The 57,671-nt window shown below is 46.2% G+C and carries 52 protein-coding genes and 2 pseudogenes (1 of these 54 running past the window's edge); 27 read left to right on the top strand and 27 right to left on the bottom strand.

The annotated features are described in order from the left end of the window. Positions 1-77: 77 nt before the first annotated feature. The 6 genes and pseudogenes from V2H45_RS05065 to V2H45_RS05090 all read left to right on the top strand — a co-directional run. Positions 78-716, top strand: a pseudogene (locus tag V2H45_RS05065) (dual OB domain-containing protein); the annotation flags it as partial. A gap of 45 nt (positions 717-761) precedes the next feature. Then, positions 762-977, top strand: coding sequence for a ribbon-helix-helix domain-containing protein (locus V2H45_RS05070; protein ID WP_330482537.1), 216 nt, complete (start codon positions 762-764; stop codon positions 975-977). After that, on the top strand, positions 977-1,126 hold the full coding sequence (locus V2H45_RS05075; protein ID WP_330482538.1) for a hypothetical protein: 150 nt from the start codon (positions 977-979) through the stop codon (positions 1,124-1,126). The genes V2H45_RS05070 and V2H45_RS05075 overlap by 1 nt, the downstream gene beginning before the upstream one ends. Beyond that, complete coding sequence (locus V2H45_RS05080; RefSeq protein ID WP_330482539.1) at positions 1,123-1,590, top strand: hypothetical protein; 468 nt, start codon at positions 1,123-1,125, stop codon at positions 1,588-1,590. Before V2H45_RS05075 ends, V2H45_RS05080 begins: the two co-directional genes overlap by 4 nt. After that, a complete protein-coding gene (locus V2H45_RS05085) occupies positions 1,587-2,255 on the top strand; it encodes a hypothetical protein (protein ID WP_330482540.1) in 669 nt (222 codons plus the stop codon). Before V2H45_RS05080 ends, V2H45_RS05085 begins: the two co-directional genes overlap by 4 nt. After that, the gene (locus V2H45_RS05090) at positions 2,221-2,358 is read left to right on the top strand and encodes a hypothetical protein (protein WP_330482541.1); all 138 of its coding nucleotides are present in this window, start codon (positions 2,221-2,223) and stop codon (positions 2,356-2,358) included. The genes V2H45_RS05085 and V2H45_RS05090 overlap by 35 nt, the downstream gene beginning before the upstream one ends. 190 nt (positions 2,359-2,548) lie before the next feature. Here V2H45_RS05090 and V2H45_RS05095 read toward each other — a convergent pair whose 3' ends face one another. Beyond that, entirely contained in the window at positions 2,549-2,776 is a 228-nt protein-coding gene (locus V2H45_RS05095) for a chlorophyll a/b-binding protein (RefSeq protein WP_330482542.1), read from the bottom strand. 63 nt (positions 2,777-2,839) lie between these two features. Here V2H45_RS05095 and V2H45_RS05100 point away from each other — a divergent pair, with 63 nt between their 5' ends. Further along, positions 2,840-3,388 carry an SLOG cluster 4 domain-containing protein gene (locus tag V2H45_RS05100; protein WP_330482543.1) on the top strand — a complete coding sequence of 183 codons (549 nt, stop codon included), beginning with the start codon at positions 2,840-2,842 and terminating at the stop codon, positions 3,386-3,388. Positions 3,389-3,410: 22 nt separating this feature from the next. On the opposite strand, the gene V2H45_RS25535 is transcribed toward V2H45_RS05100, so the two are convergent. Then, positions 3,411-4,181 (bottom strand): carbon dioxide-concentrating mechanism protein CcmK, encoded by a 771-nt coding sequence (locus V2H45_RS25535; RefSeq protein ID WP_408648732.1) that lies wholly within the window; start codon positions 4,179-4,181, stop codon positions 3,411-3,413. A 360-nt stretch (positions 4,182-4,541) separates the two neighbouring features. Here V2H45_RS25535 and V2H45_RS05115 point away from each other — a divergent pair, with 360 nt between their 5' ends. Continuing rightward, positions 4,542-5,585: a PleD family two-component system response regulator gene (locus V2H45_RS05115; protein ID WP_330482544.1), complete on the top strand. Its 1,044-nt coding sequence runs from the start codon at positions 4,542-4,544 to the stop codon at positions 5,583-5,585. Positions 5,586-5,621: 36 nt separating this feature from the next. On the opposite strand, the gene V2H45_RS05120 is transcribed toward V2H45_RS05115, so the two are convergent. Beyond that, positions 5,622-6,446 carry a C39 family peptidase gene (locus V2H45_RS05120; RefSeq protein WP_330482545.1) on the bottom strand — a complete coding sequence of 275 codons (825 nt, stop codon included), beginning with the start codon at positions 6,444-6,446 and terminating at the stop codon, positions 5,622-5,624. 47 nt (positions 6,447-6,493) lie between these two features. On the opposite strand from V2H45_RS05120, the gene V2H45_RS05125 reads away from it, so the two are divergent. The 3 genes from V2H45_RS05125 (at position 6,494) to V2H45_RS05135 (ending at position 10,060) form a co-directional block, all read left to right on the top strand. Continuing rightward, a complete protein-coding gene (locus tag V2H45_RS05125; RefSeq protein WP_330482546.1) occupies positions 6,494-7,450 on the top strand; it encodes a branched-chain amino acid ABC transporter permease in 957 nt (318 codons plus the stop codon). A 70-nt stretch (positions 7,451-7,520) separates the two neighbouring features. Beyond that, positions 7,521-9,440 carry a tetratricopeptide repeat protein gene (locus V2H45_RS05130; RefSeq protein WP_330482547.1) on the top strand — a complete coding sequence of 640 codons (1,920 nt, stop codon included), beginning with the start codon at positions 7,521-7,523 and terminating at the stop codon, positions 9,438-9,440. Between the two features lie 8 nt (positions 9,441-9,448). Then, the gene (locus V2H45_RS05135; protein WP_330482548.1) at positions 9,449-10,060 is read left to right on the top strand and encodes a hypothetical protein; all 612 of its coding nucleotides are present in this window, start codon (positions 9,449-9,451) and stop codon (positions 10,058-10,060) included. Here the strand turns inward: V2H45_RS05135 and sfsA are convergent. The 3 genes and pseudogenes from sfsA to V2H45_RS05150 form a co-directional block, all read right to left on the bottom strand. Next, a complete protein-coding gene (gene sfsA / locus V2H45_RS05140) occupies positions 10,027-10,776 on the bottom strand; it encodes a DNA/RNA nuclease SfsA (RefSeq protein ID WP_330482549.1) in 750 nt (249 codons plus the stop codon). The two genes, V2H45_RS05135 and sfsA, sit on opposite strands and share 34 nt — an antisense overlap. Before the next feature lie 168 nt (positions 10,777-10,944). After that, a pseudogene (locus tag V2H45_RS05145) lies at positions 10,945-11,111 on the bottom strand (Photosystem Q(B) protein 1); the annotation flags it as partial. Between the two features lie 167 nt (positions 11,112-11,278). Beyond that, complete coding sequence (locus V2H45_RS05150; protein WP_330482550.1) at positions 11,279-11,638, bottom strand: winged helix-turn-helix transcriptional regulator; 360 nt, start codon at positions 11,636-11,638, stop codon at positions 11,279-11,281. Positions 11,639-11,969: 331 nt separating this feature from the next. On the opposite strand from V2H45_RS05150, the gene acsF reads away from it, so the two are divergent. The 7 genes from acsF (at position 11,970) to V2H45_RS05185 (ending at position 19,695) form a co-directional block, all read left to right on the top strand. Then, a complete protein-coding gene (acsF, locus tag V2H45_RS05155) occupies positions 11,970-13,046 on the top strand; it encodes a magnesium-protoporphyrin IX monomethyl ester (oxidative) cyclase (protein ID WP_330482551.1) in 1,077 nt (358 codons plus the stop codon). Positions 13,047-13,057: 11 nt separating this feature from the next. After that, the gene (locus V2H45_RS05160) at positions 13,058-13,801 is read left to right on the top strand and encodes a biliverdin-producing heme oxygenase (RefSeq protein WP_330482552.1); all 744 of its coding nucleotides are present in this window, start codon (positions 13,058-13,060) and stop codon (positions 13,799-13,801) included. A 139-nt stretch (positions 13,802-13,940) separates the two neighbouring features. Further along, complete coding sequence (gene hemN, locus V2H45_RS05165) at positions 13,941-15,338, top strand: oxygen-independent coproporphyrinogen III oxidase (protein ID WP_330482553.1); 1,398 nt, start codon at positions 13,941-13,943, stop codon at positions 15,336-15,338. Between the two features lie 147 nt (positions 15,339-15,485). Continuing rightward, a complete protein-coding gene (gene bchE, locus V2H45_RS05170; RefSeq protein ID WP_330482554.1) occupies positions 15,486-17,216 on the top strand; it encodes a magnesium-protoporphyrin IX monomethyl ester anaerobic oxidative cyclase in 1,731 nt (576 codons plus the stop codon). A gap of 6 nt (positions 17,217-17,222) precedes the next feature. Next, entirely contained in the window at positions 17,223-17,654 is a 432-nt protein-coding gene (locus tag V2H45_RS05175) for a response regulator (RefSeq protein WP_330482555.1), read from the top strand. A 344-nt stretch (positions 17,655-17,998) separates the two neighbouring features. Continuing rightward, positions 17,999-18,613 carry a 4Fe-4S single cluster domain-containing protein gene (locus tag V2H45_RS05180; RefSeq protein WP_330482556.1) on the top strand — a complete coding sequence of 205 codons (615 nt, stop codon included), beginning with the start codon at positions 17,999-18,001 and terminating at the stop codon, positions 18,611-18,613. A 74-nt stretch (positions 18,614-18,687) separates the two neighbouring features. Further along, positions 18,688-19,695, top strand: coding sequence for a 2OG-Fe(II) oxygenase (locus V2H45_RS05185; protein ID WP_330482557.1), 1,008 nt, complete (start codon positions 18,688-18,690; stop codon positions 19,693-19,695). A 269-nt stretch (positions 19,696-19,964) separates the two neighbouring features. Here the strand turns inward: V2H45_RS05185 and V2H45_RS05190 are convergent, their stop codons facing one another. The 3 genes from V2H45_RS05190 to lysS are packed head-to-tail and all read right to left on the bottom strand — an operon-like array spanning position 19,965 to position 23,100. Beyond that, the gene (locus tag V2H45_RS05190) at positions 19,965-20,816 is read right to left on the bottom strand and encodes a YwiC-like family protein (RefSeq protein WP_330482558.1); all 852 of its coding nucleotides are present in this window, start codon (positions 20,814-20,816) and stop codon (positions 19,965-19,967) included. Positions 20,817-20,818: 2 nt separating this feature from the next. Next, on the bottom strand, positions 20,819-21,457 hold the full coding sequence (locus tag V2H45_RS05195) for a class I SAM-dependent methyltransferase (protein WP_330482559.1): 639 nt from the start codon (positions 21,455-21,457) through the stop codon (positions 20,819-20,821). Positions 21,458-21,462: 5 nt separating this feature from the next. After that, positions 21,463-23,100, bottom strand: coding sequence for a lysine--tRNA ligase (gene lysS, locus V2H45_RS05200; protein WP_330482560.1), 1,638 nt, complete (start codon positions 23,098-23,100; stop codon positions 21,463-21,465). A 241-nt stretch (positions 23,101-23,341) separates the two neighbouring features. Between lysS and dxs the strand changes: the two genes are divergently transcribed. After that, on the top strand, positions 23,342-25,264 hold the full coding sequence (gene dxs, locus V2H45_RS05205; RefSeq protein WP_330482561.1) for a 1-deoxy-D-xylulose-5-phosphate synthase: 1,923 nt from the start codon (positions 23,342-23,344) through the stop codon (positions 25,262-25,264). Between the two features lie 51 nt (positions 25,265-25,315). On the opposite strand, the gene V2H45_RS05210 is transcribed toward dxs, so the two are convergent. From V2H45_RS05210 to V2H45_RS05230, 5 genes are all read right to left on the bottom strand, one after another. Continuing rightward, positions 25,316-26,053: a hypothetical protein gene (locus V2H45_RS05210; protein ID WP_330482562.1), complete on the bottom strand. Its 738-nt coding sequence runs from the start codon at positions 26,051-26,053 to the stop codon at positions 25,316-25,318. An 83-nt stretch (positions 26,054-26,136) separates the two neighbouring features. Further along, positions 26,137-27,129, bottom strand: a complete 993-nt coding sequence (locus tag V2H45_RS05215) for a pentapeptide repeat-containing protein (RefSeq protein WP_330482563.1) — start codon at positions 27,127-27,129, stop codon at positions 26,137-26,139. Positions 27,130-27,200: 71 nt separating this feature from the next. Then, entirely contained in the window at positions 27,201-28,655 is a 1,455-nt protein-coding gene (locus V2H45_RS05220; protein WP_330482564.1) for a sensor histidine kinase, read from the bottom strand. Between the two features lie 150 nt (positions 28,656-28,805). Further along, a complete protein-coding gene (locus V2H45_RS05225) occupies positions 28,806-29,531 on the bottom strand; it encodes a response regulator transcription factor (protein WP_330482565.1) in 726 nt (241 codons plus the stop codon). A gap of 176 nt (positions 29,532-29,707) precedes the next feature. Continuing rightward, positions 29,708-30,235: a hypothetical protein gene (locus tag V2H45_RS05230; protein WP_330482566.1), complete on the bottom strand. Its 528-nt coding sequence runs from the start codon at positions 30,233-30,235 to the stop codon at positions 29,708-29,710. A 196-nt stretch (positions 30,236-30,431) separates the two neighbouring features. Here V2H45_RS05230 and V2H45_RS05235 point away from each other — a divergent pair, with 196 nt between their 5' ends. Beyond that, positions 30,432-31,499: a CobW family GTP-binding protein gene (locus V2H45_RS05235; protein ID WP_330482567.1), complete on the top strand. Its 1,068-nt coding sequence runs from the start codon at positions 30,432-30,434 to the stop codon at positions 31,497-31,499. Between the two features lie 72 nt (positions 31,500-31,571). Here V2H45_RS05235 and V2H45_RS05240 read toward each other — a convergent pair whose 3' ends face one another. After that, a complete protein-coding gene (locus tag V2H45_RS05240; RefSeq protein ID WP_330482568.1) occupies positions 31,572-32,021 on the bottom strand; it encodes an NAD(P)H-quinone oxidoreductase subunit N in 450 nt (149 codons plus the stop codon). Positions 32,022-32,624: 603 nt separating this feature from the next. On the opposite strand from V2H45_RS05240, the gene rpoB reads away from it, so the two are divergent. The 5 genes from rpoB (at position 32,625) to def (ending at position 45,057) form a co-directional block, all read left to right on the top strand. Continuing rightward, on the top strand, positions 32,625-35,918 hold the full coding sequence (rpoB, locus tag V2H45_RS05245) for a DNA-directed RNA polymerase subunit beta (RefSeq protein WP_330482569.1): 3,294 nt from the start codon (positions 32,625-32,627) through the stop codon (positions 35,916-35,918). A gap of 193 nt (positions 35,919-36,111) precedes the next feature. Beyond that, a complete protein-coding gene (gene rpoC1, locus V2H45_RS05250; protein WP_330482570.1) occupies positions 36,112-38,139 on the top strand; it encodes a DNA-directed RNA polymerase subunit gamma in 2,028 nt (675 codons plus the stop codon). A 142-nt stretch (positions 38,140-38,281) separates the two neighbouring features. Further along, the gene (locus V2H45_RS05255) at positions 38,282-42,298 is read left to right on the top strand and encodes a DNA-directed RNA polymerase subunit beta' (RefSeq protein WP_330482571.1); all 4,017 of its coding nucleotides are present in this window, start codon (positions 38,282-38,284) and stop codon (positions 42,296-42,298) included. A 121-nt stretch (positions 42,299-42,419) separates the two neighbouring features. Next, on the top strand, positions 42,420-44,165 hold the full coding sequence (locus V2H45_RS05260; RefSeq protein WP_330482572.1) for a DUF3352 domain-containing protein: 1,746 nt from the start codon (positions 42,420-42,422) through the stop codon (positions 44,163-44,165). Between the two features lie 322 nt (positions 44,166-44,487). After that, on the top strand, positions 44,488-45,057 hold the full coding sequence (gene def, locus V2H45_RS05265) for a peptide deformylase (RefSeq protein ID WP_330482573.1): 570 nt from the start codon (positions 44,488-44,490) through the stop codon (positions 45,055-45,057). Positions 45,058-45,167: 110 nt separating this feature from the next. On the opposite strand, the gene V2H45_RS05270 is transcribed toward def, so the two are convergent. The 11 genes from V2H45_RS05270 to purC all read right to left on the bottom strand — a co-directional run bounded on the left by V2H45_RS05270 (position 45,168) and on the right by purC (position 54,789). After that, the gene (locus V2H45_RS05270) at positions 45,168-45,491 is read right to left on the bottom strand and encodes a hypothetical protein (RefSeq protein ID WP_330482574.1); all 324 of its coding nucleotides are present in this window, start codon (positions 45,489-45,491) and stop codon (positions 45,168-45,170) included. A gap of 142 nt (positions 45,492-45,633) precedes the next feature. Further along, the gene (gene purE / locus V2H45_RS05275; protein WP_330482575.1) at positions 45,634-46,170 is read right to left on the bottom strand and encodes a 5-(carboxyamino)imidazole ribonucleotide mutase; all 537 of its coding nucleotides are present in this window, start codon (positions 46,168-46,170) and stop codon (positions 45,634-45,636) included. Positions 46,171-46,249: 79 nt separating this feature from the next. Then, entirely contained in the window at positions 46,250-46,477 is a 228-nt protein-coding gene (locus tag V2H45_RS05280) for a hypothetical protein (protein WP_330482576.1), read from the bottom strand. A 184-nt stretch (positions 46,478-46,661) separates the two neighbouring features. Then, on the bottom strand, positions 46,662-46,889 hold the full coding sequence (locus tag V2H45_RS05285; protein WP_330482577.1) for a hypothetical protein: 228 nt from the start codon (positions 46,887-46,889) through the stop codon (positions 46,662-46,664). Further along, entirely contained in the window at positions 46,886-48,694 is a 1,809-nt protein-coding gene (locus V2H45_RS05290) for a S8 family peptidase (protein ID WP_330482578.1), read from the bottom strand. The genes V2H45_RS05285 and V2H45_RS05290 overlap by 4 nt, the downstream gene beginning before the upstream one ends. 52 nt (positions 48,695-48,746) lie before the next feature. Continuing rightward, positions 48,747-49,457, bottom strand: a complete 711-nt coding sequence (locus V2H45_RS05295; RefSeq protein WP_408648733.1) for a Uma2 family endonuclease — start codon at positions 49,455-49,457, stop codon at positions 48,747-48,749. Between the two features lie 98 nt (positions 49,458-49,555). Then, positions 49,556-50,374 carry an acyl-ACP--UDP-N-acetylglucosamine O-acyltransferase gene (gene lpxA, locus V2H45_RS05300; RefSeq protein ID WP_330482580.1) on the bottom strand — a complete coding sequence of 273 codons (819 nt, stop codon included), beginning with the start codon at positions 50,372-50,374 and terminating at the stop codon, positions 49,556-49,558. A 45-nt stretch (positions 50,375-50,419) separates the two neighbouring features. Further along, positions 50,420-50,899, bottom strand: coding sequence for a 3-hydroxyacyl-ACP dehydratase FabZ (fabZ, locus tag V2H45_RS05305; RefSeq protein WP_330482581.1), 480 nt, complete (start codon positions 50,897-50,899; stop codon positions 50,420-50,422). A gap of 105 nt (positions 50,900-51,004) precedes the next feature. Continuing rightward, positions 51,005-51,841 (bottom strand): UDP-3-O-acyl-N-acetylglucosamine deacetylase, encoded by an 837-nt coding sequence (gene lpxC / locus V2H45_RS05310; RefSeq protein ID WP_330482582.1) that lies wholly within the window; start codon positions 51,839-51,841, stop codon positions 51,005-51,007. Between the two features lie 35 nt (positions 51,842-51,876). Next, on the bottom strand, positions 51,877-53,934 hold the full coding sequence (locus V2H45_RS05315) for a BamA/TamA family outer membrane protein (RefSeq protein ID WP_330482583.1): 2,058 nt from the start codon (positions 53,932-53,934) through the stop codon (positions 51,877-51,879). A 117-nt stretch (positions 53,935-54,051) separates the two neighbouring features. After that, a complete protein-coding gene (purC, locus tag V2H45_RS05320; RefSeq protein WP_330482584.1) occupies positions 54,052-54,789 on the bottom strand; it encodes a phosphoribosylaminoimidazolesuccinocarboxamide synthase in 738 nt (245 codons plus the stop codon). 382 nt (positions 54,790-55,171) lie between these two features. On the opposite strand from purC, the gene V2H45_RS05325 reads away from it, so the two are divergent. Then, positions 55,172-55,867: a response regulator transcription factor gene (locus V2H45_RS05325; protein WP_330482585.1), complete on the top strand. Its 696-nt coding sequence runs from the start codon at positions 55,172-55,174 to the stop codon at positions 55,865-55,867. Positions 55,868-56,532: 665 nt separating this feature from the next. After that, positions 56,533-57,315: an SDR family NAD(P)-dependent oxidoreductase gene (locus tag V2H45_RS05330; RefSeq protein WP_330482586.1), complete on the top strand. Its 783-nt coding sequence runs from the start codon at positions 56,533-56,535 to the stop codon at positions 57,313-57,315. Between the two features lie 171 nt (positions 57,316-57,486). On the opposite strand, the gene V2H45_RS05335 is transcribed toward V2H45_RS05330, so the two are convergent. Further along, positions 57,487-57,671: the 3' end of an exopolyphosphatase gene (locus V2H45_RS05335; RefSeq protein WP_330482587.1), read on the bottom strand. Its footprint extends 754 nt past the window's final position; the window shows 185 of its 939 coding nt (coding positions 755-939); its start codon lies off the right edge, out of view; the stop codon is at positions 57,487-57,489.

Consider the following 57,671-nt stretch of genomic DNA (forward strand, 5'->3'; position numbering starts at 1 on the left):
GGATGATTCAAATCCTCCTAAAACGTCTTGCTTAACTTCTCAAACACTCTCTTACTGAGACTGGAAATGATTTTGGCTTTGAATGTGAGAATCTTTCAGTTATACCAAACAAATGGAACTGCTTGGGTAAGGTAGAACCACATACTTTAATCAAGTATTGTGGAAACTATACCCAAATTCTTCATGATTCGGGGAAATATGTAAACCCTTCTTATTTGAGAAATCTTCCATTTCAAGAACGTCGCACCCTTCAATTAGTTCAAGTTACTAATTTTATCGTAGAGCAAGGAAAAAACTCAACAGGGAATACAGATTGGCGAAGTACTATTCAAACTGTTAATGGTCTAAAGTTGACAGGGGTAAAGATAACTGATCCAGTATTTGTTAAAAAATTGGACACAGGTTATCAGCCAAAGAAAGACTGTCTAGTAACTGTAAGTTTGGGTATGCCTTGGGCTCCCAAAGATTGGGAGGGAGAGGAACCTTGCTGGAAATTAATTGCAGGTGTAATTGAATTAATAGATTATCAACCACTCTCTGTAGAGGATTTGATAGCTGAAACAGATGTAGAAATGAAACGAGTTGGTTGGACTGAAGAAGAAGGACGTAATTATTTGGATTGGACTTTTTATAAGCGCTCCCGCAGACAATTAACATTAGACGAATTAAAGCAGTTTTTGAATGATTTGAAATCTTTACCAACTTCCCGAAAATAGCTGAATAATTTTTTTCTTTATAGAACCCCAAAGAACTAGATAATCATGAATCCGACAATTATATATCTTCCCGAACAAACCGAGAAAATCCTAGCGCAGCTTGCTGCACAAAGCGATAAATCACCCTCCGAAATTATCCAAGAGGCACTCCAACTCTATTGGATAAATAAGCCTAAAAAACGTTCTAAATGTATTGGTATGAGAAAAAGTAGAATTCCCAATTTATCAGAACGAGTCGATGAACTGCTCTGGAAAGAATAATGAGAGTCATAGCTGATACTAGTGCAATCATTGCCTTACTCGATGAAGATGATAAGCATCATACAGAAGTTGTGCGTGTAGCTGAGTCAGCTTCTCAGTCTTCCACACTTGTACAAAATCAAGTCCGTTACGATATAATGCTTTTATGAAAACATCTTCAGCAGATATTCTTGTTATGAGTCCCGATGGGGAATATCTCATGATCGTTGAGGTGAAAAACGATGATGTCAGATCTCGCACTCAAAATGCTATTGAACAGCTAAAATGGCAAATGGCTTCTACTGGTTGCTCAGTTGGGCTCTTGGTGGCTGGAGAGCGTGTTATCTTACTCCGAGACTCTTTTGAGAAGTTAAATGGTGAGTCAATTAATATCGTAGGCGAAGCAAAGCTGCCAGATTTTTTACTGCCACCAGCAGATCGGGAATGGGAAAGAAATCCTGAGTTTGAATTTGCGTCGCGAGTGCAGCGATGGCTTGAGACATTGCAACGTACTGGAAGTATGAGCGACCTTCCAGATGATTTAAAATCCTTGTTTGGCGGATCGATCGCCAATCTTCTCAGACTAGGTGAAGTTAGATCTGCTGGGCCAAGATGGAGTAAAGTCGCAAGGTGAAGCCCAATGTAATTTTGATTGAGACAAACTGGGTAGTGGATATTATTGCGCCTGCACATTTACAAAGTCCCCAAGCATTTGAGCTACTTGCACGAGCTGAGGCTGGTGAATTTGAGTTACACATACCCGCTTTATGCCTTGCAGAAGCGCGTGAAACTATACCTCGACGACATGCATCCAAATCTCGCTCTGATGATTTCCGTAAGTTTGTCACATGGGCAAAGAACGAAGGGAAGGTCAATACTCAGGATGTGGATGCAGCGAGACGAATATTTGATAAGTTTGATGGATTAGTTAAAGGCGAACTGATGAAGGTTCCAGAACGATTGAACGAATTAGCTGATCATCCCAACCTCAAAGTCTTTGCGCTTTCGCAACCAATGCTAGAAAGACAGGTGTCTATTGGTGCAATGGATCTCGAACTCAAGCCATTCGATCTAGCTATATTGGCAGCAATACTAGTTCGCGCTGAGGACTTGCAGCAAGAGGGACAGTCTTGGCTTGGCTTCTGCGAACTAGATTCCGATCTGCAACCATGGGATAGATCTGGTGCACCAAAGTCAATTCTTAGCGATCTCTACAGCGCTTCTCGAATATGGGTATACGGAGACTTTCAAGTAGAAGATGTGGATGAGCTTCCTGAAGATTGGGGCATTTCAATTTAGCGATCGCACTTTGAGAGAGCTGGTAATATTTAATGAGAAAAAAGCGATCGCTTCTAGTCTCAGTAGTGATGATACCCCAGTCGCTCGTGCTGGTGGAAGTTAGTTTCCTCTCATCATAGACAAGTGGCTTAAGCCACTTGTCTCCATCATTTATTTAGAAATTTAGAAATATGGATAACAATACATTCGCTCTGCGTAGCATAGAGGAAGTAATTCGATTTGAAGAACTGCTCAAAGCTGTGAAAGCAATCAAGTGCAGTGTTTTCTCAATCATTTTCCATTAAAAAACGGTATTAAAAGCCGAGTATCTGCAAAAGCCCTTTGCCCGTTACGACTTCAAGGAGCAATACCCCTGTTAGACCAAACATGGCAAGGCGTCCGTTAACTATTTCTGCATACTCAGTCATGCCAAAGCGTTTTTCTTCTTGATCGACATACATCCTTGGTTCGATCGCCCAATTGTTCATCAAACCTCTTTCATCTTTTGTAAACGCCGTGCGAGTTTTAGGTTCGTCAGTCATAAAGTGGTATTTATATAAGAAACTTAATAATTTTAAATTTTAACGTTGAATGACTAAAACTTCATGAAAAGAGTAATTATTGGTGTGATGGGGCCTGGGCGAAGCGCTACCGAGAGTGATATTAGCGTTGCCTACGAGCTTGGGCGGTTTATTGCTAAAGAATCTTGGATCGCTTTAAGCGGTGGCATGGGTTACGGGGTCATGGATGCAGTTAGTTGTGGCGCTAAGGCTGAGGGGGGACTAACTATTGGGATTATTCCCAACAACGACCTAGAGTCAATCTCTGCTGCGATCGATATCCCGATCATGACGGATATGGGCAGCGCTCGTAACAATATTAATGTTTTGTCTAGCCACCTTGTCATTGCCATTGGCATGAGTTCGGGTACAGCCTCCGAAATTGCCCTTGCCCTAAATGCACATAGAATGGTGATCTTGCTGAATGTTGACAAGACCAGCACCGCATTTTTTCAAAGTTTGTCCCCAACCAATGTCGTATCTGCGAACGATCCACTAGAGGCGATCGCGATCGCCAAACAACTCTTACAAGAACAAAAGCAAACTTTTTTGTTGGAGATCAACCCCTTAGAAGATCCAACAACTGAAAACTAAACGCTACACTTAATACTCGTTTTTACTGATCGTTTTTCACCGATAACTTTTCTAGGGCAGGCATCTCTAAAACTGGTAGCTCGATCAACTCGCTTTCTACCTCTTTTAAATTAATTGGCATAAGTACAGGCTTAGGCTCTTCGATCCAGCAACTTGCCACAGGTAATGTCTCTTCCAAGTCATCCAAGGGACGAGGAATAATCATCAAGGTGTGAAATTCCCCGATGCGTTCTGCCTCATACATACCTGCTTCGATCGCGATCGCGACATCCGCTACGGCACCCCGTACGATCGCCGTACAAAGACCCGCTCCAATCGTTTCATAGGCAGCTAAATAGACTTCTGCGGACTTGAGCATGGCATCGGCTGCACCCACCATAGCGGGGAAACCTCTTGTTTCTAACAAACCGATTGCTTGGTTGCTGAGGCGGCTATAGCCTCCACTGGCATATTGACTCAAACGGCTCCCAATCGGTAAAACCATATCAAGATTGGCTAATGGTCGAGGAATTACAGAGGTCGATACTAACTGCCCAAACTGCTCGGCTGTTTCAGCCCCTGCCTGCACCGCCAGCCTTACATCCGCTAGTCGGCCTCGCACGATCGCCGTACAGTAGCCACCACCAATTTTTTCGTAACCCACAAAAGTTACGGTTGCTGACTTGAGCATCATGTCCGCCGTACCCACGATCGCAGGAAAGCTAATCGTTGACACCAAGCCAAGCGCACTTTCTCTCAGATCTATCGCTTGACCCGAACGATTGGGAGCCTTACGTGGCTGACTTTTTCCCATTTATGCCTCCCATCTACTCATCTCACTTACTTACCAAGAAATATGGAAAGCTTTATGCTATAGCCCTTAACAGACTTTTAAACGCGTATGTTTAAATTTAAAGGCATATAGAACTACTACTGTAAAGTTTTATTTCATTGCCCGAATTGGACTCACCTTGTTACAGGTATCTTAACAGTATAGATAATTAACTGGTTCTATAAGGGAAAGATCGTCCAATCTGAAACTCTGGTGTATATTTTAGATCTTGAAATTAGCTTACCTAAAGTGGTTATCACTACCGACGCCAAGCCAATTTTTTGTCGATAATACAAACAGTCAAGTTAAAAAAACTTCATGTTTGTTAATTCGTAGGATCTAGTGAAAACATTTATTCATAAAGCCTCTACCCCAAGCATGGATATTCCTCAAGACGAAAAAACGAGGGAGTATATTCTAGTTGTTGACGATACATCCCACAATCTTCGTCTGCTCTCAAGCATGTTGACCCGCAAGGGCTATGAGGTTAGAGGGGTGATTGATGGACAGATGGCATTAATGGGCATTCAGGCGGAGTTACCCGACTTGGTGCTACTGGACATCAACATGCCTAAAATGGATGGCTTTCAGGTGTGCGAACAATTAAAAGCCGATCCCAGAACCTGTGATATTCCTGTCATTTTTATTAGTGCCCGTGATGAAGTGCTTGATAAAGTGCAGGCTTTTTCAGTTGGGGGCGTAGACTATGTAACCAAACCGTTTCAGTTGGCAGAGGTATTGGCGCGGGTAGAAAATCAACTTACCTTACGTCGCCTGCAAAAAAAGCTACAGACGCAAAACAATCAGCTCAGACAAGAAATCCAAAGTCGATTAACGGCTGAGGCGGCGCTTCAAAAAGCCAATGAAGAGTTACTAAATCTAGCAAACTTAGATGGGTTGACCCAGTTAGCCAATCGCAGACGCTTTGATGAATACCTCAACATGGAATGGAGTCGTCTCGCCCGCGAACAACTGCCCTTGTCTTTAGTCATGTGTGACATCGACTTTTTTAAAAATTTCAATGATACCTATGGGCATCTAGCAGGGGATGATTGCCTGCGAAAAGTTGCTCAAATTTTAAAACAATCAGTACGTCGTCCTGCTGACATGGCTGCTCGTTATGGTGGTGAAGAGTTTGCCATTCTGTTGCCTAATACAGAAATTGAAGGCGCAGCCATTGTTGCAGAGCTAATTCGCGCAAATGTCAAAGAGCTAAAGATCCTACATGGAGACTCAGATGTGAGTGAATATGTCACGATTAGTGTGGGTGTAGCCAGTCTGGTTCCACTGGTAGAATCTTTACCAACAGTGTTGATTACGGCTGCAGATTACGCGCTCTATCGTGCTAAAGAACTAGGACGCGATCGCATGTATAAGATTGGATAGCTTCGGTTTCGACTCGGCTCAGCTTAGGTCAGGAGGCTATAGTTCTTCCTTCTTTCGATCGACCCAAACAATAGTTCTTGGTTCTACCCCATTACCTTTTAAAATCGCGTTCACAGCATTGCCATCCGAGCCGAGATTCCATTTCCGCAGAAATTCCTCATAGGACATAGATGACTCTTGACTGTTGGTATCGGTGTAGTAGATCTGTTGTTGCGCGCGATCGAAGCCTGTAAGTGCTACCCAGTGCAGGTAGGGGGCTGTACCAAATAGGGGCACTTTAAAGCTGCCAACTCTAATCAAGCCTATGACAGGTTTACCCGTTTCGAGTAGGCTCAGTAGGGTGGCAAGTTCGACCTTTCTTGCCAGTTTTACCCTATCGCCTTCCCATCGCTGCATCACCTTTTGCAAGACCTTGGGCGTTGTGCCCGTGCGAATATTGACCCAACTGTCATCGAGCGGATTTTTAATTTGTTCGGGCAAAATAAAATTTTTCTCGGTGGCTGCCCGAACCATGTCGTAATCAACATCATGCCCGTAAAATTTCAAGACTCTTGCCGCTGAGTTAGGTCCGCAACTCCAACTGTCATTTTGACTGCCAGTATCGGGAAGTGTCAGACTTTGTTTTTCGCTATGCTTGAGGCGATCGATTTCTTGCTGTGTCATCGCGATATATTGAGCTAGAAACGTAGGTGTGGTTTCAGCAACTCCTTGAGTTTTGGCAGTATTCGTACTTACAGCATTAGAAGCTGAGGAATTTGCACTTGAAGTAGTGGAAGAGTTTGCTAATAGGCCTGAGAAGGCAGCCGCAAATGCTGAAGCAATGCCCAAACTAATGCCAAAAAAGATCTTTGATAACTTCATGCCTGCTTTAATATCCTCTGGTTTCCCTTAGCTGCTTAAATTAAAGAATGGATCTCACCCTATTTTTACAGCAATTTGCCAATGGTCTGTCAATTGGCAGCGTCTACGCTATCTTTGCCCTTGGTTATACCCTAGTATTCTCAATTTTAGGGATTATCAATTTTGCCCATGGTGCTATTTTTACCCTCGGAGCCTATTTTACCTATAGTCTCTGTGGTGGGGTATTTAGCTCTAATGGGCTGCTAGGCGGCGTTGCTTTACCCCAAGTCTTACACATGCCCTTTGCTCTTGCTCTGTTTGTCGGCAGCATTCTGGCAGGTTTAGTGGGTGTTTTGGTCGAACGGCTGGCATTTCGCCCCCTCCGAACCAGACAAGCCGATCCTTTGTTAACGCTCGTATCTAGCTTGGGTGTAGCTGTCGTCATTGTGAATCTAATTCAGTATCTTGTTGGTGCTGAGATCTACACATTCCCATCCAATATTTACGGAAATTTGCCTGCGGCGGTTAATTTTGGCTCCGTAGCAAAGCCCGTGATGGTTCGCACGGTGCAGATCGTGATTTTCGGCGTATCCATTGTTATTCTGGCAGCATTAACCTATGCGATCAATTTCACAAAAATGGGTAAAGCCCTAAAAGCAGTTGCCGAAGATGCGACGACAGCCAGTTTGTTGGGGATTAATACCGATTTTTTTATTTTGTTAACCTTCTTTCTTTCGGGCTTTTTGGGTGGTGTCGCAGGTACGTTAATCGGTTCTAGTGTGAGCATTGCTGGCCCTTATTTTGGCATTGCCTTTGGGTTAAAAGGACTTGCCGTGATTGTTTTGGGTGGTTTGGGTAATATCCCAGGAGCGGTACTTGGTGGTGTAATCATTGGCCTGGTCGAGGCGTTTGTGCCATCAGACTTTTCCGCTTACAAAGATGCGGTGGCTTTCGCAATTTTATTCATCATGTTGTTGGTCAGACCGCAGGGCTTATTGGGGCGCACGTTCGCACAAAAAGTTTAGGCACGTTCGATAAATTCATGGTGGGAATGCGATCAACCACTAATTCTCCAAACACTAATCAGGAACTTAGATGAGATTAATTAACCGAGTCGGATTTGTGAGTGGGTTAGGTGTTCTATTTCTGGTCAATAGTTTTTCACTAGCTGGGTTGGTAAAAGCAGAAGAGATCTCAGCTCTATCTCCCAAGCTTTCAGCTAACGCAAAAATGGGAGGTATTCTCACGTTCTGTCATTTGGAACGAATCAAACAAACTTCCGATCCTACACAGCAGCTCCAATCCTTCGATCGCCTGTTCGATCGCTATCAAAAAGCCAAACAGGATCGCCTCATCTTGCAACTGGTCAAGGGTATGGATCGGAAGCAATTTCCGCAATTGCAAGCAGAAGAATTGATGCAGGTTGCCTATCGTTATCGTACTACCGCAGAGCCAAAAACAGCGATTCCCTTACTTTCCCAAGCATTCCAGTTACTCCAGTCGGTAAATGACGATTTGCCAATGAATCTTAGTAGTTTCAATACTTATCAATATATCTGGCGGACAACTAGATATCATCAAGACAAAGCTCAGCTTCTAGAGAATTTGGGAGGGAATTTAATTGACTTAAAGCAGCCAGAGCAAGCAGAAGCAGCGCTTTTACAAGCCTTGCAAACATATCAAAAACAGCCTCATCTATCCCCCAGAGATAAAGTTGAATACATGGTGAAGATCGCGAAAGGATTGTTCATATTGGATAAGCACGAACAAGCGATCGCCATGCTAGATCGAAGCTTAGAAATTACACAATTGCTTAACCATACGAAAGAAAGTAGAGACAGTAAAGACTGGCTGACTATGTTGAGCAAACTCAGTTGGGAATATCGCTTGGCAGGAGAAAATCGCAAAGCCGATCTGCTCTTTAACCAAAGTCTTGAGTATGCAGACACTTTTAGTCAACCCGACAGTAGGGTCTTTGTACTGTCTATTATTGCCGAAGTATCTTACTCAACTCTTTCCCAATATGAGTTGAACCAATTGCCGATCGCCCAAAAAACGACTTTGATCGACGCACGCCAAACAAAGCTGGAGTATGTATTTGGGAAGATTTTAGAGGTCGTGAGATCGGGCTATACGGCTAAGATGTATCCAAATACTGCTTTGATTGCAGGGGAATGGTTGCAATTTCTAGGAATTGAGCCTGCGATGAAAATTGTTAATAGTGTTACCGATCCAGTAGAGCGATTTGAAGTCATATCGCCAATGTTAAAAAGCCGTAACACCGAAATCGCTCAGAAAGACATCGCTCTACTTGTACCATTATTAAAGAATGCTGAAGCGATCGCCCGCACTATTCAGCCAACCACTGATCGCGATCGAGCATGGGGTGATATTGCCTTTACCTACGCCCAGTTGGGGCAATCCCCAAAAGCCTTAGAAGCGATCACGCAGATTCAGTCAGCAGAACTAAAACAAAAAACTTTGATTGGGGTTGCAGTCTACCTAGCTCAAGCCAACCAACCCGAGCTAGCCCTCAGTCTGGTAAAGGGCTTGCCCGATACTCTGGTGCAGCAAGTGCTGTACGAAGCGATGCTGGCTTATCTCAAAAATGGAAAGATTGAAGTAGCGCGAGGTCTACAAGGTCGATTGTTCAAAGATTATCATAACTCTACCCTGACATCCCTAGCCGAAGCCTCCGCTAAAGTCGGACAGACGAAACAAGCGTTGATGCTGTTGCAACAAGTCCCCGAACCTGAGTGGCGATCTGGAGCCTTTGTGTCTATTATCAAACAAGCAATTGAAGTAGGCGATCTCGATCGCGCGGTTGTGTTTGCTCAACAGATGCCTGAATCCGAAAAAGGACTACCAGATATCCCATCCAAGGCATGGATGCTGGAAGAGATCGCGATCGCCTATGCGGAAGCAGGAGAGTACGATAAGGCGATGCAGTTATCTCAATCTCTACCAGATCGATCGCTGTCTCAACTGGTTGACTGTGCGAAGCGATCGAAATAGGAAAACCTATGTCTCATCCATTTCTCGGATTTTGGTCTGGATGGCGTTTTTTGCCGCTTTGGATAGTGGCGACTTGCCTTGGGTTTGCGATCGGTGGCCCAGTCAGTGCCCTAATCCCCGATTATGTTACTGCTATTGCGGGAAATAATGCGGCGAATATCTTGAGTTTTGGGGTAATGAGTTTGACGATCGCGTTGCCTCAGTGGTTGGTACTACGAGGCAGAATTCGTGATGCGCTCTGGTGGCTGGTAGTAACGACCCTAGGTGGCATGGCGGGTGGCCCAATTAGCATGACGATCGCTTGGAATCTCAGTATTACCTTTGGGGATGCCGTGGATCTATTTGCCATCTATGCTGCCTTGCGCGGTGCAACCACAGGGCTAGCACAGTGGACTTTCTTGAGAGTGCAAATGCCGCAAGCAGGTTGGTGGGCGATCGCCACCTCAGTCAGTTGGTACAGCAGTTTAACGATCGGGAGCAAGGTGATGTTTACCCTGCCCAGCTTTACCGTCGCGATCGTGGGGGCGAGTTACGGTGTCATGACAGGGATTGTGATGTTTTTGCTCTTGCGGCAAAAAGCTTTTGCTCAATCTAAAACTAATTCCGCTAACCCCAAATAGGTAATCGTTTGAGGTGTGACGTGAAATCGACAGGGCAGGACTTTCACCCCACAAGCGATCGCTTCTCTGAGCAACTTGCCATATTCAGGATCGGCGCGATCGCCACTTTTGAACTGGTCGCAATCACCGCGATTGATAAAATAGATAATCGCAGCAAGGGAATCCCCGTTCACCACGGACATGAGTTCTCTTAAGTGTTTTTGCCCCCTTGTCGTCACCGTATCTGGGAATAGGGCGATGTTGCGATCGCACCAAGTTGTGTTTTTGATTTCCACATAGGTTCTTTGCTTTTGGGAATCAGCTTGAGTATTTAAGAGGGGCTTGCGATCGAGCAAGTAGTCGATGCGACTCTTTTCTTCGCCATAGGCAACCTCTGGTTGAATCGTGTCATAGGGTTCCAACTCAGGCAATAAGTGGTTTTCCAGCATATAGCCGATCGCTTTATTAGGAAGGCTCGTATTAATTCCCGCCCAAACTCCATCGATGTGAATCATTTCCCAACTATAGGCGAGCTTGCGTTTAGGACTAGGATTGTAAAACACAGCCACCTGTGCGCCGATCTCACACACACCTGTCATCGGACCCGTATTGGCACAATGGGCAACAATCGTCTCTCCACTGTCTAGTTCGATATCGGCAAAGAAGCGTTTGTATCGCTTCACGAGCTTACCGAGCAACAGATCGGGATAGGTGTGAACGGTGGGATGATTTGGCATAGTCGGTTTAATTTAGCTGAGTCGGAGTTGGGCAACGCGCTCTTCATTATATTGGCGGATAGGGGCGCATCTGGTTCCATACCCAAATCGATTACAGACAGTAAAAAAGTGCCCTAAGGGGGTGCAGAACCTATATTTAAACAAATCGACAAAGTTGAGATCGTTTCATTAAGAGATCGTAGGAGCGACTAGCGCGATCGGTTGTGATGCACCGAAAGCTAGATCGAGGGTAAATTATGGACGTTGCGTTCGTGCATGACCTCAATTCCTATATTTGCTCGGTTGAGGACATCAGCCCAAGTCGGAACTGGGCGTCCGCGATCGCCAAGAATACTACTGCATCTTTCAGGCATTGGATAAAGCTGCAAAAGGAGATATCGAACATGGGCTGATTTTTTCAGGTAGCCATGCCGGATGCGCTGAGCGAATTATGCCCGTTGCCGAACTGATGGCTGAGTTAGTTGCTGCCTAATTCCCCAATCAGACATTCTGGTCGAGTCAACTATCTATCATCGGTTAAGGCGCAAAAACAGGATTCTTGATTCAGCCATTGGGTTCCCACTTCCTTTAGAGATGCCATCACTGGCTTAATTTGGTGTCCCTTGGGCGTGAGGGAATATTCGACATGGGGTGGAATTTCGGCATAGATGCGGCGTTCGACTAAACCATGGGCTTCCAATTCCCGAAGCCGTTGTGTCAGGGTTTTGGTGCTGATGCCAGGCAACGCCGCCAACAGTTCATAGGTGCGCCGATCGCCGCCAAACAACTCGCGCAAAACCAAAATCGACCACTTGTTGCCCAATAGATCCACCACAAACTGAATCGGGCATTTAATCTCTTGGCATTGGTTGGTTTGCAGCATGAACAGAATTTCTAATGGGTATTCCCAATATATTCTAACCTTGGAAAACTAGTTCTAATCTTGGAAAACTATTGGAAAACTAGGCGATCGCAGGCTTAGATTCCTATGCCTAGGCAATACTGAGATTTTAGAGGATTTCTAGGGAGAAGCGATCGGTACCCGCAAATACAAAACAATTCTTTATAACTGCCTCAAACCCAGAATTGGTGACGATGCTTTACTTTGAGTCACTATAGCGCCTAATTAGTAACTGACTTGTGGAAGATGGGCATTTAGGAAAAGATGTTACCCAAGTACTTTTAAGAACCATCTATTCAGAGCAATCTATTCTATGGTCAACTCGATTGCCTCATCTGAGCAAGCGACTCTCCGCCCAAAGATCAAACCCCCCGTTCAAGAAACATTACTAACTCCTCGATTTTATACAACAGATTTTGATGGTGTTGCCCAGATGGATCTATCTGGACAAGCAGCAGAATTAGAAGCTGTGATGACAGAATTGCGTACTGACTATAACCGCTACCATTTTGTCCGCAATCAAGAGTTTAAGCAATCTTGGGATCATATTGATGGCGAAACGCGACGAGCCTTTATTGATTTTCTAGAACGTTCCTGTACCTCAGAGTTTTCTGGCTTTTTATTATTTAAAGAACTATCTCATCGTCTGAAAGATAGTAATCCATTACTGTCAGAAGCCTTTAATTTATTAGCACGGGATGAAGCTCGTCATGCTGGCTTTTTAAATAAGGCAATGGCAGACTTTGGTCTGTCTCTAGATTTGACTTCCTTAACGAAAAAACGCTCTTATACCTTTTTTCCACCAGAATGGGTAATCTACACGGTTTATCTATCGGAAAAAATTGGTTACTGGCGATATATTCTCGTTCACTATCACCTCAAACAGCATCCCGAAAATCGCTTTTATCCTCTGTTTAACTACTTTGAAAATTGGTGTCAGGATGAGAATCGCCACGGAGATTTCTTTAAGGTGTTGCTGCGATCGCAACCCAATCTCTGGAATAACTGGAAAGCAAGGCTCTGGGCAAGGTTTTTCCTATTAACGGTGTTTGCTACCCACACCTTAACGGTGTTGGAACGGTCAGATTTTTATGAATCGATTGGCATTGATGCCCACGAATACAATCAACAGGTGATTCAAAATACCAATGAAACCGCTAAAAGTGCATTTCCTAGCATCTTAGACACCAATCATCCAGAGTTTTTCCCACGTCTAGAGCAATGTGCGATCGCCAACCAAAAGCTTACAGAAATTGCCAGCAGCAAAACTTTTGCTTTTGTGAAGTGGTTCCAAAAATTGCCTTGGATTGCTGTCATCGTGTGGCAGATGTTGCGGCTGTACTTATTGCCATCGATTAATGCTGAAAGTTTCAGAAATACGATCAATTAGGAGAAATTACCATGAGTCATCTATCCATAGCCCTGCGGGAAGGTACCCAACATTCCCACACGGCGGCAGAAAATACAGCATTTATGAAATGCTTTTTGAAGGGAATTGTCGAACGCGAACCTTTGCGCAAACTATTAGCCAATCTGTATTTTGTCTACAGTACCCTTGAGACTGCCTTGCAGAAACATGCAAATCACCCCATCCTTGGTGCGGTCTATTTCCCAGAGTTAAATCGCGTCGAAAATCTCACCCGTGATATGGTCTTTTATTACGGTGACAACTGGCAGCAAGAAATCACCCCTTTAGCCGCAGGTCAGGTCTATTGCGATCGCATTCAAACACTGTCAGATAACGACCCAGTATTGCTGATCGCCCATGCCTATACCCGCTATATGGGAGACCTATCAGGTGGTCAGAGCTTAAAGAACATCATCCGATCGGCCTTGAGCCTGCCTGCCGATCGCGGTATTGATTTCTATGAGTTTGCTCAAATCTCTACCCCAGAGGCAAGACGGGAATTTAAGGAACGCTATCGGCAAGCACTAGATGCCCTTCCTCTTAATGAAGAAACCGTCGCTCGCATTGTGGCAGAAGCCAATTTAGCCTTTACCCTAAATCGGGATGTGGTGCACGAACTAGAACCAGATGTGAGAGCGGCGATCGGAGAACATACCTTTGATTTGCTCACCCGCCAAGATCGTCCAGGCAGTACAGAGCGCCATCCCCATGCTGAGAGAGAACTAGTCAAAGGCTAGTAGGGGTATCTGATTCAAGATACAGAGATTTTGGATGTTGAGTTTTGGCGAACCTAAAATTCGGCATCCAAAATCAGAAGATCGAACCCAAACTTAGGAAGTTTTACGTTGCTGAGAACCTCAAAGGATAGTTTAATTCATGAAACCGTTATCGCCCATTGTTCAATTTGATGCCGCATTGCTCAATCAGTATAATCAAGCATTACCGCGCTATACCAGCTATCCACCAGCAACGGAGTTAACGCCTGACTTTGGGGTTGAGGCATTTCAATCAGCGATCGCCATTGGCAATTACAAAAACACGCCCCTATCGCTCTACTGTCACATTCCATTTTGTGAGACCCCCTGCTATTTCTGTGGCTGCAATACGGTGATCACCCAGCGGAAAGAAGTGGCAGAAACCTATTTAGGCTATATAGCCCGACATATTCACCAAGTTGCCAGCTTGGTCAGTCCCGATCGCCGCGTACATCAGTTACACTGGGGCGGTGGTACGCCCAATTATCTCTCTCAAAGTCAGGTGGAGTTTCTTTGGGATCAGTTACAAAAGCATTTTCGCTTTGATGAAGCCGCAGAAATCTCGATTGAAATCAATCCTAGCTATGTGAATCGCGAATACATTCTATTTCTGCGTCGCTTGGGCTTTAATCGCATTAGCTTTGGCATTCAGGATTTTAATCCTAAAGTGCAGGAAGCAGTGAATCGGATTCAGCCAGAAGGGATGCTGTTTGATGTCATGCGCTGGATTCGAGAAGCAGGATTTGAGAGCGTCAATGTGGACTTGATTTACGGTCTGCCCTTCCAAACCTCCGAGACCTTTCAAGAGACCGTACAGAAAACCTTGCAGCTAAATCCCGATCGCATTGCGGTATTTAACTTTGCCTACATTCCATGGCTGAAGCCAATTCAGAAACGAATGCCAGAGTCTGCCATGCCCAATGCCGACGAAAAGATGAAGATTCTGCAACAGACGATCGCCCAACTCACAGAGGCTGATTATGTGTTTATCGGCATGGATCACTTTGCGAAACCCAATGACGAGCTGGCGATCGCACAACAGGCAGGGGAGCTGCATCGTAACTTCCAAGGCTATACCACCAAACCAGAATCCGATCTCTTGGGCTTTGGTATGACCTCCATCAGCATGTTGCAGGATGTCTACGTCCAAAACCAAAAGGGCTTAAAAGACTTTTATCGGGCGATCGATGCCAATCAATTACCGATTGAGAGAGGCGTACAGCTCAACCAAGACGATTTAATTCGGCGGACGGTGATTATGGAATTGATGTGTCAATTTCAACTATCCGTACAGGACTTAGAAAACAAATACCATCTTGGCTTCGATCTCGATTTCAATGACTACTTTGCCAAGGCACTACCCAAACTAGATGCCCTAGAAGCGGATGGTTTGCTAAAACGATGGGGCGATGGTATTGAGGTGACACCGATTGGACGGTTGCTAATCCGTAATATCGCTTCTGCCTTCGATGCCTATTTAGGCAATCGCAAGATCGAAACTTTCTCTAAGTCAATTTAATCCTTTTCCAGTCGGAATGCGGTAGGGATCTAGCCACATTCTTCGTCCCCTAAATCCCCCAATGTTAGAGAACTTCAAGAGATTTTGCTTCCCCAGCATTGGGGGCTGGGGCTTACCTAAATTATTCCCGTCATTAGGAGAGATGCGATGCGAATCATGATGATTCAGCCCAATTATCACTCTGGGGGCGCAGAAATCGCTGGGAATTGGCCCCCCAGTTGGGTGCCCTATGTGGGTGGAACCTTAAAGTCAGCAGGCTTTACCGATATTCGGTTTGTCGATGCCATGACCAACTACATTTCCGATGATGCCTTGGCTCAAATCATTGCCCAGCATCAGCCCGATGTGGTGTTGGCAACGGCAATCACACCCATGATTTACCAGTCCCAAACCACGCTCAAGATTGTCAGACAGGTTTGCCCCCAGGCAGTGACGATCATGGGTGGCGTTCACCCCACCTTCATGTATGAAGAGGTGCTGCGGGAAGCTCCTTGGGTGGATTACATTATTCGCGGTGAGGGTGAGGAAATCACAATTAATTTGTTGCGGGCAATCGCCAATGGTACGGATCGGCGCGATCGCAACCAGATTTTGGGATTGTCATTCCTAGAGGATGGGAAGGTGGTGGCAACACCCGATCACCCACCGATTAAGGATCTCAATACCCTCTGTGCCGATTGGAGCCTGTTGGACTGGAACAAATATATCTACACCCCGTTGAATGTGCGGGTTGCTGTACCCAACTTTGCGCGGGGTTGTCCGTTTCGTTGTCGGTTCTGTTCCCAGTGGAAGTTTTGGCGCAAATACCGTTCGCGATCGCCCAAGCATTTTGTCGATGAAATCGAACAATTGGTAAAGCAACATCACATCGGCTTCTTTATTCTTGCCGATGAGGAGCCAACGATTAACAAATCTCGATTTATCGCTCTGTGCAAAGAGTTGGTTGATCGCAAATTAGGCATTCACTGGGGGATTAATACCCGCGTCACCGATATTTTGCGCGACGAAAAGGAACTTCCTCTCTATCGCGAGGCGGGATTGATTCACGTTTCCTTGGGAACCGAGGCAGCGGCGCAGTTAAACCTAAATTTGTTCCGTAAAGAAACCACGATCGAAGACAACAAAAAGGCCGTGAGGTTATTGCAAGAAAACGGCATTGTGGCGGAAGTCCAATTTATTATGGGGCTACCGAATGAAACCCTAGAGACAATCGAAGAGACCTATCGGATGGCGCGGGATTGGCATGCTGATATGACCAACTGGAATATCTATACGCCTTGGCCATTTTCCGAGCTGTTTGAAGAATTGGGTGACAAGGTGGAAGTGCGGGACTATTCCCATTACAACTTTGTAACCCCAATTATGAAGCCCGACGCGATCACCCGCGAACAGCTTCTTAAGGGTATTCTGCGTAACTATGCCCGCTTCTATTCCCATAAGATGCTGGAATACTGGTTTGTCAAAGATTCATTCAAGCGCAAGTATCTACTCGGCTGCTTAAAAGCCTTTGCTCAAACCACATTGAATAAACGCTTCTACAATCTCAAACGCCTGAAGCAGAAAGGATTGCATACGGAAATTGAGTTTGGCTTCGATCGCAGCCGAATTCTCACCCCAGAACAATTGGTCCAACTCAAGCAGACCCATGTAGCAGTGGCTCCTGTCACCACGGAAATGCCCACTTGGACGCCCAATATAGAAAATGTAGAAGGGATATTGATGAGTAGTAGTAGTATTGCTGCCTGTGGCGCACCAAGCGATCTACCAGAGTACCACTGCGAAGCTCACGATGGAAATGAAGCTGAAGACAGCAGTGAAGCCCCCGCCGAAACCAAAGCACCCTTGGAAGCAGCGCCTGAACCCATGATGCATATTTAGAGGATTATGAACGACATTCAAACTATTCTCGTTGAATCTGAGGAAAAAACGCGGATCGCGTTGCGGGTAGCCTTGCGATCGCAGCCTGGTATCGAAGTTGCCAGCGAAGCCACCAATGGCACTACAGGACTCGTACTCCTCGAATCGATTGATGTTGATGTGGCGATCGTCGATGCCCATTTGCCCGATATGTCCATCCGTGAATTTATCCAGCAGATGCACGATCTGCAAATAGAAGCTACCGTAAAGCCCTCCAGACTTTTGATTTTGCTCGATCCCAACGAACCAGCGATCATCGTGCAGACCTTGGCAATGCATGTGGAGGGCTACTGCTTAAAAAATGCGTCTGTCGAACAAATGGCTGCTGCCATTCGCCAGATTGATGCAGGGAATTCCTATATCGATCTAGGGATTGCTAAGCATCTACTGTCTGTGTAATGTTTCTTGTTTTGTATTGTATCGAGGTAATTAATGATTGCTGAACCCTTACCCACAAAAACGTATCCAACCCGTATCCGAGTTGATGGCATCGCTGACCGATCGAGCTGCACAACTGGAATTTAACGATTTCTTCAAAACAACTGTAAAGCTATAGGTTCTCCCAATCCTTTACTTGTAGTAACTATAGGGACTGAGCGGTAACTACCTTGCGATTCTAGCTAAGATGCGTAGGATAGATACAAATTAGAAGGTTTGCTCTGTTAATCAACAGGTTATGGAGGAAATGAGAGCATGATTCGTCTCTTCAACTTGATGTGTGAACGCACCCACAGGAGTTAACCATGAGAAGGAAATCCTTGCAACTGACGCTCTACCTGCTCGATCGCGTTAACCTGATGGGCTATGTTGATGAATCAGAAGTAAACGGGCCTGGCAGTCGAGCCGTCGTTTGGGTACAAGGCTGCTCTCGCCATTGTCGAAGTTGCTTTAACCCAGCATCTTGGGCTTTTGAGGTCAATCAACTCATGCCTATTGAGGCACTTGTCAACAAAATCCTCAGTAATCCTCACAATACAGGTGTGACTTTTTCAGGGGGGGAACCATTTTGGCAAGCCCATACCCTCGCAAAAGTAGCCCGTAAGGTAAAAGCCGCAGGGCTCAATGTCATGGCGTTTACGGGGTTTACGCTAGAGGAACTCAGGGGGACTAACAGTCCAATGGGGGCAGAGGAATTACTTGCAGAACTCGATCTACTGATTGATGGCCCCTATGTGGAATCGCTGGCGGTGAATATACCCAGTTCTCCTGTCTCGTCCAGTAATCAGCGACTGCATATCTTTAATCCTCAGATGCAAGACCAAATTACTTGGGCAAGCGACCAAATTGAGATCCATATCTTGAAAAATGGCGATCGCCTGTTCACAGGATACCGAAGGTACGAAGTAGAAAATAATTGAGGTCTCCGCTTTGACCGAGATTCAACTGATGACTTTTTAGGCTTTTAGAGAGGACAATCACCGTGGGGAATTCTATGGTTACGAAAGAAAAAGCTATCCAAAAATCAAGCCCGATCAAGCAAAAATTTAGCCCAATTAAAATAGATGCCCTGCTCAAACGGCTAGATTTGGTGAAGCATTTGGCTGAGTCAGATTACTGGATTACAACAGAAGAGCTAGGCGCTCTGCTCGATTTCGATGCCTCCTTGCTGGAGTGGCTCAACCAGCAAGAACCTCTCTATAGCTTTTCTTGGCGAAACTTTATCGTGACGCAACAGGGCTATCAAAACCACGCTAGGATGTGGGCGATCGCAGACCAACCACAAAAGCCTCGTCAAGTGTCCATCGCTCCGGAACGCAAGCAACCTCTCATCCAACCTGTTTCCAACTCAGAGGCAGGTCGAATCGCGATCGTCCCAGAACCGCTCAAGCTAAAATCAGAGAAGGATGAAGGCGAAGTTTTCCCATCTTCTTACTTCGTTCTTGAAAATTTCCTTTCCCCTCAAGAACTGACCAGATTTCTCCAATACACGCAATCACAAGCAGCTAAATTTGTTCCTGCAACGATTTCTACACAGGATGTTGACTATCGTCGCACCAAGGTGCTTCATGATTTCCCTGAATTTTCGCAATTGCTAATTAATCGGATGATGGCGATCGCACCGCAGGTTGTGTCGCGCTTGGGAATACAAAATTTCACGCCTAGCAGTATTGAAGCGCAGTTAACCATGAATAACGATGGCAATTACTATAAGATTCACAATGATAATGGCAGTTCCGACACTGCAAATCGGGTATGGACGTTTGTGTATTACTTCCATCGCGAGCCCAAGGCATTTACTGGCGGAGAGTTACTGCTATACGACAGCAAGATAGAGAATAACTTCTACGTTGCTGCGAAGTCATACAAGACGATTCAGCCTAAAAATAACAGTGTTGCTGTTTTTCTAAGCCGTTGCCTGCACGAAGTCCTACCCGTAAGCTGTCCGTCCAAGCAATTTTTAGATAGCCGCTTTGCCGTTACAGGCTGGGTTCGGAATTAAGAGCTCTCGGAATGCCTCCTCACCTGAGTTCAGGTTAAGGATTTCGGAGCAAAGTAAGCCGAATTGCTGGAACCGAGGGGTTTGATCCCCCTGCCCTATCGGGCATCCCCCTTACAAAAGAGGGACAAGTGAGTTCTCCCCCCTTTTGTAAGGGGGGCTGGGGGGGATCCTTGGGATGTATAGCGTTTCAGGTTTTCTTATCCCGAACTGACGTTTCCTACCTTTTTGGCTTTGTGGTATCTCGCCTATCCATTTCCACGCTACTGCTTCTAAGCTACTGCGGAGAGATGGGCGGGTAGTAGAGAAATCGCTACAATTGCCAAAAAGATCGAAGCAGAAAAGGTTTCAAGAATTGCTACATTTTGAATTTGAGTGGTTTGATACCATTCCCGTCGCCCCAAAATCAAGCCAAACTTGAGTAGTACTACGCCAAACCCTAAGGCTGGAATTGCGTCAAGCCAACCACAGAGCCAAAGCCCTACAATAATTAGGCTAGCGATCGCATGATAAATCATCCCTAGGATCAGAGAGGATATTTTGGGTTTGCGCAGTTTCACTGTAAAAATGGCACTGCTAAAAAAGAGCGTATTCAACAGCCACAATCCAAACACAGAAACAGTAAGCGTCCCACCCGTGGCAGCGTAGGCAAAGGGTGTAGCGAGGCAAACGGCAGCAAAGGTGAGGATTTCGTTGACTACAGATTTTTGCTTGCGATAGAAGACTGCGATCGCGTCTAGCAACAGGGCAGCGATCGCACCCAGATATAGCCACAACAACAGAGGCGTTCGTAGATATAGATATACAGCGAGACTCAGCGAAATTCCACCGTAAATTCCACCCCAAGTCAAGAAGCGAGGCTTCCAACTGCGTCGCTGTTTAATTTGCAAAGCTAATGGATGCTCAGCTTGAAACCCCGCAAATGCACAAATCAAAGCCCAAGTTGTGGCTATTGTCCATTGTTGCGCTGCGGCTGCTCCTGTCAGAAACGATACGAGCAGCACGACATAAACCCCATGTTCTGGCGAAAATGTAGGGCGATACCATGCTGGAGTATGGGAAGAGATACTCGAATGGGACTGAGCAACAGAATTTTCTGGATTGGAGCTGGTAGAAAGTGTCATGTTTAAAGCGGCTTCGTTCCTTTCTTTACTTGCAGAACTTGCAAACTTCCTCCCGCATAGAAACGATGATATTCTAAGGCAAATCCTGCTTCGCTTAACACCGCAACTAAGTTGGTTTCGAGCAATTGCCAAGCCGTCTCCGTCTCAAATAGCCAGAGAAAAGTCGATACTGGCAACCAGTATAGAGGATTGGTGGGCTTATGGAAGTCAACAATTATAAAGCGACCATCAGGCTTGAGTACTCGAAATACTTCTTGGATAATCTGCCGTAATTGCTGAGGTTCCATTTCATGCATGGCTGTACTAGTTAGCACCAAATCGAACTGCCGATCGCCAAAGGGCATCGCTTCCGCAAAGGCTTCGACATAGGTGGCGGCTGGGACATTCTGACGCGATCGCGCGATCGCAAAGGGAGAAGCATCCAACCCAGTCACATCTTGAAAATGTTTGACTAATACCTCCGTTGCTTGACCGCTGCCACAACAGAGATCCAGTACCTTCGCTGTGGGATTGACGGTTAAATCGCGCAGAAACAACTGACGGAACCTCCCTTCGCCGACTACACTCAGAGCTGCTAGCGCGGATACTGTGTCATAAAGCCACTGATAGCGATAGCTCCAATCTCTCAGAATGGTTGCCATGGGAATTATCCTACCGCAGAAATTGCATTGAGTTGGAGTACTTCTTGCAATCTGGCAATCACAAAGGATTTATCTAAGTAGGACAGCAGGTTCCCAGCTTTAGGCCCTCTTTCCTTTCCTAAAAACGTTAGATACACAGAAGCAAAGGCGACCTTCTGGGAAATCTCTAGTTCTTTGGCAGTGCGGAATAAAGTCGTTTGCAGCTCTTCGCCATCCCAGTTAACTTCTGCTTCTAAATTTGCGATCAACTGCGTCAGGTAAGTCGTTTGCTCGGCATCTAAGCTCTTTGCCTTATCAGGCACTCGATCTAAATAGAGCACCAACTTCTCTTCTTCATCGGCATAATCTTGCAACCACTTCTTCGCCACCGCAATTCTTTGTCTGACAATCTGCCAGTCATAGTCACTGAGAGGTTTGGGACTGCGCTTCTCTACTTCCACTTCGATATCGAGGTGGGGAACCTGTAGGAGCGAAATCAAGGTGCTGATATCGATCGCTTCATAGGTTGGAATCTTGGCATTTTCTTCAGGCCCCAGTTTCTGCTCGCTCAATTCCTCATTTAACTGGGCGTAGAGCAATGGAATTAAGTCTTCAGAGATGGGAGTGTTAGCATCAGCTTCGGTATGAGCTTGGTATTTACTGATGAGCGTGTCGTAATCGCGAAACAGGCGGGTAATCGTCTCATAGTTAGGAGAGAAATTAATCACACTGCGCGGCTGCGTGCGCAACATCAAGAACCGTAATAGTTCGGGTGGCATCAATTCTGCAATTTCTTTGGCACTGGAGCCAACTCCTTTCGACGAACTCATCTTTGTGCCATTCACCAAGATAAACTCATAGGGAGAATGGAACGGTGGTTGCTTGTTCAAAACCTTCCGACAGATAGAATTGGCAACATCTCTCGACCCACCTTTTTGAGAGTGATCCTTCCCTGCCATTTCGATGCTTACCCCGATCGCATCCCACTTCGCGACCCATTCCACTTTCCAAGGCAGTTTGCCATTGCCACCAAAGGGAGACACCCAGCCCGAATGACCGCAGCCATTCACATAGTTGGTGGCATTGGGTTCGCAGGTGTAAAACACCTTACCGTCTTGATAAGCCGTCGTTACGGTTGTGGCAATCTTGCCGCAGTTCTCGCAAATCGGATGAAAGGGATACCAGTTATCAGGGCGATCGGCCTTACTGACTTCTTTGTAGGCTTCTCTGACCAAATGCGCGTTGTTTAGGAATAGATCGATGTAGCGATCGAGCTTGCCCGTGCGATACAAATCGCGTAAATAATAAACCTCTGGCTTTACACCCAGATAGTCAAATACTTCTAAAAACTCACCCATGAAGTATTTGGCGTAGTCACTAGCCCTATTGTCAGGTGAGGGCGTGTTACACAGAGGGTAGCCGAGATAGGGGGCAAATTTGTCGAGATCGAGATACTTGGGAACGGTGTCGAGCGCATCATAGTCATCGACGCCGTATAAAAATTTGACAGGCTTCCCCGCATGTTTGAGCGCACGGTAGATCACATCATGGATCACTACGCCCCGTAAAGACCCTACATGCACTCTCCCAGAGGGTGTTTTAGAGTCATTTACTACGATCAAATCACCCTGCGCATCTGCCGCAATCTTATCAGCCCAAAACATAGACGAGGTTACTTCTTATTAAAAACTAGAGTCTGGATACCCAGCATAACCTGTCACCCCGATCTCGTGCCAGTTTAATCAGCCTTGAGTCAAATAAATTAGTGCGATCGCTTTATTAGCTATGGCTTCTGGAGTCTTGGAACAATCGACACAAATGCAGCTTGTTAAAAATCGTGATGAACATAGCGTTAACAGGATTCAGGTAGACTAGATTTAATATCAACGTTAAAAATGAGTCGCTATGCGTCTGAGTGAAATTGTCCATCCTAACCAGTTGCACGGTCTTTCTATTTCACAACTGGAAACCATTGCTCAAGAGATCCGCCAGAAACATTTAGAAACGATCGCTGCCACAGGCGGACACCTAGGACCTGGGTTAGGGGTGGTAGAACTCACTTTAGGCTTATATCAAACCCTAGACCTCGATCGCGACAAAGTCACTTGGGATGTGGGACATCAGGCATATCCTCACAAATTGATCACGGGGCGCTATAGCCGTTTTCATACCTTGCGCCAAAAAGATGGGGTGGCTGGTTACCTCAAACGTGGTGAGAGCAAATTTGACCACTTTGGCGCAGGTCATGCCTCGACTAGTATTTCTGCTGCCCTTGGCATGGCACTAGCGCGCGATGCCAAAGGTGAAAATTATAAATGCGTCGCCGTGATTGGTGATGGTGCGCTTACAGGGGGGATGGCATTAGAAGCAATTAACCACGCTGGACATTTGCCCAAAACCAACCTGCTGGTGGTGCTTAACGACAACGAGATGTCAATTTCCCAGAATGTGGGTGCGATTCCGCGCTATCTCAACCGCATGCGTCTGAGCCCACCGATGAAGTTCATCACCGATAACCTTGAGGGGCAAATTCGCAGTTTACCCTTTGTGGGTGGATCGCTCAGCCCAGAAATCGAGCGCATCAAAGACAATATCAAGATTTTGACGATGGTGCAAAACAAGGTGGGAGCTGTGTTTGAAGAACTAGGCTTCACCTACATTGGACCAATTGACGGTCACAACATCAAGGATTTGATCGATACCTTTAATATGGCACACAGCCTCAAGGGCCCTGTGATGGTACATGTTGCCACCACCAAGGGTAAGGGCTATAGCTATGCCGAAGATGATAAGGTCGGATATCACGCCCAAGGCTCCTTTAACCTCGAAACAGGCAAAGCCACAGCATCAACATCGACCAAGCCCAAGCCACCCTCTTACTCTAAAGTGTTCGCTGACACCTTAATCAAACTTGCCGAAAAGGACAAACGGATCGTTGGCATCACGGCAGCAATGGCGACAGGGACGGGGTTAGATAAACTGCAGGCTAAGCTGCCCGACCAATATATTGATGTGGGAATTGCCGAGCAGCATGCGATTACCTTAGCCGCAGGTATGGCTTGTGATGGCATGCGTCCTGTCGCAGCAATTTACTCCACATTCTTACAGCGTGGGTTTGACCAGATCGTTCACGATGTTTGCATTCAAAGCTTGCCCGTATTTTTCTGTTTAGATCGGTCGGGTATTGTGGGCGCAGATGGGCCAACGCATCAAGGCATGTACGACATTGCTTACCTGCGTTGCATTCCCAATATTGTGCTGATGGCTCCTAAAGATGAAGCCGAAATGCAGCAGATGATGGTGACGGGCATCGAACATAACGGCGCGATCGCTATGCGTTATCCACGCGGTAATGGCTATGGTGTACCCCTTAAGTCAGAAGGTTGGGAAGCTTTGCCCATTGGTAAAGGCGAAGTACTGCGCCAAGGCGACGATGTGCTAATGGTTGCCTATGGCTCGATGGTTTACCCAGCGATGCAAGCGGCGGAATTGCTCATGGAACATGGCGTACAGGCAACAGTAATCAATGCCAGATTTGTCAAGCCTCTGGATATCGAACTGATCGCCCCACTTGCCAAACGCATTGGTAAAGTCGTTACCCTCGAAGAAGGATGCATCATGGGTGGTTTTGGTAGCGCCGTCATGGAAGCGTTAATGGACTGTGGTGTTGTCGTGCCCGTACAGCGGATCGGTGTCCCAGATATTCTGGTCGATCATGCCTCGCCTGAACAGTCTTTTGCCGAACTCGGTCTCACTAGCGGACAAATCAGCGATCGCATCTTGGCAAATCTAGCAACCAACAAACAGCGATCGGTTGTGAATAGCTAATGCCACATCTTCAAAAAAACGGCAACGCCGTTTTTTTGAAGATATTGTAATTTACCCTTCCCATTCGTAAAGAGGCTTGAGGGCTTGGATGATTACACCTGCGGCTCTACGTCCATCTTCGGCTTGATCCAAGGTCTTTGCTGTCCCATACAGCTTAGACTCCAATTCTTCCACTGTTTGACAAGCCTGAAAGATCGTGTCCAGTAGATCGTTAAGGTCGTAAGTGCTGAGCGGTGACCAATCTTTTTCTGAAGGGCTAAATCGATAGTTCAGCGCCGAAAAAAGCACAATTTTGGCGTGGAGAGGGCAGATATTTCTCGATATTTCTAGTCTGATCTCAAATGGATTAGGAATATAGGCAAGCTTGTGTTTAACAGGCGCAGCATATACCTGTTCGTAGGAACTTTGATAGTTAGACTCCGTATCAGGCTCAGATGCGACTTGGTAAACCCTGGCTTGGGTTATTTGCTGCCTATCATGAGACTCTTTGGGCATAAAAGAATACAGCAAGCCAATGGTATCGATAATTGTGTCCGCAGCGAGAAGGTAGTCTGCTTGCTTGGTCAGACGCTTTACTTGGCTGTTGAGCTTGTGTTTGAGGTGATCTATATTGGGGACATTGACCAGCAAAGTTTGAATCAGTTGGCGTAGATCGAGATACTTAATTTCCTCAGCATCATTTGACCAAAAATCATTGCTAGTGAATAAAATCAATCGCTTAATGCGAAGGATATTTTCACTTTGTTCTAGATCCGCAACAATTTCGTCTAGAAGATTCAAATCTTCCATAAAGTCTCCCGATCGATTCCCAAGTTTTTGCCCAATATGCAATAAGAATAAGCTCTTTTTAATTGCTTATGTTTACTTATTTTTTAATGGCTAACTTTACCATCTGGCATGGTTGCACCACTGAGATTTACGCCAATCATACTGGCACCACTTAACTCGGCACGTTCTAGCACAGCATCGGTCAAATCAGCCCCATCAAGGTTAGACCGTACAAGATAGGCATCGACCAAACTGGCTTGGATTAGCCTTGCCCCACTTAAATTAGCACGACTGAGATCGCATCCTGTCAGAATTGCTTGAACTAAACTGGCATCGCTGAGATCGGCGGCGGCTAGGTTGGCTTTAGAGAGCATGGCACCATCTAAAAGCACTGCTTGTAAATTGGCCTGACTGAGGTCGGCTCTGGTTAGATTAGCCCGTTTCATATTCACACCAGCGAGATTTGCACCACTAGCATTTGCTTCTGCGAGAATCGTGTCTACCATCAACGCACCGTTGAGGTTGGCGCCGCGTAGGTCTACACGACTGAGGGTAGCTTCGCTGAGATCGGCACCAGAGAGATCGGCACCAGAGAGATCGGTTCCACTAAGATTTGCGCCTCTTAGATCGGCTTTATGTAGATTGGCTCCCTGCATACTGGTGTTAGGGTAACCACGCTCTTCACGCACTAAGGCAGCACGTAAGATTGCCCCTCTTAGGTTGGCTCCCTTTAAATTTACACTGCGTAGGTCGGCTTCACTGAGATTGGCATCCATGAGGTTTGCCCAAACCATGTTTGCGCCAAATAGGTTGACACGCTGTAACAAGGCACCTTGGAGGTCTGCCTCGCTGAGATTAATATTCATCATCACAGACTGGTTGAGCGTGGCTCCTCCTAGCTTTGCCGAACTAAGGTTAGCGCTATTTAATGTGGCTTTATTGAGATAGGCAAAAACCAGATTAGACCGTCTGAGATCGGCTTTACTAAAGTTAATTCCGATTAAGTCTGTATTAAAAAAGTTAGCACCAGCAAGGGTTGTCCCTGTAAAGTCTCGCTTACCCGATGCGTATCCTTTGAGAATTTGTTCAGCACTCATATTTGTTTGCCCAACTACGGAGGATCGAAAATTTATAGTTTTTACTAACTAAACGGATTGCCCTGACTGGATTATACTCCCAGCGATATGTTGGAAGGCTGAAATAATACCGTATCTACGGATGGCAAAGGAAGCATTACCTTAATCCAAGCTCCACCTGTTTCAGGATGATTGCTTGCTTGAATCGTACCGTGATGGAGTTGCACAATTTGATAGGCGATCGCGAGTCCTAAACCACTCCCCCCTCGATCTGTGACCACCGATCGCGATCGCGATTGGTCAATGCGATAAAACCGCTCAAATACATGGGGAATGGCTTCCTCGGGAAAACCCGATCCTGCATCAATCACATCGATTTCGACCTGTTCGGCTTGAGGTTGTTCTTGAATCTCTCCAGCTTGAGGTTCTAGATCGTTCGTCTCTAGCTCCTGTAATGCAGAATTCTGAATCGCGGGGGATAGATCGCTCGACTTGACGATATTGACTTTGACAAGCACAGCCCGCTGCTCAGGACTATGTTTAATGCTGTTGTCTAGCAAGTTGAGAAACAAACGATAGAGGCGCGACTCATCAGCTTGGAGGGTTAAATTCTCTAGTCCGCTGTAGGTGAGGCTCACTTGTTTTCGCGTCGCTAGGGGTTCCAGACCACCCCAGGCTGCCTGAATTAATTGCGGTAAATCGACGGGCTTAAGCAATAGCTTGGGAGCCAAACTGGTATCTAGCTGTCCTAGATCGAGCAAATCTTCGACCAAATTGGTCAGCCGCATCACTTCATCGATCAAGCGATCGATCCAAACTCGCATTGCAGACTCGACGCGAGGTTGGAGGGTTTCAGCAATTAGGCGAATCGATGTCAGGGGTGTTTTAAGTTCGTGGGCGACATCCGATGCCCAGCGATCGCGTTGTTGGGTGAGGGTAACTTTTTCTAAGCGATCTTCGATAAAAATCCCTACTTTGCCATCTTCTAGAGGAATGCTATAGCCACAAAGGGGACGACCTTGCTGCTGTACGGGATGTAGCGGATCTGGCACGACCTGATGAAATACCCAAGCTTTTTGCATGGGCTGTTGCTGCGATCGCGTCTGCTCGATTAGCTGATCGAGTTCGTAAGATCGTACCAACTGTAAAAGAAACTGCTGTCTTGCGATCTTTTCATCGTAGATCGGAATTCCCAAAAGCTTTAAAGCTTGAGCGTTAGACCAGTAAAGTCGGTTTTCTTCATCAACTTGAATATATCCAATCGGGGCAACTTGCATGACTTGTTGCCAATCGCTGACCTCTTGTTCTAGCTGACTCAGATTTTGCCATCGCTCGTCGCTATCTGCGCGCGAAGCCTGACTAAAATTGGCGCTGAGCGCTGAGGCTGGCAAGGCCAGCCTAGGTAGACCCTCCGTTTGAAAATTACCCTCTTGATGGGGACTTTGTCGTTTGAGTTGCTGTTTGAGCCGAAAATTTAAGATCGCCCAATAAATACTTAACAGGCTGAATGCGATCGCCATTCCCAATAAGACCCAAAGCAGTTCCATAGGATATTCCTCAGCGATTTAGCAGGTGGCTGTTAGCAATTAGCCATTACCAAAGAAGGTGTTTAGGTAATCCTAACCACCATTCTAGGACAGTAGAGACCAACGGGCGTTATACCTGCTTACCAAATCTGACAATTCTTCCAGTACTGCTTACCCCAGACGGTATCCAAAACCTCTTACAGTTACCAAGTGTTTGGGATCGCTAGGATCGGTTTCTAGCTTTTCACGCAACCAACGAATATGCACATCTACAGTTTTGCTATCACCGACAAAGTCAGCCCCCCAGATTTTCTCTAGTAGCTGTTCGCGCGACCAAACGCGGCGAGGATGACTCATAAATAATTCTAAAATCCGAAATTCTTTGGGCGAAAGGTTGACTTCATCGCCACGTACCATGACACGGCACTCTTGGGGATACATGGTGATGTCACCAAACTTGAGGGCTGCCCCCGTTGCTTGAAAATCGTTGCGACTGCGACGCATTAAAGCGCGACACCGCGCCACCAATTCGCGCATACCAAAGGGTTTGCTCAAGTAGTCGTCAGCACCGACTTCTAAACCTACGATGCGATCGGACTCGCTACCTTTGGCACTGAGCATTAACACAGGAATACCATTGCCTTCGTGGCGGATCATCCGACAGAGATCCAGCCCATTGACGTAGGGCAGCATCACATCCAAAACGATCAGGTCGAGATTTTCGGTTTTGCGGGCAGTACTGAGGGCGGTGTGACCATCTTCTGCCAGTAATACTTCATAGCCTTCATCGCGCAATGCTAGCGCGATCGTATCCCGAATCACTGCTTCATCTTCCACAACCAGCACGCATCCAAGGGAAAAACTCGGTTGAGCTTTGATCAATTCTGTCGATAGCATAAAAACTTTTGGGTTGATGCTTAGGCAAATTCAACCTAATTTTACACTGAGACTGGAGGAGCGATCGCAACCAAAAGTCAACAAAAAACTGTTATAAAAGTTACAGATTATTGGGTTTCTTGCTCAATTCCCGAAATTAAAGCGATTTACATACCTCAAATTTCACCATCTTAAAGCTAGAGGAGCGAGCTATCCACACGTTTGAGTTTGCCGATCGCTTCATGACGAATGCTTTCAAGTAGGGCTTGTAGTCTTGAGGGGGCAACATGACCGCCGCGTACTTCACGATTGGCTGCCTGAGACAAAAAGTTTAAAACGGGTGAAGGTAAGTTTAAAGCCAAACCATTTTTGAGGTGTAGCTCCAATTTGTGCAACCCATTCAGTAAAGGATAACTGCCATACTGTGCGCTTAAGCTAGGCATAGCCTGACCGCCCGTATCAAAATAATCTAGGGAAACCACGCGATAGCTAGGATAAGCTGCTGAACTACCTTGTTGGCTATCCGTATAACCCCGTAGTTCATTGAGGGCAAATTGCTCTAACGCAACTAAATGGTGAGCCTGGGCAAAATCTAGCAATTTTTCTAGGGCAGCACTTAGAGAGGATAACTCTTCTTGATTTTCTAGGTCGGTTTCTGAGCTTGTGAAAGATACAGATTCTAACGTTTCTACAACTTCTTTGAGGCTACAAGACTTCGTGAGCATACTTTCTTGATGCTAGCTAAACGACTAGGTTGAAAATTTTTAGTCAAGGCTTTGATGTTATCAATTATACAAGACTGTTTTAATTGGGGCATCGATGCATTATTTCTCTTAAGCTTATCGATCGCAAAATCCCAGATCGATTGCCAATAGAATAGTGAATAGCTCTACACAATTACGGAAGGAAAAAGTAGTCACAATGCCAACCACTGATTCTCAAGTTGTTTCGGTACAAGACACACCAACAATTGACATCCCCAAGCAAGGGATGCCCGTCACCATTATTACGGGTTTTTTGGGGAGCGGAAAGACCACCCTACTCAACCATATTCTGCAAAATCAACAGGACTTAAAAGTTGCAGTTTTGGTGAATGAATTTGGCGATATTAACATTGATAGCCAGTTGCTCATTTCTATCGATGAAAACATGATGGAACTCAGTAACGGCTGTATTTGCTGCACGATTAATGATGGTTTGGTCGAGGCGGTCTATGATGTTTTAGAAAAAAGCGATCGCATCGATTACATGATTGTTGAAACCACAGGAGTTGCCGATCCTTTGCCGATCGCGCTGACGTTTTTAGGTACTGAGTTAAAGCACCTTACCCGTCTCGATTCAATTTTGACTGTGATTGATGCTGAGGCATTTACGCCCGAGCATTTCAATAGCGAAGCTGCCTTCAGCCAGTTGATGTATGGCGATATCATTATTCTCAATAAGACCGATCTGGCGACACCAGAAAAGATTGTGGAATTAGAGGAATATATTGCCAAAACGAAAAATAAGGCAAGAGTAATCAAATCTCAACATGGGGTTGTGCCGTTGCCGCTAATTTTAGATATCCAACTCGATCAGTCTGCACTGAGTTCAAAAGAGCCAGAACACGATCATCACCACCACGATCATGATCATCACGATCACGGGCATGAAGATCATGAGCATCATCACCACGACCATCATCACTCCGAGCATCTAGCGAATGATGGCTTTGTTTCGATCTCATTTCAAAGCGATCGTCCCCTCAGCTTAGATAAATTTCAAGATTTCCTAGACAAACACCTGCCTGTTGATGTGTTTCGTGCCAAGGGCGTTCTCAATTTTACTGTTACTGGCATCGACAATCGCTATATTTTTCAACTGAGCGGCAAGCGTTACGAACTAAAAACCGACGATCGCGCTAAGCCTTTAAACAACCAGTTGGTTCTAATTGGGCGCAATCTCGATCGCGACGAATTGCTACGGCAGCTTACGGATTGCTTGGAATAGTCCCAAACGCGCAAATCCCCAGCTTTTTCTGAAAAAGTTGGGGATCTTGATATAGCTAACAGCTAAATGCTTTTAGGCAGCGATCGCTTGGGTCAGGGGTTGCCAAGTTACTTCGCGTCCACTGGCAACCTCAATCACAATTTTGACTCTTGAGTCTTTGGCTGGGATTTGGCTGATGACCTCAAGTTCTTGCCGAGATAAATATTTACCCTCGGTTAGCCAGACGACCAAGCCCTTTGATTTTTCGGGTAGGCTAGCTAGACGATACTGAATCAGGGGCGGAATAAAGTAGGTTCTAATCTGAGTCTTGCCCAAGTGAGAGGGTCTAATGCCATGAACGCCAGTTAAGAAACTAGATACATCCCCTAGACCGCGTGCGGTAATAAACAAGACGTCATACCCTGAGCTTCGGAGTTTGCGTTGGTAGCGCCCCTCATAGCCACCTTCGGGCGGCACATACATAGCTAAAGCACCAGCTTTCTCGATGTCTTTGACAATTTTATTGCTTGTAATCAGTGGCATGGTTGTACTTATTCAGTGTGACTCAACTAAAAACTACTATGTTCAATAGTAAAGGAATTATTGAGAAAAACAACGGGACTGGGCGGATTTGAACCGCCGACCTAGCGCTTCAGATTTGTGCGAGTTTCCTCACTCTCTGGACTATACCTTCACCTTAGACTTTAGCCTTTAGAGACATTAAGCCTTTAGGTGGCGACCATCTAGTCTCTACTCCTTCATGAGCGAAATTTCATAGTAGTCTATGTAGTCTCGACTCAAGCTTGGATCGGTATTGCCATGAAGTGCGTATATTTTGAACCGATCACTTTTTAGGTTTCACCGAGTTTGATCGCATTCACACATTAAGTTTCCTTAATGGTGCCCGAATGTTCAGGAGGCGCTTGCTCTATCCAACTGAGCCACAGCCCCAACTAAGACTTAAATTTATATTATTTAGCCTCATTAAGTATAGGCTTTACTGACTTGTAGACACAAAAAGTTCAATATGTCTTTTTCTATTAAGAAAATGTATTGACAAACACTGTTTGATAGGTTATCTTAAAATGCTTATGCCTTGATCAGGCGAGACACATTCTACGCTCACTAAACTGCAGTCATTAGTGCATGAACAAGCCAACACTTATAACTCCTGCTTTTGCTCTACCAGATCTTGTAGAAATTCAGCGGGAGAGTTTCCGATGGTTTCTAGAAGAAGGACTGATTGAAGAGCTCGATAGCTTCTCTCCCATCACCGACTATACAGGCAAAATGGAATTACATTTTGTCGCTAAGGATTACAAGCTCAAACGCCCCAAATACGATGTTGATGAAGCGAAGCGCCGCGATGCGACTTACGCCGTGCAAATGTATGTGCCAACGCGCCTCATCAATAAAGAAACAGGTGAAATTAAAGAACAAGAAGTTTTCATTGGCGATCTACCATTGATGACCGATCGCGGCACATTCATCATCAACGGTGCTGAGCGTGTAATCGTCAACCAAATTGTGCGTAGCCCCGGGGTTTACTACAAAGAAGAAATTGACAAGAACGGTCGCCGTACTTACAACGCTAGCCTTATCCCTAACCGTGGTGCTTGGCTAAAATTTGAGACAGACAAAAACGATCTGGTGTGGGTACGTATTGATAAAACCCGCAAATTATCGGCGCAGGTCTTGCTCAAAGCGATCGGGCTTACTGATGCTGAAATTTTGGATTCCCTGACTCATCGAGAGTATTTCCAAAAAACCATCGATAAAGAAGGTCAATTTGACGAAGACGAAGCCCTGAAAGAGCTTTATCGCAAGTTGCGTCCCGGCGAACCGCCGACTGAATCAGGCGGTCGCGAACTTCTGAAATCGCGCTTTTTCGATCCTAAGCGTTACGATTTAGGGCGCGTGGGTCGTTATAAGTTAAACAAAAAGCTTCGTCTCAACACCCCTGACACCACAAGGGTATTGACCGAAAAAGACATTTTGACCGCGATCAACTACTTGATCAACCTCAAGTTTGATGTCGGTCAAACCGATGACATCGACCACTTGGGCAATCGTCGCGTTAGATCTGTGGGCGAACTGTTGCAAAACCAAGTGCGGGTTGGTCTCAATCGTCTAGAGCGGATCATCCGCGAACGGATGACTGTTTCTGATGTTGATGCCTTAACACCAGCTTCCTTGGTTAACCCTAAGCCTCTCGTTGCGGCAATCAAAGAATTTTTTGGTTCCAGCCAACTGTCTCAGTTTATGGATCAAACCAATCCTTTGGCAGAGCTAACCCACAAACGTCGTCTTAGCGCCCTTGGTCCTGGTGGTCTGACCCGCGAACGTGCAGGCTTTGCGGTACGTGATATTCACCCCAGTCACTACGGCCGCATTTGCCCGATTGAAACACCTGAAGGCCCTAACGCTGGACTGATTGGCTCGTTGGCTACCCACGCGCGGGTCAATCCCTATGGCTTTATTGAAACTCCCTACTATCCCGTAGAGGATGGACGCGTGCGCCGAGATTTAGCGCCTGTGTACATGACTGCGGATGAGGAAGATGAATTTCGCGTGGCTCCTGGGGACATTCCCAACGACGAGTCCGGGAAAATCACCAGCGATCTCGTACCCGTGCGCTATCGCCAAGAGTTCGGTACAGCGACACCTCACGAAGTTGACTACGTAGCCGTTTCGCCTGTGCAGATTATCTCTGTTGCCACATCACTGATTCCTTTCTTGGAGCATGATGATGCCAACCGCGCTCTGATGGGCTCAAACATGCAACGTCAGGCAGTCCCCCTACTCAGACCCGAGCGACCTTTGGTGGGTACGGGGTTAGAGTCTCAAGCGGCAAGAGACTCAGGCATGGTGATTGTGTCTCGCAGCGACGGTGAAGTTAGTTATGTTTCGGCGGATGAGATTCGGGTTCGCTCCGATGATGGTCATGAGCTTCGCTACTATTTGCAAAAATATCAGCGGTCTAACCAAGATACTTGTTTGAACCAACGCCCGATTGTATTTGCTGGCGATCGCGTGGTTACAGGTCAAGTCATGGCAGATGGCTCCGCCACTGAAGGCGGCGAATTGGCACTAGGTCAGAATATTCTAGTTGCCTACATGCCTTGGGAAGGCTACAACTACGAAGACGCGATCTTAATCAACGAGCGTCTGGTTTACGACGATGTTTACACTTCAATTCACATTGAGAAATATGAGATTGAAGCGCGTCAAACCAAACTAGGTCCTGAAGAAATTACCCGTGAAATCCCCAACGTCGGCGAAGATTCGCTGCGTCAGTTAGACGAACAGGGCATTATTCGGATTGGGGCATGGGTATCGTCAGGAGACATCCTTGTGGGTAAGGTAACGCCCAAGGGTGAATCCGATCAGCCCCCTGAAGAGAAGCTCCTGCGCGCAATCTTTGGTGAAAAGGCCAGAGATGTCCGCGATAACTCTCTGCGCGTGCCAAATGGTGAAAAGGGTCGTGTGGTAGACGTCCGTGTCTTTACCCGCGAACAGGGCGATGAGTTGCCGCCGGGTGCCAACATGGTTGTCCGTGTCTACGTTGCTCAAAAACGTAAGATTCAAGTAGGGGACAAAATGGCGGGTCGCCACGGTAACAAGGGGATTATTTCCCGCATTTTGCCTAAAGAGGATATGCCTTTCCTCCCTGATGGTACGCCGATTGATATTGTGCTTAACCCACTGGGTGTACCTTCTCGGATGAACGTCGGTCAAGTGTTTGAATGCTTGCTGGCTTGGGCAGGGGAAAACCTAGATGTCAGATTTAAGGTGGTTCCCTTCGATGAAATGTATGGTGAAGAAGCATCTCGCGTCACTGTTCATGAGAAATTGAAAGAATCGCAGAATGCTACAGGTGAAGAATGGCTATTCGATCCCGAACATCCTGGCAAATTGCAAGTCTTTGATGGACGGACGGGCGAACCTTTCGATCAACCGATCACGGTGGGCAAGGCATACATGCTCAAACTGGTTCACCTTGTCGATGACAAGATCCACGCTCGTTCTACAGGACCTTACTCGTTGGTAACGCAGCAACCCCTTGGTGGTAAAGCGCAACAGGGTGGTCAGCGATTTGGAGAAATGGAAGTCTGGGCATTGGAAGCTTTTGGTGCTGCCTATACGCTACAAGAGTTACTCACAGTCAAGTCCGACGATATGACCGGACGGAATGAGTCCCTCAATGCGATCGTCAAGGGTCAGTCTATTCCTCGACCTGGTACGCCTGAGTCCTTTAAGGTTCTGGTGCGAGAGTTGCAATCACTCTGCCTAGATGTTTCTGTACACAAGTTGTCTGATGATGGCAACAACCAAGATACCGAAGTCGATCTGATGGTGGATGTAAGTGCCCGTCGCACCCCAAGCCGTCCAACCTATGAGTCGATCTACAGAGATGATGAAGATGAGGATGAAGAATAGCTTCAAGTCTGGGGTTTGAGATCCAGTGATTTAAACATGATTTAAATCTAGATCTTGACCTCTAGGTTTTGAAAAGGCTTCACGTTACAGGCTGAAACTACATCAGTCGCGATCTCGGGCAATCCATAAAATTGCCCTTTCCATGAATTTCTAGAAACTGACTACTGATTTTTTTATAAAGGACGTTTTACTTATGGCGAAAGTGGAACAGCGGTTTGATTATGTCAAGATTGGTTTGGCATCACCCGAGCGTGTTCGTAAGTGGGGAGAACGTACCCTACCCAATATGCAGGTGGTTGGTGAGGTAACCAAACCCGAAACAATCAATTACCGTACGCTCAAGCCTGAAATGGATGGGTTGTTTTGCGAAAAGATCTTTGGCCCTGCCAAAGATTGGGAATGTCACTGTGGCAAGTACAAACGCGTACGCCATCGCGGCATTGTTTGCGAACGTTGTGGTGTTGAGGTGACTGAGTCGCGCGTGCGCCGTCACCGCATGGGCTATATCAAACTGGCGGCGCCAGTTACCCATGTTTGGTATCTCAAGGGGATTCCTAGCTATATGGCGACGCTTTTAGACATGCCTCTACGTGATGTAGAGCAGATTGTCTACTTCAATGCCTATGTGGTGTTAAATCCTGGGCTTGAATCGGAAGTTGATGGCGAAGTTACGGAAGTATTAAGCGATCGCATTCGTATCCGCGTCATTGACGGATCGGACAAGACCTACGATCTGCATCCCAAGCATAAGGCAATCGTTTCGAAGGGCGATGTTATAGAAGTTGGTCAAGCGATCGCAACAGCGTACGATCTTTCCTACAAACAGCTACTTACCGAAGATCAGTGGTTAGGGCTAGAAGATCAAATCTATGCTGAAGATCCGCCCATTGAGGGTGTAGAAGTCGGCATTGGTGCAGAAGCTGTTCAACAGTTACTATCAAAAATCAATCTAGAAAAGCAAGCAGAATATCTGCGTCGAGAAATTGACACCTCTAAAGGGCAAAAGCGTGCCAAGTTAATCAAGCGTCTGCGCGTGGTTGATAACTTTGTGGCAACTGGCTCTAAGCCTGAATGGATGGTGCTAGAAGTCATTCCTGTGATTCCACCCGATCTGCGGCCGATGGTGCAACTAGATGGTGGTCGATTTGCCACCAGTGACCTGAACGATCTATATCGTCGGGTGATCAATCGCAATAATCGTCTGGCGCGTTTACAAGAAATTCTGGCACCTGAAATTATCGTTCGCAATGAAAAGCGGATGTTGCAGGAAGCTGTCGATGCCCTAATTGATAACGGTCGGCGCGGTCGCACGGTTGTAGGTGCAAATAATCGTCCCCTTAAATCGCTATCAGACATTATTGAAGGTAAGCAGGGGCGTTTCCGTCAGAACCTTTTGGGTAAACGGGTTGACTACTCTGGTCGTTCGGTGATTGTGGTTGGACCTAACCTCAAGATCCACCAATGTGGCTTGCCTAAGGAAATGGCGATCGAGCTATTCCAACCCTTTGTGATCAATCGCCTGATCCGAGCTGGTTTGGTAAATAACATTAAAGCTGCGAAAAAGCTAATCCAGCGTAACGATCCAGCCATTTGGGATGTTTTGCAGGATGTTATTCGCGATCACCCTGTGATGCTAAACCGCGCACCAACCTTGCACCGACTAGGGATTCAAGCCTTTGAGCCGATTTTAGTCGATGGGCGGGCAATTCAATTACATCCCCTCGTATGTCCTGCATTTAACGCCGACTTTGACGGTGACCAAATGGCTGTGCATGTGCCTTTATCTCTAGAAGCACAGGCAGAAGCACGTCTTTTGATGTTGGCATCCAACAACATTCTCTCCCCCGCAACGGGACGTCCGATCGTCGCACCTAGCCAAGATATGGTGCTGGGATGTTACTATCTCACGGTCGATGCCAAACAGCAAGAAGCAGAAAAACGTTTCTTTGCTAGTTTTAACGATGTTGTCATGGCCTATGGGGAGCACGAACTGGATCTGCATTCGCCCATATGGGTACGCTTTGATGGCGTACTTGAGGGGGATGGTGAGAATGAAGAAGCTTACGAAGAGACTACCGACGACTTTGGCTTTAAGCTCAAACTCTACAATTCGCGCAGGGTCAGAGAAGACGCCGATGGCAATGTTATCTACCAATACATCAAAACCACGCCAGGTCGTGTCATTTTTAACCAAGCTATCTATAACTCGCTCGTCAGCTAAAAAATAAAGATCTAGAAGGTCGAACCCGATCAGTTCCAGAAGCCGAACTTTAGAACTAATGAACATGCCGTTCTAGGTTCTAAAGTTCATTCAGAACTGTCAACTATTGATAACCACCATTGATAACGAACAGCTAAGAACTATGGCAGATCAAACCGTTAACAACGCAGAAACCACAAAACCTCGGAGATTTATCAATCGCCAAGTTGACAAAGGGCAGTTAAAAAAGTTAATTGCTTGGGCTTTTACCGAACATGGTACTTCTAGTGCTGCCAATCTGGCTGATGAGCTAAAAGCTCTGGGATTTAGATATGCTACCCAGGCAGGTATTTCTATCAGTGTAGATGACTTGCAAATTCCTCCTACCAAAAAACAATTGTTGGCTGAGGCAGAAGAAGAAATTGAATTAACTGAAGATCGCTATACCCGTGGCGAGATCACAGAAGTTGAACGTTTCCAAAAGGTGATTGATACTTGGAACCAAGCCAACGAAACCCTTAAAGATGCGGTGGTTCAAAACTTCCGTAATAATAATCCGTTGAACTCCGTCTACATGATGGCATTCTCTGGAGCTAGAGGAAATATCTCCCAGGTTCGTCAGTTAGTGGGAATGCGCGGCCTGATGGCTAATCCTCAAGGGGAAATTATTGACTTACCAATTAAGACAAATTTTCGCGAAGGCTTAACAGTTACTGAGTATATTATTTCGTCTTACGGTGCGCGTAAAGGACTTGTTGATACTGCACTGCGTACGGCCGATTCGGGATATCTCACTCGTCGTCTCGTGGATGTGTCTCAGGATGTAATTATCCGAGAAGTTGACTGCGGCACAACACGCGGAATTAAGTTGCGGGCGATGAAAGATGGCGATCGCACCTTGATCAAACTGGAAGATCGGCTGTTTGGGCGTGTCTCTGCTGAAGATATTATTGACCCTAAGACAGGAGAGGTCATTGTAGAACGCAATCAATCTATTTCTGACGATCTATCCAAAAAAGTCGCTAAAGCTGGCGTTGAAGAAGTACTCGTGCGCTCTACGCTCACCTGTGAATCTACTCGTTCTGTTTGTCAAACCTGTTATGGGTGGAGCCTAGCCCATGCCAAGGTGGTTGACATTGGTGAAGCTGTGGGAATTATTGCCGCACAGTCCATTGGTGAGCCTGGTACGCAGTTAACCATGCGTACCTTTCACACGGGGGGTGTATTTACGGGTGAAATCGCGCAACAACAGCGCGCTCCCTATGATGGTGCAGTGAAGTGGCCGAAAAAACTAAAAGCCAGAGCCATGCGGACGCGCCATGGTGAAGATGCGTTTATCGTGGAATCCAATGGTGAGTTTACCGTTGAGTACACTGATGGCAAAAAAGAAACCTTCGCAATTACGCAGGGTTCTACGCTGTTAGTCAAGGATGGTCAAAAGGTAACTCAAAATCAACTTCTAGCTGAAGTCGCAGCCCCCGGTCGTACCTCGCGTAAAACCACAGAAAAAGCGACAAAAGCCCTCAATACTGACCTTGCTGGTGAGGTCTTCTTTTCAGAATTAACCATTGAAGAGAAAAAGGATCGCCAAGGCAACACTAACTACATCGCTAGAGGTGAACGCGGTAGAATCTGGGTGCTGGGCGGAGAAGTCTATAACCTTCCACCTGGGGCTGAGCCTGTCGTTAAAAATGGCGATCGCATTGAACTCGATGGTGTACTTGCTGAAACCCGCTTGATTACAGAGCATGGCGGTGTGGTTCGCTTTACCCAAGAGGAAAATCGCAGCAATCCCGAAGATCAAGACCAAGATGAAGTTCTGCAAAATCGCGAAATTGAGATTATTACCGCCTCTGTGGTCTTAGACCAAGCCAAGGTAATTACAGAAAATTCTCAAGGACGCGAGCATTATATTCTTGAAACCAAAGGTGGTCAGCAGTTCTCGCTGAAGGCATCTCCAGGGACAAAGGTGATCAACAATCAAGTTGTTGCCGAATTGATTGATGGGACTTACCACACCAAGAGTGGTGGCATTATCAAATATGCAGGTGTGGAGGTTTCCAAACGTAGCAAAGCTAAGCAGGGCTATGAAGTCACCAAGGGTGGCACCTTACTTTGGATTCCTGAAGAAGCTCATGAGGTCAACAAAGACATCACGCTACTCATGGTGGAAGATGGTCAGTATATTGAAGCTGGAACAGAAGTTGTCAAGGATATCCTCTGTCAGAGCGCTGGTGTGGTCGAAGTCACCCAGAAAAACGACATTCTGCGGGAGATTGTGATCAAGCCTGGCAATCTGCACCTAGTGGATGACCCACAAACTGCAATGCGCAAAGATAAGACCCTTGCCTATCCAGGCACAGAAATTATGCCTGACTTGGTGGCTACTGAGCTGCGCTATGTGGAATATGTCGATACTCCTGAGGGACCTGCCTTGCTTCTGCGTCCTGTAGAAGAGTTTCAAGTGCCTGACGAGCCCGATGTACCCAGCCAAGAATCTGTAAATCAAGAAGGGCGATCGATTCGACTCAGACCCGTGCAACGGATGCCCTATAAGGATGGCGAGCGGGTCAAATCGATTGATGGATTGGAGTTACTTAAGACTCAGTTAATCCTTGAAGTTGACACCGATGCACCCCAACTTGCTGCCGACATTGAATTTATTGCCGATGAAAATGATTCTGAAAGCTTGCGACTGCAACTCGTAATCTTGGAATCTTTGGTGATTCGTCAAGATATGGCTGCCGATCCTACACAGGGAACGACACGTACTCGTCTTTTGGTGACGGAAGGCGAACGCATCGAACCTGGGGCTGTGGTTGCTCGCACTGAAATTCTTTGTAAGCGTGCAGGGGAAGTACGAGGGATCCGTGAAGGCACAGAGCAAGTTCGCCGTGTGCTGGTGGTTACCGATCTCGATCGCGTCTCTGTTCCCTGTGCGAAGCCCTCAGTCAAGGAAGGCGACCTGCTCCGTTCAAGCGATCCTCTTGGTGGTGGTGTAATTGCCCCAGAATCAGGACAAGTCGTTTCCATAGACCAAGGAAACGTCACCTTACGCATTGGTCGTCCCTATCTGGTTTCCCCAGGTGCGTTGCTGCAAATTAAAGATGCCGATCTCGTTCAACGGGGTGACAACCTTGCACTCCTTGTGTTTGAACGGGCTAAAACGGGTGACATTATTCAAGGTTTACCTCGAATTGAAGAATTGCTGGAAGCTCGCAAGCCCAAGGAAATGTGCGTTCTTGCCAAAATTGCTGGGACTGTGCAGGTTGCCTATGATTCTGATGACAATCCTGAAGTGCGTGTGATCGGCACCGACGGAACCGTTGATGATGACTACTTTATTAGTCCAGGGCAAAGTTTACTGGTCTCTGACGGTCAAGTCGTTAAAGCAGCGGAACCCCTAACCGATGGACCTGCTAACCCCCATGATATTCTGGATATCTTCTTCCAAACCTATAGAGAAATCTACGGTATCAGAAAAGCAGCCCTAGAAAGCTTGCAGAAAGTGCAAGAGTTTCTGGTTGAGGAAGTACAAAGGGTTTACCAATCTCAAGGTGTAGATATCTCTGATAAACACATTGAGGTTGTGGTCAAACAGATGACTTCTAAAGTGCGCATTGATGATGGTGGAGATACCACCCGTCTGCCAGGTGAATTGGTCGATCTGCATCAGGTTGAGCAAATCAATGAAGCCATGGAAATCACGGGCGGTGTTCCCGCTGAGTACACACCCGTAATGATGGGGATTACCAAGGCTAGTTTAAACACGGATAGCTTTATCTCGGCAGCCAGTTTCCAAGAAACAACGAGAGTCTTGACTGAAGCCGCGATCGAAGGAAAATCTGACTGGTTGCGTGGTTTGAAAGAGAACGTGATTATTGGACGCTTAATTCCTGCGGGTACGGGCTTCAATGCTTACGACAACACTTCGGCGGATTCGGAAATTATCCATGATTCAGCGATCGCCTACGACGATGAGTCTGATGATGTGATTATTGATGACAACATCGCTCGGACTTACCAACTCGATACGCGTCTTGAGAGCCGACTCGACACAAGAACGCCCCCAGCAGACATTCGTGCCTATGACGATGAACTGGTTGATGATGACGTCGAGCTTGAAGATGAAGACGATGATGACTTTGAGGATATCGACGATGACGACATGGTTGATTAGGGCTCGATCTGGCGATTAAAGCATAATGATGTGTGAGGGGCTGGCTAAGGGTAAGATACCTACTAGTCAGCCCCTCACACTGTTAAAGCTCGATAACAACTATTTGGTAAACAGCAAACTTATGTCTGAAAGAAAGCCGAATCTCCTTATTCCCGCCATTGGGGCTGCAGTAGTCGCAGCAGGCGGTGCTGGTGCTTACTTTTACTTTAATAAACCTGTAACAAACCCTGGTGGTACGCCCACGCCTGTCTCTGGCGCTGTAAATTTGGTACCCAAACAGGCATTAATGGCTATTACGATCTCTACCGACGGTGTAGCCCTCGCTCAACTCGATCAATTTCTCCCACCTGAGGTCAAAAAACAGTTTGATGCAACGCTCAACCAAGCCAAGCAAAGTACGTTAGCTTCATCAGATTTTGATTTTGAAAAAGATATCAAACCCTGGGCAGGGAATAGTGTTGTGATCGCTATTTTACCTAAGGCAAAGCCTTCAGCCCTGCTCCCCTCGACGACACCACGTTATGTGCCAGTTTCTGATACAGGCACGATTCAGCTCGTCCAAACACCTACACCTCCTGCAACCGCAAGTACCGAGATTCCCAATATGTTGATCGTTGCAGAGATCAAGGATAAGGCTGGCGCCACGCAATTTACTGAAAAAGTTAAAACCAAAGCGGGTGGCAAGCCCAGTCAATCTGATTACAAAGGCATCCAAATTTCAAAATTTGGTGAGGGGTCTAAGGAAACAAGTTCAGCCTTTGTGGGCGACTATCTCGTTGTTTCGCCACAAGTGCAGACCGTGCAAAAAGCGATCGATACCTTTAAGGGTGAAGCTTCTTTGTCTAGTGCCTTAAGTGCTGACAATTTAGAACTCAAAAATCCTCTGATTCAGCTCTACATTCCAGACTTTGCGAATTCTGTACAGCAGATGGCGGCAATGAATCCGCAAACTCCTCCGCTCACACCTGAGTCTTTGGAACAGATTAAACAAATTACTGCTTTCAACATGGGTGCGGGGGTTGATAGTGAGGGAATTCGCGTCAAAATGATCGCCAAGATCGATCCTAATTTCACTAAGGTGGAATATAAAACCTCTCCAGGTAAAGTGATCTCACAGTTGCCCTCCCAAACCTTTGCTTTGGTAACAGGTATCGATCTAAATTCCAGTTGGAAGCGATTTCTTGAAGCTGCTGCTAGGGTTCCTGATGCGAAAAAGGCTGTGGATCAATGGCGGGAACAAAGTAAAGCCTCCCCACTGGCAATCGATCTTGACAAAGATGTTTTTGGCTGGATGGATGGAGAATTTGCCCTTGGCGCGATCGCTTCTTCGGAAGGCATTTTGGCTCAGTTTGGTGTAGGGCCTGTACTGATTCTCCAAACCTCCAATCGGTCAGCGGCAGAAAGCTTACTCAAAAAGTTTGACGATTTTGTCAAAACTAACGGTGGCTCGGTCACAACCAAAGACGTCGGTGGTGTCTCAGTTACAGAATGGGGCGGTCCCGGTGCACCTCCATTTGTATCCCATGGGTGGCATCAGAAGGATTCATTCTTTATTACAGCAGCACCCTTGGTTAGCACGATCGCACCAAAACCTGCAAGCCCACTAGATGCAGATGCTGTGTTTAAAACAGTTACAGCATCGCTTCTTTCCCCATCAAGCATTGGTTACTTCTATCTTGATATGGAAAAATCTTGGGCTGTAATTAGCAAGTCAATGCCTGAATCGAGCAAAGCCGAGATCCCCCCTGTAGTGATGGAGGCGATCGGCGCCGTGCGTGGTATCGGAGTAACGGTTTCTGTGCCCGATAAATCTACGAGTAAAGCGGAGTTGTTGCTATCACTCAAGCCCAAGCCCGCTGCTAAGTAAACAGCACTCAGCAATCTCAAGAGTCTTGGTATAGATTGGAATTTATCCCAAAAATCTATACCAAGATTCTTTAACGTCATGTCAAAATATATTTAGGTCATTTTCAAAACAGCGGCGATGCCACTTTTTGAACAACCTCGCTTAGCGCGGAACTTAAATCCCAATTTGTTACAGTTTTAATTGAAATTAGTATTAGGATCGAAAAGTCAATCCGTAGAATAAATGCTTGTATGTATAGGCAAGATGCCTGTTTGCAAAAAGTACGGATTGTTTCATATCCATGTGTTAACTCTCATCTAACTCACGCTATAGGCTGTCGGTAATGCCCACTACTCTTGCTCAAGTCCCTAAACAAAAGCTCAAAAATCCACCACTTAAGGTCTATAAGCTAGGCGATCGCGTCTTAAGACAACCTGCTAAGCGGGTTAACAAGATCAATGATGAGATTCGTCAGTTAGCGGTGGAAATGCTGCAAACCATGTATAGCAACGATGGCATTGGTTTGGCTGCACCACAGGTGGGGGTAAACAAACAAGTGATCGTCATTGATATTGAACTTAAAGATGAGACCAAGCCTCCCCTCGTACTGATCAATCCTGAAATTAAATCGATGGGTGGTGAGATCGTTGTTGGCGAAGAGGGTTGTCTGAGTATTCCTGAAGTATTTTTAGACGTGCAACGCCCTGACGAAGTTACAGTTGTCTATCGCGACGAAGAAGGTAGACCTCAGAAACTCGTTACCAATGGATTGCTAGCTAGAGTAATCCAGCATGAGATGGATCATCTTAATGGTGTGATGTTTGTCGATCGCGTCCAAAATGCTACTGCCTTGACCAAAGAACTTACCAAGCATGGCTTCTCGGTTAAAGATGTAGAGTCAGTTAAAGAATAGGCTCAGATCGGCTACGCTCGCTGACCTTCGGTCGTTTTAGACCAAGGCAGAGCAATACATTGGTTTAAATCTAAATCTATTGGTTAACTCTAACTGATCGCAGCCGAGGTTTAGCGAGCAATACGACGGCTTAGGAGTTCTTCTTCTAGAGCGGCAATGCGGTTGTAGGCAGTCGTCAACTGAGCTGTCAGCCTGCGAACTTGCCATTCTGAAGAGATCTCATGCTCGTTTACATGATTTGACCAAGCGGTGTGAGTTTTTTCGACCAGCACATCTTTATGTTCGATCGCCGCAAAGCTTGGCTTTACCGAAGCATCAGCTCCTGCCTGTTGAATTAATGTTGAGGTCACTTGCTGTGGTAGGTTTTCCACAATCTGTGCCAAGTTTCTCACCTGCTGACTGAGTTCCCAAATTTGCTGTTGCAGATGTTCCATAGGACAGAGTATCTATTTTGATACAGGTTTTCGAGGTTGACTCTATGGTACGGAATGAATCTCTAAACTGTCGCGATCGCGGAATGATTTAACTTTTTTGTAGATTAATTTCACGTTTATTCGCAATCGTGAAGGTCAACACTCAGTCTTTAGACATATTTTTTAAATATTCCAAAGAACCAACCCGATCGAGTTGGGCTTGCTTTGTTAAGACCATATTCGCCAGCTCCGCCCGATATACCAACACTTGAGCCAAAAGTTCGGGCTGATAGGTAGCCAAAATCTGCACTGCCAAGAGTCCTGCATTTTCAGCATTGCCGATCGCCACTGTTGCCACGGGTATGCCTTTAGGCATCTGCACGATCGAATACAGAGAATCTACCCCACTGAGTTGCTTCGTTGTTACAGGCACGCCAATTACAGGCAATGGGGAGAGTGCTGCCACCATCCCAGGTAAATGTGCTGCCCCACCAGCTCCTGCAATAATTACCTTAATTCCGCGCTCATGTGCCTGCTTTGCAAAGTCCACCATACGCTCTGGCGTGCGATGGGCTGAAATAATTGCGACTTCATAGGTGACATTAAATTTTTGACAAACCGCGATCGCTGCCTGCATGGTGGGCAAGTCAGAATCACTCCCCATAATGATGCTAACTTGTGGCGTTTCAGTTTGTGGCATGGTTGGCAGTTGGCAGTTCAAATGTTAATTCCAATAAATGCAGATAACCGATAACCTTTTACCGATAATCGAATATATACTACCGAAGAACATGGCTGAGAATACGTTGGTTTTCGAGTCTCAAGCCCTGAACTTGGCTCTGTAACTCTTCGATATCTGCCTGTTGGCGGATCATCAATTCAAATAATTGGAGGTTTTCTTGTTGATAATGCTTTTGCATCTCCATTACCCGAGACATTACAATCGCTAGGTTGTCCACGGATAATTGGATCTGGTTACATGAAATTGTGTCGGTGAATGTCGTCATAGCTTTACCCATCTCTAAAAGTCTAGAATTTGTAAACGCCTTGGTAAGAAATTAAGGTGCATACAAATTAGAATAGGTAACTTTCAAGATTGGTACTTCCCCCATTGAGATTAAGTGAAAGGTCATGCGATCGGGGGATATAGACTACCCAACTCGATAGAGAAGCTAAAAAGCTACAGCTAGATTAGGTCACAACCTCAAAGGACTCAACTTGCAGCACTGCACCAATCATTGCCATGGTCATAATATCTTCACGTAGAACGCCTGTAATTTTCACACTTAGTCCTGCCTGTAAAAGCTGACTAGGAGCTGGTTGCATCAGTTCGTACTGTTCGCCAGACTCTGCGACCACAGCCCAAGCCCCCATGCCAAACTCGTGGAACTGAATTGTGCCCTTAATTTGAATCTTCATGCCCTTGCCACCTCTGATTTGAGTGATAAATAAGCCAAACCAAAACAGAGGAAGGCATTCACGATCAGAAATCCACTAGACAGAAAGCCCCCTCCCAACCAGATTAGATGAGGAGAGAAAAATGCATGGACACCCAAACAGGCAGAAACCCCAATCGTGGAACCGATCGCAAACCACTTCCATTCGCGATGACCTAAAAGAAAAACGAGAAGCCCCAGAGGGAGTAATACGCTGGCTGTAATCGGATTGAGGGCATTCGTCGCTTGGATGGCAGTCCCCAATTCTGGCAATGAGCTGCCTAGGATGCGGAAAGGAAATTGTGGCAGATCGAACACATAAAAACCGCGCAAAAAGAATAGCCCAATGCTTCCCATTAACAAACCATTTGTGAATGACCAATTCCAACGAAACGGAAAGAAATTGCGCAATAGCCAAGCTAGTAGATAGGAACCAATCACCATCAGAATTTTGGGCAGAAGCGCTACAGCACCACCATCAACCCAAAAGCGAGGATTGAGATAGCCATTGTCGCGCAGCCATCGAAAGAAATCAGGAAAGCTGATTTGCCCTTTGGTAGCCAGTTGCACGGCTGCTGCTGCATCGATCTGACCAGCACCGTAATAATTTAAGCTATCATCCTCAACTTTACGTGCCGACTGCTTCAAAATATTCAGCACCTCGTCAGGTTGTTTTATCCCAGAGGCTTTGACCAAAGCGACCACCCCTGCAATATGAGGGGATGCCATGCTCGTGCCTTGATAGGCTCGAAATACCGACTCGCCCGTTTTGGGGTCGATCGTGTTTTGTAAAATTCCGCCTGAGGGATTTTCGTCGCCTTTTTCGCTGCGCGTTACGCCCCCAGGCGCGGAGATATCCACGCCTGCACCGTAGTTTGAGTAGGAGGCTTTGGTTCCACTAGGTCCGATCGCAGAAACACCAATCACTCGCGGATAGCGGGCTGGGTAGGCAGCGGCGTTATTACTAGAATTGCCTGCGGCTGCCACAATCACTACCCCCTTCTGATGGGCATAGTTAATCGCTTCTTTCATCAAGCTGCTTTCACCGCCACCACCTAAGCTCATATTAATCACATCTGCGCCGCGATCGGCAGCAAACCGAATTGCCTCAGCAATATCAGCTACGGTTCCCCCACCCCAAGACGAGAGTACTTTTAAAGGCATGAGGTTGGCTTCATAGGCAATCCCTGCCACGCCAAGCTTGTTGTTGGTTGCTTGGGCGATCGTTCCCGCCACATGGGTGCCATGCCCATTGTCATCATCAGCCTGTTCGCGATCGTTGACAAAGTCATAGCCTTTGACAAACTTGGTGTCCTTGAGATCTTCCACTTGGCTAATGCCCGTGTCGATCACCGCTACCGTAATCCCTTTGCCCCGCGTTTGCTGCCAAGCTGCTTCTATGTTGATGCTATGTAAATTCCATTGCTTGCTGTAAAGCGGATCGTTGGGTTTGCCATCGCCAATAAAATCGAGGGAATAGGTATAGTTCGGCTCGATATATTCAGTAAGTTTGCTTAGCTCTGATTTTTTGAGTTGTTCCAGTAGCTCGGCATTTCCCTTAAGTACATAAATACGATCTGCTTGGGAAAAGATGCTGTTTGGTTGCGGTTTTAGCTTAAATTGGGTTGCGATCGCTTGAAGCGTGCGATCGATTTCTGTCTGGCTGACTTCTTCGCGAAAATCTAGGATTAACGAATCATATTTGCCTTGGGTTGCCAGTCCACCATAGCTGGCTAAAGCCCAAAATAAACCAATAAAAAATAGACAGAAAACAAATAGCTTTTTCATCCCACTTTGCCTATTAATACAGCCTATGACCTAGCATAACGATGTACAGAACCTATTCTTCATTGGAAACACCAAGCGAGCGCAACCGCGCCAATAATAAATCAACTTGCCTTTGCGCCTCATCAGCCCTCTGCCGCTCTATATCGGCATGTTCCTCGGTGGTGAGATAGCGATCGCCACATTCATCGAACCAGCTTAAAACTTCACGCTGCAAGCGATCGGATGGTAATACACAGCGTCCAACCCCTAAGCCGATCTCTGGCATCCAAAAAGGTTCGCCCAACTGCAACTGGTAATTACCTTCGACTAATTTATAGACTTCCAAAGGGAGATGTCCATCTCTCTGCCAGAATTTTGGATTGTAAATTACGTAGTAACTTACACCTAGCTTGCTATAAATCGCTAACTTCTCGTCATATTCACCCCCAGGTGTTTGCGATACCACCTCTAGCGTGAATATGGGCGCTACATCCTGTTCTTCCCACACCACATAGCTCTTGCGCGATCCACTGCCCTTACGCCGCTCTACGCCCAAACTTAAGAAACCATCTGGCACAACGGGCACTTTCGGATTTAAGCCTGTCGTATGGTAGACACCCATATCCACAGCAAAGAACCAGTCATCGCGACTCTTCCAGATATATTCCAGCAGAAATAGCAGAACGTTGGGTACAAAATTCTGGTCTTCGTTATCCACAGGGGTATCATCCGAACCGAGCAATTCGTCGCTGGTGGGCAAATGTTTGAGATCGATGAGCATCAGCTACCCCCAAAGGTGTCTTAGCTATTTGCCCCATATTATAGGCGATCGCTTCATGCGCTCGCGCAATGCAACTGTTCATCAAATTTGATTAACAATTACTATTTTTTGCCTGGTATGGGTCCCCGTCGCTGATCGTCAGAGAGGGATTCTTGCAAAAATCTTCGTAAATGTTGAATATGGGCATTGTCAGAGATGGCTGCTAGCTTCTCTAAAGCCTCTGGCAGCGTCAAATCTTGGTGATACAGAGTGCGAAATGCAGTTTTTAATAGCTGTTGTGTGGGCTCGTCAAATCCTGCTCTTTCTAGCCCCACACGATTAATCGCTCTTACCCTCGAAGGATTGCCCTCAACCACCATATAGGGTGGGACATCGCGCTCAATCCGACTCATACCTCCAACCATTGCTAGGCGACCGATATGCGTAAACTGGTGAATGCCGACGATACCACCAATTCTTGCTTGGGGCTCAATCACAACATGCCCAGCCAAAGCTACAGCGTTGGTAATCACAACATGATCGCTAATCACACAATTGTGCGCGACATGGACATAGGCCATTAACAGATTAGAGTTACCGATGAAAGTGACTTCATTTTCACCCGTAGCGCGGTTGATCGTGACATATTCACGAATACGATTGTCATCCCCAATTTTGACTGCACTGATCGCGCCTTCATACTTGAGGTCTTGCGACTCTAAGCCGATCGCAGCACCAGGGAAAATCTGATTGCGCGCACCGATTTCAGTACAACCTTCAATGATGGCATGAGCACCCACAACAGTATGGGCACCAATTTTAACTTGTTCGCCAATGACAGCATAGGGCCCAACGCGCACAGTAGGGTGCAACTCAGCGTTGGGATGCACAACGGCGGTAGGGTGAATCAATTGAGGAGAAGGCACATGAGACACGGTCATAGAAGATTAAGCTCACTTGATATTACTAGAAGCATCACAAACTCACTAGGTATCAACTATAGAAAACATTAGCTCTCCTTCAGATACTAGTTGACCGTTCACTTCGGCTCTCGCCTGCATCTTACCAAAACGTTTACGTTTAATCACTAGTAACTCAGCAGACAAGATCAATTGATCGCCTGGGACAACGGGGCGGCGAAATCTGACTTTGTCGATACCAGCAAACAGCGATAATTTACCTTCAGCGCCTGGCATTTGGGTCAAAATAATACCACCCACCTGAGCCATTGCTTCTACAATCAGTACGCCGGGCATAATCGGACGATTGGGAAAATGTCCTTGAAAAAAAGACTCATTAATTGTGACATTTTTGATCCCTGTAGCGGAGTGTCCTGGGACATAGTCAATAATGCGATCGACCAATAAAAAAGGATAACGGTGAGGCAGGAGCTTTTGAATCTCCTCAATCAGAATTTCTGTTGGCTTAGTGGTAATAGTAGGTTGAACTTCAGTCAGGGTGGGCATTATTTTTTTATGATGAAACCAATGTTAAAGAAAACTCGTTAATCAGTAAACTCGATTGTCTGTTAACGATCAATAGCTACTTGCAAGAATTCCGTAATTTGGGTACTACTTACAGGCAGTCCAGATCGCTTGAGCAAACTGGGTATGCAATGTATGACTTGCCTTAAAAGCCAAGATATGGGCTTGGGGTAGAAACCCTAACAAACTTAGATCTCCTATTAAGTCTAAAAGTTTATGGCGACAAGGTTCATCTTGAAATCGTAAAGGTGGATTGAGCCAACGATCGCGATCGCAGACGATTGCATTCTCTAGATTACCGCCTTTGATCAGCCCTGCGGCACGCATCGGCTCAATATATTGCGCCAAAGTAAAGGTACGAGCAGGGGCAATTTCTCGGGCAAACTCAGCAAAAAAATTGGTCGCACTAGGAGCCCAGCTAAACCATTGTTTGCCGATCGCTTCGGTATCAAACTCAATGCCATAGGTAAAGCGCAAGCTATTGGCTGGTAGAGCAACAACAAAACCATCCCCATGCTGGACCGAGATAGTTTGGCTGAGTGGTTTGAAGATCGGTGAGGAGACTGTTTGAGACTCAATACCAACAAGAGCGATCGCCTCGACCCAAGGCAAGGCAGAGCCATCTAAAATTGGGACTTCGGGACGATCTAGCTCAATCCGAGCATTATCAATCCCCATGCCAAACAACGCTGCCAACAGGTGCTCAACCGTGCGCACAGATGCACCTGTTGCAGTTTTAAGCTCAGTAGAGAGCTGAGTTGGCGATACAGTAGATACGAGGGCTGGAATTGAGTGACCATCATGGACAAAGTAACGACCGGTGTCAGGTGGCGATGGCAAAACCCTCACAGAGGTGGCCTCACCCGTATGCAAGCCTATTCCAGACAGGCTAAAAGGAGCTGCGATCGTTTGTTGATTAGCCATGAGTACTTAAAGTGAATGATCGAAAGTTACGTTTTTTAGAACTTCTCACCTAAGCCAAAGCTAAATTGGGTTGAGCCATTCGTACCAATACCATAGTCAACGCGAATTGCACCTAGGGGTGACTGGATGCGCACACCCACACCATAGCCGCCACCATTACCGGGCTTGCCGCGCACACCAGCAGGGTTTCCAATGACTGCTGTGCCCGTACCAAAATCAGTACCATAGTCTGCAAACAACACGCCACCAACAATACTAAAGACAGGGAAGCGATATTCAGCCGAGACGAGACCAAAACTGCGACCGCTACCAATTTTGCCTTCATCCCAACCTCGGACAGAGTTGCTACCGCCAATCTGGAAGGCTTCGTATGGAGGTAAGGTACCCAAAACTGTACCAGCTTGGAAATTAAATGCTAGTGCCTGCGCCCCTTCTGAGAAATTTAAGAACTGCACGGGGATATAGAAACTGTAGCTAGCACGCAGACGGCTGAGGAAAATCGAGCCATTCCCAAAGGGAATCGACTGCTCGGCGGCAATCCGAAATACTGAGCCAGAGGTTGGTTTTATTGGATCGTTGCGTCCATCTTTGGCATAAGCAAATTGCAACAAAAGCAAGTCATCTTGTCCAGAAGGATCGATGGTTAACTGATTTCCTTGGACATCAAGGGGAGTGGTATTGCCGTTACTATCAGTAATTCGAACCCGCTCAAAACGCGCACCTATGGAAGCCGTTGTGCCCACATCTAAAGGTCGGGAGAAACTAAACCCAAATCCAATGCGATTGATCTGAGCTGTATCGTTGTTGGTCCCAACACCAACAGGGCTATCTAACACATAGCTAAACACACGACGGCTGAAAATATTGGCAGTAAATGAGGTGCGATTTGGATCGCCTGCCAACCAAGGATCGGTAAAGTTGAGGTCAAATAGTAGTTCTCGTTCGCCTAATTGAATATCTAGTCCGAGCTTCTGGTTATTACCACCAAGGTTTTGCTGTTGGAAACTCACTGTCCCAAACAGACCCGTTGCTGAGCTTAGACCTGCACCTATGGCGATCGAGCCAGTGTTACGTTCTTTGACATTGACCGTCACGATCACTTTATGCGGATCGGTTCCGGGGGCTAAACCTAGGTTAACGTCATCAAATAGCCCTAATCCAAATACTCTCTGTAGGTCGGACTGAACTTTCGATTTGTTAAAGACATCACCAGGTTTGAGACTCAGCTCTCTTGTGATGATAAAGTCACGGGTTGTACCACCCACTGGCTTGCCATCCTTATCTTGCGTTTTGCCCTCTTCATTCAAGTAGGCAACTTTAATGTCTTCGACCTCACCTTCAGCCACAACCAAGGTGACAGTGCCATCAGGTTGTGCTTTGATATCGATGATTTGCGCTAAGGCATAACCGTTATCTTGGTAGTACTTTTCTAAGGTTTTGACGCCAGCTTGTAAATCTTTGAGGTTTGTAACCTTGCCGATTTGAGAGCCAAAAATGCGATCGATCACCCCAGGCTCTAAAACTTTTGTGCCATCCGTTTTAACTGCTTTTAAAACTGGGTTAGGCATGACGAAAAAGGTTACGCGTACGCCAATGTCTGTATCTTCTGGCTCAGCTTGAACGTTAGAAAAGAACCCTGTGGCAAAGACAGCATTGATGTCTGACTGGAGTTGAGTCCTTGTGGTTGTACGTCCTGGTCTTGTAGAAATTACATCATAGACCTGCTTTTCGATTTCAGGAGGTAGTGGCGGCTGATCGGGAGCAGTTTTTACAACAACCTCACCCACAAGTACTTGTGGCTCATTTGCAGGTGCGGGAGGAGTGACAGGTTCAGTGGCTGGTGTGACAGGAGCTGGTGTGGCAGGAACTGGTGTAGCAGGCTCTGTCGGAGCAGTGGGTTTAGGAGGGACTTGCGCAGTAGGCGTTGTAGAGGGGTCAACAGTAGGCGTCGCAGGGGTCGCAGGTACTACAGGGTTTGGAGAAGCTTGTGCGATCGCTGGCTGAGGAGAGACAACCTGTGCTTGCGTTGGAGTCCCAAGCAAAAGCACATTCGGAGAAACCAAGGCCAGTAGCACGACTAGATTTATACGCATACGAGTGACTCACACACCAACTTGGAACTTCATTGAAACTTAAACTGCGAAACTAAGTGATTAGACCCTTAGTTTAGAACTTAGAAAACTTAACATTCCATTATTAAGTATCGCCTATCAAGGGGTTTTTTGTGAAATTACCGCTTGAATCCTTGCCATGACCTCTTGGTAGGCAGCAGCAACATTTCCTAAGTCCTGTCGAAATCGATCTTTATCCATAATACGTGCTTGCGGATCTAGATTGGTTTGATCCCAGAGACGGCAGGTATCAGGACTGATTTCATCACTTAAAAGCAAATTGCCATGGGCATCAATGCCAAACTCAAGCTTAAAATCGACAAGGATTAATTGGCAGTTAAGAAAGAAATCTTGCAAGTGTTGATTAATTGTTAGTGCCATTTGCCGTAGTTGGGCAACCTGCTCGGGACTTGCCAACGCCATCAATGCAATGTGATCCTCTGTAAAAAGAGGATCGCCTAAGTCGTCATTTTTATAATAAAACTCAACCAAAGGTTGCTTTAACACCGTCCCAATAGCTATTCCTGTGCGTTTACAAAGACTGCCCGCCACAATATTTCGCACGACTACCTCTAAAGGTAGAATTTTGACTGCCACGACCTGCATTCGATCGGGGGCAGTTTGTTGGATGAAGTGGGTCGGAATATTTTGAGTAGCTAAGTATTCAAATAGATGAGAGGCGATCGCACAGTTCATTGCCCCTTTATGCTCGATTGTGCCTTTTTTAAGAGCGTTAAAGGCAGTGGCATCATCTTTAAAATGCGTCAGTAATATATTTGGATCGTCTGTGGTGTAGAGGATTTTGGCTTTGCCTTCGTAGATTTTTTCGCCAGCCATTTTAAGTTTAGGTTAAGTGGGTTTGCAGTAATTTCAACACGCCTAGTCTTCAATTTACACTAAATGCTTTCCTAGATGCTCAGCATCAGACAAAGGTCACACATATTGCCATGACCAAAGTCACCATTAGGACAAGATTAAAAAGGGTTTGGCGATCGCTTGAAAAATCAACTTTGTTAAAGACAAAATTTCGGTCTGAATTTGAGATTTACGAGATGAAGTAAAGCCAGAAGAGATGTTTGCTGTTCAATCTGTCCCCTTGTGTGCAATCCTGATTAGTAGTAAGTGCAGATCACCCCATTCTCTTTGTTTTTTAAGTTGCACGTTTCGCAATGCTTTTAAAACAAGTTGCTCAAAAAGTTTCATCACCCGTTTTTAAGTTATGAGTCAAATCCGTGTTGTGCTAATCGAAGATCATGACCTCACCCGTGTAGGCATGAAGATTACCCTGCAACAGCAGAGCGATCTTGCCTTGGTAGGAGAGGCTGCAACAGGAAATGAAGGTGTAAATAAGGCGATTCAGCAGCAGCCCGATGTAGTGATTGTCGATCTAGGGCTTCCTGATATTGATGGCGTTGAGGTCACGAGACAAATTAAAGCCCATGCCTTTGAGTCAGGTGCTACCCCCAAGATTTTGATCTTGACCCTAACGGATAACCAAGACACGGTGCTCGCAGCGTTTGCCGCTGGGGCAGACTCCTATTGCATCAAAGACATCAGCTCTGAGAATCTCCTCCAAGCTTTAAAACTGACAGCGGAGGGTAACTCTTGGATCGATCCAGCGATCGCCAGTATCGTTCTCAGTCAAGTCCGCAAGGGAGACAGTACGACAACCGTCGAGATTGAAGCATCTCAGCCTGAATACAAGCAAATTTTAGAAGCCACACCGCTTACTGAACGCGAACTTGAAGTTCTGGCAGAAATCGTCAATGGCTATAGCAATGCCGAAATTGCCGAACGCCTCTACATTACCGTTGGCACAGTTAAAACCCATGTCAGAAATATTCTTAACAAACTCTGTGCTGACGATCGCACCCAAGCTGCTGTGAGAGCCTTACGATCTGGTCTAGTCAAATAGATTAGATCGCGATTCAGCTTCTCATGCCATGCTAGCTCAACAGATCGGCTAGTCGGAGTCGCTACAAATTGAACTATTCCTCATCTTCGCTGTTTAAATACAGAGAACATACGTCATGTCAAGAAATATGTCGAATGGTATATTGTTGTGAATTGATCCCCTTGCTAAGTTGAAGCTGTCGGAATAAAACCAATAGGTATTTACACCTACAAGGAGTGAGATCCATGCCAAACAAACTAACCAATCGGTTCCCCACTCTTTTTGTCTAACGTTGCAATCTCAGTATTGCCACAAACGTTTAATTTGGTTTTCAATCTTTTTTTCAATTTTTCGATCAATATCATTTCACAACGCTACCTATCTACGACGATTGAACTCACGTCACTATCTTTGCTTTCACTACATAGCAAATTCATATAAAGCAGCTGACTTCTAGAACAGATTTAAACATTCCACTCGCCTGTTCGGAAACACAATCCAAAACATACGCAAGATAAAGCGATCGCAATTGTATTGCATCTGGGGAACAGATCGCCGCTGTCTGATTAGGGGTTTACCAATCCTAAAGTCATTGTTGTTTTGAATTGTGCAGCTTGCAATTTGCAAAAGTGTACGGAGCAAATCTCCGAATGCAAATAGTGACACCTCAAATCTAGGAGGAACACATGAAACTCAAAGGGAAAACAGCTCTGATTACTGGAGCTTCACGGGGGATTGGGAAAGCGATCGCGCTAGAACTAGCAAACCAAGGTGTGAGTTGTCTGCTGCTCTTAGCTCGTAATGCCCAAGCCCTAGCCGATCTTGCTGCCGAAATTGAAGAATTGAACGTGCAAGCAATTCCTTTGGCTGTAGATTTAACTAAAGTTGAAGCTTTGAGCACCACGATTTCGCAGGCTTGGAGAGATTATGGTCCGATTCACCTCTTGGTAAATTGCGCGGGTATCGCCCATCAAGCTCCATTTTTGCAATCTAAACTCAAAAATGTACAAGAAGAGATTAATGTCAATCTCATGGGGTTGTATACCGTAACGCGCTTAGTTGCCAGACGCATGGCTTCGCAGCAAGACGGTGTGATTGTGAATGTCTCTAGCTTGATGGGTAAGTTGGCTGCACCCACAATGTCTACCTACTCAGCAACGAAATTTGCCATCTTAGGTTTTACCCAGGCATTGCGTGGAGAACTAGCCAGTCATAACGTCCGCGTGCTGGCTTTGCTTCCCTCTCTAACTGATACAGATATGGTGCGACAAATGCAGCTATTCCGATGGGTTGTTCCCAGCACATCTAAACAGGTTGCCGAGGCACTGGTGAAGGGAGTCCTCTCTGAATCTCCTGAAATCTTTGTAGATTGGCAAAGTCGCATCGCGGCGATCGCCCATCGCATCGTTCCTTGGTTAATGGAGAAGGTGATTCAAACTGCTGCCCCTGTCTACGAACCCTCTCGTTAAGGGCATTTTTAGGGAAACTAGAAATCTTCCTCCCATAGCCTATGGGAAGTCGCTTCGCGACTAATGCAAGGGGAGGGCTAGAATGGAGTAGTTTCCAAAGGTCGAGGTTTGCAAGGTTGAACTCTGCAAATCTCGACTTTTAGGATTTTGAATGGATTCAATTCTCAAGGCTTAACTGTTTTTGATAATGCTCTCAATCAGCTCCTGTAAAACTTGCTCGGCGCGATCGTTGGGAATCTGACAAGTACCAGCGTTGGCATGTCCGCCTCCCTCATATCTGAGCATCAACTGTCCAATGTTAAGTTTACAAGTGCGATTTACAATCGACTTACCTACTGCAAATACTGTATTTTGCT

Source organism: Tumidithrix elongata BACA0141, assembly GCF_036349135.1.
Classification (GTDB): domain Bacteria; phylum Cyanobacteriota; class Cyanobacteriia; order Pseudanabaenales; family Pseudanabaenaceae; genus Tumidithrix; species Tumidithrix elongata.

Excerpts from the sequence above, each read along its gene's own strand:
- V2H45_RS05070 (WP_330482537.1), top strand. The coding sequence starts at position 762 with ATGAATCCGACAATTATATATCTTCCCGAACAAACCGAGAAAATCCTA.
- V2H45_RS05075 (WP_330482538.1), top strand. The coding sequence starts at position 977 with ATGAGAGTCATAGCTGATACTAGTGCAATCATTGCCTTACTCGATGAA.
- V2H45_RS05080 (WP_330482539.1), top strand. The coding sequence starts at position 1,123 with ATGAAAACATCTTCAGCAGATATTCTTGTTATGAGTCCCGATGGGGAA.
- V2H45_RS05090 (WP_330482541.1), top strand. The coding sequence starts at position 2,221 with ATGAGCTTCCTGAAGATTGGGGCATTTCAATTTAGCGATCGCACTTTG.
- V2H45_RS05095 (WP_330482542.1), bottom strand. The coding sequence starts at position 2,776 with ATGACTGACGAACCTAAAACTCGCACGGCGTTTACAAAAGATGAAAGA.
- V2H45_RS05100 (WP_330482543.1), top strand. The coding sequence starts at position 2,840 with ATGAAAAGAGTAATTATTGGTGTGATGGGGCCTGGGCGAAGCGCTACC.
- V2H45_RS25535 (WP_408648732.1), bottom strand. The coding sequence starts at position 4,181 with ATGGGAAAAAGTCAGCCACGTAAGGCTCCCAATCGTTCGGGTCAAGCG.
- V2H45_RS05120 (WP_330482545.1), bottom strand. The coding sequence starts at position 6,446 with ATGAAGTTATCAAAGATCTTTTTTGGCATTAGTTTGGGCATTGCTTCA.
- V2H45_RS05125 (WP_330482546.1), top strand. The coding sequence starts at position 6,494 with ATGGATCTCACCCTATTTTTACAGCAATTTGCCAATGGTCTGTCAATT.
- V2H45_RS05130 (WP_330482547.1), top strand. The coding sequence starts at position 7,521 with ATGAGATTAATTAACCGAGTCGGATTTGTGAGTGGGTTAGGTGTTCTA.
- V2H45_RS05135 (WP_330482548.1), top strand. The coding sequence starts at position 9,449 with ATGTCTCATCCATTTCTCGGATTTTGGTCTGGATGGCGTTTTTTGCCG.
- sfsA (WP_330482549.1), bottom strand. The coding sequence starts at position 10,776 with ATGCCAAATCATCCCACCGTTCACACCTATCCCGATCTGTTGCTCGGT.
- V2H45_RS05150 (WP_330482550.1), bottom strand. The coding sequence starts at position 11,638 with ATGCTGCAAACCAACCAATGCCAAGAGATTAAATGCCCGATTCAGTTT.
- acsF (WP_330482551.1), top strand. The coding sequence starts at position 11,970 with ATGGTCAACTCGATTGCCTCATCTGAGCAAGCGACTCTCCGCCCAAAG.
- V2H45_RS05160 (WP_330482552.1), top strand. The coding sequence starts at position 13,058 with ATGAGTCATCTATCCATAGCCCTGCGGGAAGGTACCCAACATTCCCAC.
- hemN (WP_330482553.1), top strand. The coding sequence starts at position 13,941 with ATGAAACCGTTATCGCCCATTGTTCAATTTGATGCCGCATTGCTCAAT.
- bchE (WP_330482554.1), top strand. The coding sequence starts at position 15,486 with ATGCGAATCATGATGATTCAGCCCAATTATCACTCTGGGGGCGCAGAA.
- V2H45_RS05175 (WP_330482555.1), top strand. The coding sequence starts at position 17,223 with ATGAACGACATTCAAACTATTCTCGTTGAATCTGAGGAAAAAACGCGG.
- V2H45_RS05180 (WP_330482556.1), top strand. The coding sequence starts at position 17,999 with ATGAGAAGGAAATCCTTGCAACTGACGCTCTACCTGCTCGATCGCGTT.
- V2H45_RS05185 (WP_330482557.1), top strand. The coding sequence starts at position 18,688 with ATGGTTACGAAAGAAAAAGCTATCCAAAAATCAAGCCCGATCAAGCAA.
- V2H45_RS05190 (WP_330482558.1), bottom strand. The coding sequence starts at position 20,816 with ATGACACTTTCTACCAGCTCCAATCCAGAAAATTCTGTTGCTCAGTCC.
- V2H45_RS05195 (WP_330482559.1), bottom strand. The coding sequence starts at position 21,457 with ATGGCAACCATTCTGAGAGATTGGAGCTATCGCTATCAGTGGCTTTAT.
- lysS (WP_330482560.1), bottom strand. The coding sequence starts at position 23,100 with ATGTTTTGGGCTGATAAGATTGCGGCAGATGCGCAGGGTGATTTGATC.
- dxs (WP_330482561.1), top strand. The coding sequence starts at position 23,342 with ATGCGTCTGAGTGAAATTGTCCATCCTAACCAGTTGCACGGTCTTTCT.
- V2H45_RS05210 (WP_330482562.1), bottom strand. The coding sequence starts at position 26,053 with ATGGAAGATTTGAATCTTCTAGACGAAATTGTTGCGGATCTAGAACAA.
- V2H45_RS05215 (WP_330482563.1), bottom strand. The coding sequence starts at position 27,129 with ATGAGTGCTGAACAAATTCTCAAAGGATACGCATCGGGTAAGCGAGAC.
- V2H45_RS05220 (WP_330482564.1), bottom strand. The coding sequence starts at position 28,655 with ATGGAACTGCTTTGGGTCTTATTGGGAATGGCGATCGCATTCAGCCTG.
- V2H45_RS05225 (WP_330482565.1), bottom strand. The coding sequence starts at position 29,531 with ATGCTATCGACAGAATTGATCAAAGCTCAACCGAGTTTTTCCCTTGGA.
- V2H45_RS05230 (WP_330482566.1), bottom strand. The coding sequence starts at position 30,235 with ATGCTCACGAAGTCTTGTAGCCTCAAAGAAGTTGTAGAAACGTTAGAA.
- V2H45_RS05235 (WP_330482567.1), top strand. The coding sequence starts at position 30,432 with ATGCCAACCACTGATTCTCAAGTTGTTTCGGTACAAGACACACCAACA.
- V2H45_RS05240 (WP_330482568.1), bottom strand. The coding sequence starts at position 32,021 with ATGCCACTGATTACAAGCAATAAAATTGTCAAAGACATCGAGAAAGCT.
- rpoB (WP_330482569.1), top strand. The coding sequence starts at position 32,625 with ATGAACAAGCCAACACTTATAACTCCTGCTTTTGCTCTACCAGATCTT.
- rpoC1 (WP_330482570.1), top strand. The coding sequence starts at position 36,112 with ATGGCGAAAGTGGAACAGCGGTTTGATTATGTCAAGATTGGTTTGGCA.
- V2H45_RS05255 (WP_330482571.1), top strand. The coding sequence starts at position 38,282 with ATGGCAGATCAAACCGTTAACAACGCAGAAACCACAAAACCTCGGAGA.
- V2H45_RS05260 (WP_330482572.1), top strand. The coding sequence starts at position 42,420 with ATGTCTGAAAGAAAGCCGAATCTCCTTATTCCCGCCATTGGGGCTGCA.
- def (WP_330482573.1), top strand. The coding sequence starts at position 44,488 with ATGCCCACTACTCTTGCTCAAGTCCCTAAACAAAAGCTCAAAAATCCA.
- V2H45_RS05270 (WP_330482574.1), bottom strand. The coding sequence starts at position 45,491 with ATGGAACATCTGCAACAGCAAATTTGGGAACTCAGTCAGCAGGTGAGA.
- purE (WP_330482575.1), bottom strand. The coding sequence starts at position 46,170 with ATGCCACAAACTGAAACGCCACAAGTTAGCATCATTATGGGGAGTGAT.
- V2H45_RS05280 (WP_330482576.1), bottom strand. The coding sequence starts at position 46,477 with ATGACGACATTCACCGACACAATTTCATGTAACCAGATCCAATTATCC.
- V2H45_RS05285 (WP_330482577.1), bottom strand. The coding sequence starts at position 46,889 with ATGAAGATTCAAATTAAGGGCACAATTCAGTTCCACGAGTTTGGCATG.
- V2H45_RS05290 (WP_330482578.1), bottom strand. The coding sequence starts at position 48,694 with ATGAAAAAGCTATTTGTTTTCTGTCTATTTTTTATTGGTTTATTTTGG.
- lpxA (WP_330482580.1), bottom strand. The coding sequence starts at position 50,374 with ATGACCGTGTCTCATGTGCCTTCTCCTCAATTGATTCACCCTACCGCC.
- fabZ (WP_330482581.1), bottom strand. The coding sequence starts at position 50,899 with ATGCCCACCCTGACTGAAGTTCAACCTACTATTACCACTAAGCCAACA.
- lpxC (WP_330482582.1), bottom strand. The coding sequence starts at position 51,841 with ATGGCTAATCAACAAACGATCGCAGCTCCTTTTAGCCTGTCTGGAATA.
- V2H45_RS05315 (WP_330482583.1), bottom strand. The coding sequence starts at position 53,934 with ATGCGTATAAATCTAGTCGTGCTACTGGCCTTGGTTTCTCCGAATGTG.
- purC (WP_330482584.1), bottom strand. The coding sequence starts at position 54,789 with ATGGCTGGCGAAAAAATCTACGAAGGCAAAGCCAAAATCCTCTACACC.
- V2H45_RS05325 (WP_330482585.1), top strand. The coding sequence starts at position 55,172 with ATGAGTCAAATCCGTGTTGTGCTAATCGAAGATCATGACCTCACCCGT.
- V2H45_RS05330 (WP_330482586.1), top strand. The coding sequence starts at position 56,533 with ATGAAACTCAAAGGGAAAACAGCTCTGATTACTGGAGCTTCACGGGGG.